This window comes from Microbacterium sp. T32 (assembly GCF_001619615.1).
GTDB lineage: Bacteria > Actinomycetota > Actinomycetes > Actinomycetales > Microbacteriaceae > Microbacterium.
In genome coordinates, this window is the sequence record NZ_LQQP01000019.1 from 1 (window position 1) to 40628 (window position 40628).

The window sequence follows — 40628 nt, forward strand, 5'->3', positions numbered from 1 at the left end:
GTTCAGTCGCGCCGGTCACGACGCGATGGCGATCGGGGCCATCACAGGGGAAGGGATGCTGTTCCTCCGCAACCCCGACGGGATCAGTCACCACCCCGACGAGGCCGTGTCCGCCGCCGATGTTGCGGCGGGGATCCGGGCACTCGCCGAGGCGGTGCTGGGGGTGGGGGCGGAGCGGGACTAGCTCCTGATCAGCAGGGCACGACCGTGCTGTACGTGATGTACGTGTGCCAGTGGTAGTCGTAGTACGGCTGGACGACGGCACCCGTCACATTGGAAGTGAGCTTGCTGTTGTTGAGGTAGAGGTCACCGTTGGGGGCTAGGAAGCTCCACTGGCCGACCGGCGTGGACCCGACAGGAACGTTGGTCTGCTTCCCGCCTCCACCGCCGTTGCCGTCGTACGTGAACGCGCCTGCCGACGTCGTGTAGGCCACGTAGTTGTGCCAGACGTTGCCGCCATTGGGATCGAAGTAGGGCTGCGCTACGGCTGCCGTCACTCCGCTCGCGACTTTCTTGTTTCCGACGTAGAGATCGCCATTCTGCGCGAGGAACGACGCGTATCCGACGGCTGTCGAACCACCGGGAACGTTGGTTTGAGTCCCGGTGGAACCGTTGTACCAGTCGTAGACATATGCGCCGGAGGCAGTCGTGTACGAGATCAGCGTGTGCCAGTTGTAGTCGTAATACGGCTGAGCGACCGCGCTTGTGACGTTCGAGGCCAGCCGGCTGTTGTTGAGGTAGAGGTCACCGTTGGGCGCGAGAAACGTGATCTGACCGACAGGCTTGGAACCAGCGGGAACATTGGACTGCTTGCTGTTGCCGCCGCCATTGCCGTCGTAGAAGTACGCGCCGGACGACGAGACGTAGGTGACGTAGTTGTGCCAGACGTTGCCGCCGTTGGGATCGAAGTACGGCTGTGCCACAGCCGCGCTGACACCCGTCGCGACGCGGACGTTGCTCACCCAGAGGTCGCCGTTGTTCGTGAGAAAGGCTTCCTGGCCGACCGGTGTCGAGCCCGCGGGTACGTTCGCCAACTTGCTGTTGCTGCCGCTGTACCAGTCGTAGAAGTAGGCACCGCCGGTGGAGGGGACGGGTGCAGTGACACTCGCGGTGACGGTCGTAGCGCTTGCGGCGGTCGCCGATGCGGTCGCGGCGCCTCCGGTTGCCGGGACGGTGATCGCCGGCAGACTCACCTTCCCTGCGCTGTCAGTGACGCCGGTGTAGCTCGTCGAGCCGCCGGTGAATGTGTAGCTGCCGCTGAGAGCGACCGTGACGCTGATGCCCGCGGTGGGGACTCCGCCGACCGTCGCCGTCAGGTACGTGCCAGTGATCGTGCTGCACGCAGTGCCTGTGTACGTCGTCTTGTCGAAGGCGAGGACGGGGACATTGGACGCCGCGGCCGCAACTGGCGCGATGCTCGCGGCGGCGATGGCGGGCACCGACCAGGCGGCACCGGCGAGGATGGTTCGACGAGACGGAGCGGGGAGCAGGCTGGAACTGCGATCACTTTCGGGAGACATAAGGATGCCTTTCGGGTTCGGGTCTCGCCAGCATCGATATCCACGCCCGACAGGGCCAAGGCGCAGTTGTCGTCGGCGAGCGGGGTGACGACAACTGCGGCATCCACCGCCCCGAAGGAGGGAAAGAGCGAACACGCGGGTGAAGAATCGCGCTGCCGGTCGAGGGCGGACGCGCCGCGCTCCGACGCTGGGGAGGACCCGCCGAGATCGGAGCCCCCATGACCCAGACGCTGCGCGCCGAGGGCCCGGCGGTACACGAATGGTTCGGTCAGCGCGGTCTTCGCAGCGCGCGGGTGACCGATGGGCCGATGATCCTCATCGTCGACGAGATCGACCTCTCGCCCCTGATCGTGCGGCGGTTGTGGCACACGCCGCTCCTGCTCACGCCGTCGGCCGCCACCGCTGCGGGGGAGGGGGCTACCCTCGCGCTTCAGGCCGAAGGCCCGGCCCACCTCGTCTTCGGCGACGGACGGATCGTCGACACCGACGCCGGCGCGGCCCTTGGATACCCGCACTCACGGTGGGTGTCCTCGTCGTCCGAAGCCCCGACGGCCCGCATCGAGATCGTGTCGCGGCACCTCCCTCTCGCCGACCCGACCCTGCTCCCCGGGGCCGACGACGGGCCGGTGTGGCGGGCATTGGCATCCACGGTCAACGCGATTTTGAACAGCGACCCGCCCGTGACGCCGCGGACGAGAGCGCCCCTGCAGCGCGCGATCGAGAGTCTTTGCGTAGCCCTGATCGCCGATCGTCCTGACGGGTCGAGGCGCGCGGAGGCGCCTCGGTCTGCCCACGCGACGTACGACACCGCGCTCGCGCTCATCGACGAGAACGCGGCGAGCCCCGACTTCACGGTCGACGAACTGGCGCGTCAGCTGAGGGTCTCGCGTCAATACCTCGCACGGGTGTTCGCGCGCCGCGGTTCGACACCGCGCAATGCGCTCCGGGCCCGACGGCTCGACCTCGCGGACGCTCTCCTGGCGACGGGCGTGACGCTCTCCGACGCCGTCGACGGCTCCGGCTTCGCGTCCGCACGGGCCTTGTCGCGAGCGCGGCGCGAGCGCGACGGTCAGCTCATCGAATTCTGACAGCGGGCGTCGTTCTCAGAGAACTGATGAGGCTCCGCCCGCGCATTGCGGTGGGGATGCGACGGCGCTGAACCGTCCACAGATCGCTCATTGGCCCGCGACGCCCCACCCCGCGGCCGGAAGAATCGACGCATGACCGAAGCGCCTGGCATCCTGCACCTGCTCGCCTTCGCCGCGGAACCAGGCGGCGGCAACCCCGCCGGAGTGGTCCTGGATGCCACGGCCCTCGACGAGTCCGACATGCTGCGGATCGCCGCTGACCTGGGGTACCCCGAGACGGCGTACGTGACGGCCCGCGACGGGGAGCGGCTGCGAGTGCGCTACTTCTCGCCCGAGGCCGAGGTGCCGTTCTGCGGACACGCGACGATAGCGACGGCGGTTGCCCTCGCCGAGGCGGAGGGGCCGGGGGAATTCGTGTTCGAGACGTCCGCGGGCGACGTCCGGGTGTCGGCGCGCGAGGACGACGGCCGGATCGCCGCGGGATTCACGAGCGTTCCGACGGTTGTCCGTGACTTCGCGGACTGCGCGTCGCTGCTCGCACTGCTGGGACTCGACGCCGACGACCTCGACCCGCGGATGCCGCTCGCCGAAGCGTTCGCGGGGAACTGGCATCCGGTGGTCGCCGTCCGCACGATCGAGCGGTTCGATGGATTCGGGTACGACCCGGCCGCGCTGCGCGTGCTGATGGATGAGCGCGGCTGGACGGGTACCGTCACGGTGGTGCACGTGCCCGGGGACGTCGCGGACGGCGCTATCGTCGAGGCGCGCAACCTGTTCCCCGTCGGCGACATCAGCGAGGATCCGGCCACGGGGTCGGCGGCCGCCGCGCTCGGCGCCTACCTGCGCGACCGTGTCGGAATTCCGACGCCGTTCCACGTGACGGTGCACCAGGGGCGGCACATCGGCCGCCCGAGCGTCCTCGAGGTGGACGCGCCGCCGGTGGGTGGCATCCACGTGTCCGGGACGGCCGTGCCGCTGGAGGGACAGGTCTGATGTCCCACTTCGTGCTGATTTAGGCCTGAGGACCTGCACAAACTGGGACACGCCCGGGCGGGTGGGCGGCGACGACTGGCGCTGCGGCGACGGCTACCCACCTGATGTCCCACTTCGTGCAGGTTCGCGCCCGCAAAATCGCACAAAGTGGGACATGCCTGGTGGGCGGCGGCGACGACTGGCGATGCGGCGACGGCTACCCGCCTGATGTCCCACTTCGTGCAGGTTCGCGCCCGCAAAATCGCACAAAGTGGGACATGCAACGCCTCGCCCGCCCGTGACGCCTCACCGCGCGCGGCGCCGCGCGACGCAGCACCCCCCTCACTCCCCGCCGGCGAGCCTCCACACGCGATCGCGGGAGAACGGCAGCTCGTAGCCGCGGCGACCGAGGGCCCGCGAGACCGCGTTGCCGATCGCGGCGCCCACGGGGTTGTACGGCGATTCGCTCATCGACTTCGCGCCGAACGGGCCGAGGGTGTCGTCGGTCTCGGCGAAGTACACCTCGGTGTCGGGCACGTCGGCGAACTGCGGCACGCGATACGTGCGGAACACGGGGTTCTGCACCACGCCGTCCTCGAGCATCACCTCTTCGTACAGCGCGCCGCCGAGGGCCTGCGCGGCACCGCCCTCGATCTGCCCGCGGCACTGCTCCGGGTTGATCACGACGCCGGCGTCCGCGGTCTGGATCGAGTGCAGCACCCTCACCGTCCCCGTCTCGGGGTCGACGGCCACCCGCACGGCGTGCACGTTGAACGCGAGCGAGCGGAAGTCGCCGAACTCCGCCCCGTCGGCCGTGAGCCCGTGCTCGTCGCGCATCGTCGCGGGGGCGGCATCCACGATCCGGTCCCACGGAACCAGCTCGTCGCCAGCGAGGATTCCGGATGCCACGACCTCGGCGGAGTCGGCATCCCCTCCGGCCAGCTCCACGGCGATGTCGACCATGCGCCGCCGCAGCACCGAGCACGCGACGTGCAGCGCCTTCCCCGCCACGGTGGTGCCGGCGGAGGCGAAGGCGCCGGTGTCGTGGCGGACGGCGTCGGTGTCGGCGGCCCAGAGTTCCAGGCGGTCGTGCGGCACGTCGAGGACGGTCGCGGCGATCTGCCGGTGCACCGTGGAGGTGCCGTTGCCGAACTCGGCGGTGCCGACGCGCAGCAGGAAGGTGCCGTCGCGCCGCAGGGTCGCCGTCGTGTGCGCGATGTGCCCGCGCGGCGCCATCGTCGCGATCATCGCGGCGGCCATGCCTTCGCCGACAGCCCAGCCGGTGGGAGCCTCGACGCCGTTGCCGCGCCGCAGCGCGTCCTGCGCGAGATCGAGGCACTGGTCGAGGCCGTAACTGCCCCAGATCAGGTCTTCCTCGTACTTCTCGTCCTCGTCGGGGTGAAGCGGGTCGCCCTCCTTCACCGCGTTGATCCGGCGGAGGTCGAACGGGTCGATCCCCAGCTCCTCGGCGAGAGCGTCCATCGCCGACTCGACCGCGAACACGACCTGCCCGAGGCCGTACCCGCGGAACGCCCCCGAGGGCGGGTTGTTCGTGTAGACCGCCTCCGCGTCGATCCACTTCGTCGGCACCCGGTACAGCGTCGTCGATTCGGCGCACGAGTGGAACAGCACGCCGATCGCGTGGTTTCCGTATGCGCCGGTGTCGCTGAGGACGTCGAGCTTCATCGCGGTCAGACGCCCGTCGGCACCCGCTCCCAGCGTGGTGCGCACGCGCATCGGATGCCGGAGCGAAGCCCGCACGAACTGGTCGGTGCGCGAGAACTCGTACGCCACCGGGCGGCCGAGCTTCAGCACGGCGAGGGCGGTGAGGTCCTCCGTGAATAGCTCCTGCTTGCCGCCGAAGCCGCCGCCGACCCGGTTCGCGAGGACGCGGATGCGATCCCGCTCGAGGCCGAAGATGTGCGCGAGCTCGTTGCGCGCGAGGAACGGCACCTGGGTCGATGAGCGGATGACGAGGCGCCCGTCCTCGTCGAGCCACCCGACCGCACCGTGGGTCTCCATCGCCGCGTGCGTGACGCGCGACGAGCGCCATTCGCCCGTGACGGTGACGGGGCTCGCGGCGAGGGCCGCGTCGATGTCGCCGCCGTGGCCGGTGTGGAAGCCGGCGACGACGTTGCGTCCGGCCTCCATCACCCGCTCGTCGGGCGTGCGGTCGGGGTGCAGCAGCGGAGCCCCGGGCCGTCGTGCCGCCTCGGGGTCGAAGACGGCGGGGAGCAGTTCGTACTGGACGCGGACGGCGCGGCAGCCGGCATCCGCGGCCTCCGCCGTCTCGGCGACGACCGCCGCGATCCGCTGGCCCACGTGGCGGACGACGTCGTCGAGCATCCGCGTGTCGTCGGGATCGTCGGTGCGGTGTTCGTGGCGGCCCGTGGAGTAGCGGGTGTCAGGCACGTCGAGGTGGGTGAAGACGGCGACGACGCCCGGCAGCGCCAGCGCGGCGGTCGTGTCGATCGAGGTGATCCGCGCGTGCGCGTGGGGTGAGGTGACGACGCGCAGCACGAGCGGCGGGCCGCCCGGAACGGGCTCGTCGAAGGTGAAGGGCTCCTTGCCCTGCACGATGCGGCGGGCGGCCTCAGGGGCGATCGAGGTGCCGACGCGACCCTCGGTGGGAGTCGCGGGCCCGGTCTCGCGCACGGGGCCGAGCACGGACTCGCGGATCGCCTCGCGGATCGGGCGATATCCCGTGCAACGGCACAGGTTTCCCTTCATGCGGCGGTCGAGGTCGTCGAGATCGTGCTCGCAGAGCGTGGATGCCGTGACGCTCATGCCCGGGGTGCAGAAACCGCACTGGAACCCGAATCCGGATGCCAGAGCCTCCTGCACCGGGTGGAGCTCGTCACCCGGGGCGAGGCCCGCGGCCGTCGTGATCGAACGCCCCTCGAGGCGCACCGCGGGAACGATGCACGAATGCGTCGGCTCGCCGTCCAGCAGGACCGAGCACGCGCCGCAGTCACCCGCGTCGCAACCCTTCTTCACCTCGACATGCCCGGTCTCGCGCAGCAGCGTACGCGCGCACTGACCGGGCCGCGGGTCGACCTCGACGGCGGACCCGTTGACCTGGAACTTCACTCGGTGTCCTCCTGCTGGACCATGCCGACTCGGCTTCGCGTGCTCACGCGGCACCCTCGTGCGCCTCGCGGGCGAACCCCGCGCGCAACCGCTCGGCGAGCACGACGCTCACCCCGCGCCGCCAGTCGGCGCTCCCGAGTGGATCGGTGTAGAAATCGGTCGCGGATGCCACGGCATCCCGTAGCTCTCCGGCTCCCGGGATCCGCGCGAATCGCAGCACCCGCGGTCGACGGACCGCCGCCGTCACGACGAAGACGGACGACCCGCCGGGGTCGACGCGGGCCGTCACCACGGCGCCGGAGCGCCCGAGCTCGGCCAGCGCGATCTTCTGCAGCGCCACGCGTGAGGTCAGCGCTGTCAGCGGGATGTCGAGCGCGCGGAGCACCTCGCCCGGCGCGAGCGAGGTCGCGGCGTTGTCGACGACGAGCTCGGCGACGGCGATCCGGCGCTCGCCGCCGTCGGGCGTCCACACCAGGGCGGTGGCATCCAGGGTCGAGAGGAAGGCGATCATGGCGCCGGCCGCGAAGGCGCGGCAGACGTTTCCGCCGACGGTGGCGGTGTTCCAGATCTTGAACGACGCCAGCAGCGCGTCGGCGGCGGGGCGGGCGAGCGCGAGCGACGTCCACTCGGCGGGTGCTTCGCGTTCGACCCACGCGAGCAGCCGCGCGATGGTGCACGTCGCGCCGATGCGGAGGCCGTCGTCGGTGATCTCCAGGTCGGGCCAGCCAAGGGTGGTGAGGTCGACGAATCCCGTCGTCTCGGGCTGCAGCTCGCTCATGAGCCATGTCCCGCCGGCCATGACGACTTCGCCCGGAGCGAGCGCGAGATCCGCCCGGGTGCGCGCGGCGCGGTAAGAGGTGACGGAGGTGATGTCCACGCGTCAGCCCGCCAGGATCTCGCCCGACCACGCCCCATCGTCGAGTCGGTAGTGCTGCCGCGTGCTCTGCCCGGCGGGGTCGCCGCGCCAGAACGTCAGGGTGAGCGGGCGCAGCCGGAAGCCGACCCAGCGCTGCGGCGGGTCGAGGACGGGGTGAGTCGCATCGAACTCGGCCCACACGCGCCGGCGTTCCTCGGCCGGGAGCTGGGCGTTGTCGAGCGTGTTCATCCACGCGAGCAGCTGCAGATACCGCGACCGCTGCGCGTACACGGCGGCGGCCTCGCGGGCACTCACCCGCTCGACGATCCCGCGGACGACGAGCTGCCGACCCACCTCGGGCCACGCGACCGCCATCGCCGCGACCGGGTTGGCCGCGATCTCGGTGACCTTCGCGCTGGCGGCGTCGGTGTGGAAGTACAGGCCCGTGGCATCCCGGTCGCTCACCAGGACGTGACGCAGCGACGGGAGTCCGTCGCGGCCGATCGTGGACAGGGCCGCGAGGGGACGCAGTTCGCTGTCGTGCTCGGGGAGCCACTGGACCATCAGCGCGACGGGATCGGCGACGAGGGTGTCGGTCCCGTCGATGTCGGAGCCGAACGTGGTATCTGCGGTGATCATGCCCACCTCCGGTTTGTGCAGTGTCACCGCCGAGCGTAGGGACCGTGCGTTTCAGCGATGTTGCCGCCATGAACATTCGCGGAAACACGCGGTCGGTACAGTCCGGAGCGGGGGCCGCGGGCCCCGGATCGGAGGCCCCCCGTGACCCTGCTGCCCCTGCTCGACACGTGCCCGAAGCGCATGGAGTACGGTCCGTGCGGCGGCGTCGGCTTCGACGGATCGTGCGAGATCGACGCCGAGCACACGTGCGCCTTCCTCCCGCGCGGGACGGTGCCGTGGACCGGCGTCGACCGCGTCTCGGCACCGGATCCCGGCCCCCGCACGGCCGCCGCCACGGAGACCCTGGCCTCGCTCGGCACGCGCCCGTGGGTCGTGGCCGACCTCCCCGCGCGCCCGTTGAGCGTGGCATCCATCGACTCCTGCGCGGCGGTCCTGGCGGGAGAAGTGGATGCCGTCCTCGCCGGCGACGCGGGAACGGCCCGGGTCCAGTTCCCTCCGGCGTACCGGGCGCACCTGCTGCAGCGTGCGGGGCTGCGGGTATGGACCGGCCTGAACATGCGCGACCGCAACCGAGTGGCGATCGAGGGGGAGCTGGCCGCCCTGGCCGTCGAGGGGGTGGCCGGGGTGCACTGCGTGACCGGCGACCACACCCGCACGGGGCACCGGCCCGATGCCGCACCCGTGTTCGACCTCGACTCGACCGAGGCCGCCGCCCTCGCGCGCGCCGCGGGGCACGTCGTGTCGGTCGCGGCCTCGCCCGCCGCGCCGCCGGTGGAGCGCCGGGCCGCGCGGCTGCGCGAGAAGCTGCGCGCCGGCGCCGACGTCTGCTTCGTGAACCACGCCGGCGGAGCGGAGCCGGTGCGGAGGTTCATCGACGAGGTGGCCGCCCCGGTGCGGTTCATCCCGTGCGTACCGGTGGTCGTGGATCACGCCTCCGCCGACGTGCTCGAGTCGTTCACGACGCTCGTGCTGCCGGACGGGTTCCTGTCGCGGGTGCGTTCGGCCCGCGACCCGCGCGCGGAGGGCATCGCGCTCGCCGTCGCGCTCGCCGAGGAACTGCTCGCGCTGCCGGGGGTGGTGGGCGTGAACCTCTCGGGCGGCCGCGACGGCGGCGAGGAGTCCTTCGCCGAGGCCCAGGCGGAGATCGCCCGGCGCCTGCGCTGACGCGGGCGGGGCCGGGCGGTCGCGGCCGGGGGTGGGGGTGCGGCCCGGGGTGGTGGCATCCGGGTTGCAGATCTCCTGCGTTGTGTCCTGGCGGGGTGGGTGGATGCCGCCGGGGCGGGGGATCTGCCGGGGTTGTGCGGACGCGTCAGGCCGGAGTGCGGACGGCGGCGAAGCGGTTCACCCGGCGATGCGCGAAACCGAGCCGTTCGTAGGCCGCGATGGCGCCGACGTTCGTCGCGGCGGCGTGCATCATGGCGCGATCTCCGCGCTGCTGGATGTGGAACGCGACATCGAGCACCAGGCGCGACGCGAGCCCTTGGCGGCGATGGTCTTCGTCCACGGCGACCGCGCTGATCTCGGTCCACCCCGTCGGATGTAGGCGCTCGCCCGCCATCGCGACAAGGCGCCCTCCGCGCCGGATGCCGATGTACCGACCCAGCTCGTGGGTGCGCGGACGGAAGGGTCCGGGCTGGTTCCGCTCGACGATCGCCATCATCTCGGCCGCGTCGTCGGCGTCCAGTTCGATGGCCTCGTCGAACGGCCGCGGCTGCAGCACGGCGGTCTCGACGAGCTGAACGCCCTCGCCGCCGCCGAGGAACTCCCACTCCGCGGGCAGCTCGCCCTCGTAGCCCGAGAGGCCCACCTCGGTGCCGGGACCCACGAGGTCGCGCAGCGCGTCCCACACGGAGGGGTCGTCCCACGTGCGGACGGCGACGAACGGAGCGACGTCCTCGGGGTACCGGCGCACCAGGTCGCCGCCGATCGCGAAATGCGCGTGCGGGCCGGCCAGCGAGTGCCAGGCGGCGTTGTCGAGGACGGCGGCGGGGTCGTCGGCGGTCGCGGCGGCGGGAGAAGCGGGGGTGGCCGAGGTCATGGCATCCGTTCGGGGTCGAGTACCCGATATGCAACGTCGGGGTCGACGGCGCATTCCCGCCCGACCTCACGGCCGCGGGCGGATCGCGACGTCGGCGGCGACGGCAACGAGGTGACCGCCCTTGCGCTCCGCGCGCACCACGGTGCGGGGGTCGGCGTCGCGCTCGAGCATCCGCCACGGATGGGCGTCGATGTCGGCGCCGCCGGTCGCGCACGCCAGCAGAGCGAGCGGCGTGAACACACGCCAGGGTCCGTGCGGACGCTGCATGTCCACCACGGCCGCGCGTCCGCCCGGACGTAGGGCGGACACAGCCCGCGCCCACGCCGCCTCTCGCTCGCCGAACACGCTCAACGCGTAGGTCGACAGCACGGCATCCGCACCGCGTCCGTCGGTGCGATCGCGGATCTCAGCCGGGTCCAGGGCAGCGGCATCCGCCTCGACGAGATCGACGCGGTCGCTCCACCCGGCGGCGCTCACCCGGCGCCGGGCCATGTCGAGCATGTCGGGGCTGCGGTCGACGCCGATCACTCGCCCGCGCGGTCCGACGGCGGTGAGCAGCGCCGCGAAGTTCAAGCCGGTGCCGCAGCCGAGATCGAGCACGACGTCGCCGGGGCGAGGGTGCAGCAGCGCGATCCCGGCCTCGCGCCCCGCGCGGTACACCCACCGTTCGCCCGAGAGCACGTCGTACCAGCGGGCTCCGAGCCCATAGCGCCGCAGCGGTGCCGCCATCGAGCCACCCCCTTCCCGACCACCCTAGGCTTCGGACATGACCGTGCCGACGCGCCGTGCCCGCCCGCTCACCTCCGCCGAAGCCGGCCGTACCCGGTGGGACCTGGTCGTGATCGGCGCCGGCAGCGCCGGTCTCGTCGGTGCGAAGACCGCCGCGATCCTGGGTGCGAAGGTGTTGCTGATCGAGGCCGACGGGTTCGGCGGCGAGTGCCTCTACACGGGGTGCGTGCCCTCGAAAGCGCTGATCGCGGCGGCGACGGCGGCGCACGACGCGCGCGACGCCGCCCGGCTGGGGGTGCACGTCGCCGATGTTCGGGTCGACTTCGCCGCCGTGATGGCCCACGTCCGGCACGCGATCCATGAGATCGAGCCCGTCGACTCGCCCGAGGCGCTCGCCGAGGCGGGCGTCTTCACGCTGCGCGGCCGTGCCCGCTTCGACGGTCCGCGCTCGCTGCGCGTCGAGGGGGTCGGCATCCGCTTCCGCGACGCCCTCGTGGCGACGGGGAGTTCCCCCGTGCTGCCGGAGGGCATCGATCCGGATGCCGTCCTGACCAACGAGACCGTGTGGGATCTGACCGCGCTGCCCGAGCGCCTGCTCGTGCTCGGCGGGGGAGCCATCGGGTGCGAGATCGCGCAGGCAATGGCGCGTCTGGGTAGCCGCGTGACCCTCGTCCATCGTGGCGAGCGCCTGCTGTCCAAGGAGGATCCGGATGCCGCGGCGATCGTGCTCGCGGCGCTGCGCGCGGACGGCGTCGACGTGCGCCTGGGCGCCACCCTGGTCGACGCGGACACCGGCGACGAGACCGTGACGGCGCGTCTCAGCGACGGCACGACCGTCACGGCCGACCGCGTGCTCGCCGCGCTCGGACGCCGGGTGGACACCACGGGCCTGGGGCTCGATGTCGCCGGGGTCCGCCGCGATGACGGCGGCGCGATCGCGGTCGACGCGACCCTGGCCACCAGCAATCCGCGCGTCCGCGCGGCGGGTGACGCGACCCCGCTGCCGCGGTTCACGCACACCGCCGGCATGTTCGGCAGCGTCGCGGCGACGAACGCCGTGCTCGGCCTTTCGCGGCGCGCGGGCGTCGACGTCGTGCCGCGGGTGACCTTCACGTCCCCCGAGGTCGCGGCCGTGGGCGTCTCGCCCGCCGAGGCCGCCGCGCGCGGGATGCGCGTGGTGGAGTCTCGCCACGCCGACCTGGACCGCGCGATCGCCGAGGGGCAGACCGACGGCTTCACCCGTCTCGTGGTCGACCGGAAGGGGCGCCTGACCGGAGCCGTCATCGTCGGTCCCCGCGCGGGGGAGTCGCTCGGCGAGCTGTCGACGGCGGTCGCTCTGGGGCTGAAGGTCGGTGCGCTGGCGGGCGCGATGCACGCGTACCCGACGTACTCGGACGCCGGCTGGAACGCCGCTGTCCGCGATGCCCAGGGGGCTCTGCGCCATGGGCTCGTCGCTGCGGCGATTCGGCTGTTGCGGGCGATCCGTCGCCGTCGGGGCTGAAGGGCCCGCCGGTGCGGCGAGCCGGATCAGCGCAGCAGCCGGTACCCGGCGACGATCCGCTGCACCGCGCTCACGGCCACGAACAGGCTCCACACCAGGGCGATCTGCCACGCCCAGAACGGCAGGATCAGCCAGAGCGTGTGGACGGCGATCGTCTCGGTGCCCTCCGCGATGCGACCGAGGAACGACAGCGACCGTCCGTCGTCGACCTGTCGACCGGTGCGCTCGGCGATCGAGGAGAACGCCAGGAACGCCGTCCCGTTGACGTAGTACGTCAGCAGGACGAGGAGGAACGGCCACCACGGCGCGTCGAACGCCGCGGATGCGCCCCACGCCACCCCGAACACTCCGGCGCCGTAGACGACGAAGTCGGCGGCGATGTCGAGGAACCCGCCGGCCTCGCTGTCGTTCCCCCGGCCGTGCGCGCGACGGCGGCGGGCGAGGGTGCCGTCGAGACCGTCCGCGACGCGGGACACGAGCCAGAGCGCCACCGCGGCCGCCCACCATTGCGCGGCCGCCGCACCGGCCGAGGCGAGCCCCAGGACGAGCCCGGCCACGGTCAGGCGGTCGGGGGTGATGAACGGTCGGTCCAGCGTGGCGGCGACGGCCTCGAGCGGAGTGGACAGTGCCGCGCGCAGAGAGCGGTCAAGCATCGGTGGCATCCCCGGTCCGACGACGGCGCACCAGGATGCCGGCCACCACGCCGCCGATCAGGAGCACGCCGACGACGCTCAGCGCCACCCAGAACCACGGGCCCAGCTCCCACCCGAAGGCGCCGAGCGCGACGTAGGCGGCGGAGCCCGGGATGATGCCCACCGCGGTCCCGATCGCGTAGTCGCGTCGGCGCACGGACGTCAGGCCCGCGCCGTAGTTGATGAGCGTGAAGGGGATCACGGGAACGAGCCGGGCGCCGAGCACGGCGGGCAGACCGCGGCGTCCGATCGCGGCATCCAATCGGGCCACCCGCGCACCGGTGAAGCGTTCGACGGCCTCGCGCCCGAGCGCCCGACCGAGGGCGAAGGATGCCGCCGCGCCCAGCAGCGCGCCGACGTAGACCATGGCGAACGCCACCGGAAAACCCCAGACCAGACCCGCCGCGATGCCGAGGACGTTCTTGGGCGCCGGACTCAGGGTCAGCGCGGCGTACAGCAGCGTGAAGAGCACGACGCCGAGCGCTCCGACCTGACCGGACCAGGCGCGGATCTGCTCGACGTCGTGCGGGACGAGCAGAAATCCAACCGATGCGACCGCGGCAACGAACAGACCGAGAAGCACCAACCGGATCACGGGTCGGCGAGCGGAGCCCTGCGGACGCGTGGCGGTGTCGTCAAGCTCCATCGATTCCTTCCGGTCCCCCATACCCTAAGTCCGCACGCGACCGACCGGCCGCGCGATCGTCCAAGGAGTGCCATGACCATCCCCCGACGCCGACACCGACGCCGCCGTCCGACCCTCGCGGTGGCCACCGCGACGGTGTCGCTCCTCGCCCTCGCCGGGTGCGCGGCGCCGGATACCGCTTCGCCCGAGGCCTACACCGAGTGGGACCAGGTGCTCCAGGACGCGCGCGGGCAGACGGTGCAGCTGTGGATGTACGGCGGTGATGACCAGGGGAACGCGTACGTCGACGACGTGCTCGCCCCCGCCGTGGCGGAGTACGGCGTGACGCTCGAGCGCGTCCCCGTGACGGACACACGGGACGCGCTGAACCGCGTCTTCACCGAACTCCAGGCCGGACGCGACGACGGGTCGGTCGACCTCGTGTGGGTGAACGGCGACAACTTCCGCACGGGCAAGGAAGCCGGCGCCTGGCGGTGCGATTGGACGGGTCTGCTCCCGTCCATGGCGAACACCGACCCGAACGATCCCCTGCTGCAGTCCGACTTCGGCACGCCGGTGGACGGCTGCGAGGCACCGTGGCACAAGGCGCAGTTCACGCTGGTCTACGACGCCGCCGCGGTGCCCGACCCGCCGACGACGTTGGCCGGGGTGCTGGACTGGGCCGCCGCCCACCCGGGCCGCTTCACCTACCCGGCGCCGCCGGACTTCACCGGCTCCGTCTTCGTGCGCGAGGTGCTCGCCAGCGTGTCCGGCGGAGCCGACGCGGTGCCGACCGCCTTCTCGCAGGATGCCTATGATAAGCTGACGCCCGCGCTGTGGGACCGGCTCGCGGCGCTGGCGCCGAACCCGTGGCGCGGTGGGGACACCTACCCCGCGAACGAGTCCGAGCTCGGCCAGCTCTTCGCCGACCGGCAGATCGACATGACGATGACGTACGGGCCGGCGACGCTCACCGGACTCGTGGCCGACGGAACGTACCCCGCCGACACGCGCGTGCTCACGCTCGAGGACGGCACGGTCGGCAACGCCAGCTTCCTCGGTCTCCCCGTGAACTCGGACGCCGCCGCCGGGGCCATGGTCGTGGCCGACGTCGCGCTCTCGGCGGAGCAGCAGGCCAAGAAGGCGGAGCCCGACGTGTGGGGCCAGTTCCCCGTCCTCGATCTGGGCGCCCTCTCGGCCGAGGACCGTGCCCTGTTCGACGCGCTCCCGTCGTCACCGGTCGTCCCGTCGTACGACGTGCTCTCCCGCAACGCACACGGTGAGCTCGCCGCCGAGTGGGTGCCCGCGCTCGACGACGGCTGGCGGCAGAACGTGCTCTCGCGGTGACCTGGGTCCCGGTCGCCGGGCGCGCCGGCACCGCACGAGAGCGCGTGCGGGGGGCACTGTTCGTGCTCCCCGCCGTCGCCCTCGCGGTGTTCGTCCTGGGCGGGGGCATCCGCGCGACGGTGCTGCAGGCGCTCGGCCTGCTGCCGGTCGTCGGCCACCCCCGGTTCGGGATCGAGGCGTTCACCGCGCGGCCGGGCGAGATCGCCGCGGCGATCGCCGTCTCGGTGAGCGTGGCCGCCGTCGCCACCGTCATCGCGGTGGTCGTCGGCACCACGGCGGCCACGGTCATCGTGTCCCATCGGCGAAGCAGCCGTATCGTCGAGGCGCTCAGCGCTCTGACGGTGACCATCCCGCACCTCATCGCGGCGGCCACCATCGGCCTTCTCCTGTCCGACGCGGGCGTGCTGCCCCGACTGCTCGGCATCCCATCGGAATCGTGGGCGCCGTGGGTCGGTGGCCCGCTGTGGGGGGCGGCGATCGCGGAGCTGGCGTGGAAGGAGTCCGCGTTCCTCGCGCTCATCGTCACCGGCACGCTCGCGACCCGCATCCGCACCTACGACGAGACCGCGGCCTTGCTCGGTGCGGGGCGGGCGCGGCGGTTCCGTCACGTCCTCCTTCCGCTGACGGCGCCCACGATCCTCATCGGCGCGGCGATCAGCTTCGTCTACGCGCTGGGCTCGTACGAGGTGCTCTGGCTGCTCGGACGGACATCGCCCGAACCGCTCCCGGTCCTCGCGGTGCGGCTGTTCCAGGGCGTCTCGCTCGACTCCCGGCCCCAGGCCGCGGCGGTCGCGCTCGTGACGTGCGTGATCGCCCTGGTGGCGGTCGCCGGCACCTTCGCCGCCCTGCGCAGATCGGCGGCGTGGCGATGAGCGGCGACACCAACACCCTCACCCGGTCGCGCGGAGCCGGCCGTGTCGTGCGGTGGGCGCTGGCGCTCGCGCTGTGCGTGTGGTTCGCCCTCCCGCTGCTCCCGCTCGTGCTGTGGTCCTTCGCCGAGTCGTGGACCTTCCCCGACCCGTTCCCCTCCGCGTTCGGCGGACGCTCGGTCTCTGCTGCCGTCGTCTTCGGGGCCGTCCCGGCCTTCGGGCGCTCGCTCGTGCTCGGACTCGTCGTCGCGGTCCTCGCGACCGCGATCGGGACGCTCGCCGCCCGCGCCTTGACCTTCGGTGCGGTGCCCGGCGCACGACTCGTCTCGGCGCTCCTCCTCGCCCCCGTCGCGCTCCCGCCCTTTGCCGCGGTGCTCGGCGTCAACGTCGTGCTGCTGCGCGCGCACATCCCGTCGGTCATCGGGGTGGCCCTCGTGCTCACGGTCATGGCGCTGCCCTACACGGCCTTCGTGATGCGCACCGCTTACGGCGCCTACGACCCCTCGTACGAGGAAGAGGCGCGCCTTCTCGGCGCCGGCCGGCTGCAGGTCTTGCGGCGCGTGCACCTGCCGATGATGGCACCCGCGCTCGCGCGTGCGGCGTTCCTCGCCTTCCTGGTGGCCTGGAGCGACTACATCGTGACGCTCATCGTCGGAGGGGGCGAGCTGGTGACGCTGCCCCTGGTCGTGGCCTCCGCCGCGGCGGGACTCGGCAACGATGCCGCGGTCGCCGTGATGTCCCTCGCGGCCGTCGTTCCCCCCATCGTCCTGCTCACCGGCGTCCTCGCCGTCGGGCGGGGACGCCGCGGACGCCGTCGGCCGCGCCGCCCCGGAAGACCGGTCGCTCCGCCCTCCCTCGAGCCGGTACCCGACCGGCGGCACGCTCGAACCGAAGAACCGACCAAGGAGGTGGTCGTGTGAGCGCCGATCTCGCTCTCGTCGGCCTGTCCAAGACCTACGCCGCCTCGCCGATCCCGGCGGTGGACGACCTGTCGCTGGAGGTGCGCGCCGGCACGTGCACCGCGGTCCTCGGCCCCAGCGGCTCGGGCAAATCCACACTGTTGCGCCTCGTGGCCGGCCTCGAGACCCCCGAGCGCGGTTCCGTCTCGATCGACGGACGGGATGTGGCCGAGGTGGCCGCTGAACGCCGGGGTGTCGGCATGGTCTTCCAACGGCCGCTGCTGTTCCCGCACCTCTCGGTGCTCGACAACGTCGCGTTCTCGGACCGGGTGGCCGGGATGCCGCGCGCCCGGGCGCGTGAGCGCGCCGCAGAATACCTCGAGACCGTGCGCCTGGGTGGATACGGTCGCCGTCGCGTCGAAGAGCTCTCCGGCGGCCAGGAACAGCGCGTGGCTATCGCGCGGGCGCTCGCCGCGGAGCCGTCGGTGCTGCTGCTCGACGAGCCCTTCAGTGCCCTCGACCCGTCGCTGCGCACCGACATGCACGACCTCCTCGAGGCGGTACGTGGAGCGTTCTCGCCGACCATCCTCCTCGTCACGCACGACCGGGACGAGGCGGCGCGGGTGGCCGACCGCATCGCGCTCATGGAGAACGGTCGACTGCTGCACGAGGGCACGGTCGCCGAGGCCTACCGTCGCCCGCGGACCCTCCGCGCGGCACAGCTCATGGGCGGGCGCAACGCCGTCCCGGGGCACGTGCGGGATGGCGTGCACGTCAGCGCCCTCGGAGAAGTAGCCGTGCCCGACGCGGTGGACGGTGCCGGGACCCTCGTCTTCCGGCAGGAGGACGTCCGGGTCGACGCTCCCGCGCGCGAGGAGACGTCGCTGCGAACGACCGGCACCGTCGAGACGCTCCGGCCGCTCGGTGCGCGCGGGGAGATCGGCATCCGTGCCGCCGGTGTGCTGCTGCACGCCGAGGTTCCGTCGACGTCCGGATTGCGTCCGGGCGAAGACGTCGAGGTGTCGGTGCCGTACGCCCTCGTCCACGTCGTGCCGAGCTGACCGGCGCCGAGCCGGTCATCGAGGCGCGCAGCCGCGGATCAGCGCGCGCCGCCGCCCGTCTCCCGCACCGCCGTCAGCCCCGAGGGGCGGGCCGTCACGGTGGCGCCGGGCCGCACCGTCGGCAGGGGGAGGATGCGACGCAGCTCGACGTTCTCGATCGGGTCCAGCACAGAGTGCTGCACGCAGGCCGGCACCAGGCGCCCGTCCTCCGGGTGCGACATGGCGTACATGCACGATCCCAGTCGCTCCTGCGTCTCCCGGAGCAGCGGGTCGTCGGCGACCACGCCCTCTTCCATGAGCTTCCACGCGGGGGCGACCTGCTCGGCATCCATGAAGTTGTGGATGACGAAGGTCTTGAACGAGACCTTCTTCTTCCGCGCCGCACGCAGGACGCGGCCGATACCGCCCGCTCGTCGGACGACGCGGCTCATGAGCCCGATCAGCGGGGGGATGTCGCCGGGGTGGGATGCCACGGCCCGCACGACCTTGATCGCGAGGATGTGCTTCGGGATGCCACCGAAGATCATGCCGCCGAAGTGCTCCAGGAAACGGTCGCGTGCGGCGATGTCCTTCGGGTCCTCCGGGTCGAGCAGCGGCGCAAAGGTTCCCGCGACGCGGACGCCGACGGTCGATCGGTTGCAGCGCGGATCGCCGAACTGGGTCGCCTGCCAGGGCAGCTTCTGTCCTGCACCGGCCTCGATCTTCTCCCACACCGCGTCGATCGTGACCTCGCCGAAGTCTTCGCGCCAGCGGCGGTCGTCGCCGATGAATGCCGCTGGCTGGAACGACATCATGTCGAACGGCATCTCGAGCACGTCGCGCGTCACCTGCTCGACCTCCGCGACGTTCGACGGCGTAACCGTCATGTTGTGCGCGAGGTAGCTGCTCACGCCGTGATCGCGCTTGAGGTCGACGAACATGCTCGCGAACTTCTCGCGGAACGGGTTCAGCTCCGCCTCGCTGTGGGGGCGCACGGCTCCGCGCCGACCGCGCATGAGCGAGTCGAAATGCGCGGCGAAGGAGACCTTGTCGAAGCGCGGCTTGCCATCGGCGTCGAGGACGACGTCCAGCAGGTAGTCGTAGTCGAAGTCGCCGTGCGTCATCGACATCGGCTCGCGGCCGACCGCGCGCATGGCCAGCAGGGAGCGCGCGTGGTCCTCGGCGCTGAGCAGGCTCACTTCGCCGCCGATGAGCTGGGCGTGGGCGCGGGGACCGCGTACCTGGCGCAGGTAGTTCATCTGTCGCGCGACGTTGTCGACCGTGTGGTCCCCGTCGATGCGCACCTTGTTCGCATCGGCCGAGTGATAGCACGGCGAGCACGTCAGGTTGCACTTGGGGAACACGCCGTGCGTGCCCTCGCAGCCGACGGCGCAGCGCCCGAGCAGCTGGTTCGAGGTCTTGGCGTGTTCGGGCAGCTCCGCCCACCGCAGGTCCAGCGCGCGCCGGGTCTCGGGGTGGATGGGCCGGGTGTCCAGCTCGAACTGCCGGAGGGCCGTGGCAAGTCGCATGTCGTCCTTTCGTGGCGTCATCGCACTCAGGAGGTCTTCGTCGCATCGACGCCATCGGATTGCGTCGGGTTCCATCCTGCCGACCCGAGGAGCCGACGGCGAGGGGTGGCATCCCGGATCAGTGCATGATCATGCCGCCGGTGACGTTGATCGCCTGCCCGGTGAGGTAGCCGCCCGCGGGGGAGGCGAGGAAGTGGGTGACGCCGGCGACGTCCTCCGGGATGCCGAGCCGGCCGAGTGGAGATTTCGCGCTCCACGCCGCGATGTCGGCTTCCGACCGCGTGTCGGCGCCCATGTCGGTGAGCACGTAGCCCGGACACACCGCATTGACGGTGACGCCGTGGCATCCCCACTCCTGCGCCCCGGCGCGCGTGAGCGCGACGACCGCGGCCTTCGACGCGGCGTAGTGTCCCTCGCCACCGCCGCCGTGCTTCGCGGCCATGCTCGCGATGTTGACGATCGAGCCCCGGCGCGCCTCGAGCATCACGGGGGCGACGGCCTGCATCGTGACGAGCGTCGCGCGGGCGTTGATGTCGAGGACGCGATCCCAATCGTCGACGGTGATGTCGAGGAGCGACGCGTGCTGGAAGATCCCGGCGCAGTTCACGAGCACGTCGATGCCGCCGAGGGCCGCGATCGCCTCGCCGACCGCACGGCGCGTGTCGAGCGGATCGAGCAGATCGACCGGGAAGAAGGATGCCGATTCCCCCGCGGGTGCGCGCCTGTCGAGCACCGCGACCGCAGCGCCGTCGGCCACGAAGCGCTCCACGATCGCGGCGCCGATGCCGCCCGAACCTCCGGTCACGATGACGCGCTGGGACATGGCACTCCTCACTCGGGCGTCGGGGGCGCCCGTGGGCGTCACCGTACGCCCGAGCGCGAACGGTGACGCGACGCGGGTGTTTCGACGGCGTAACGCTCTTGCGCTCCGCGTCTGCGGGGTACGGCGCGGGTCGTACGCTCGCTCTCGCGGCGCCCGCCTCGCGACCGAGTGTCCAAGACACACCGCATCGACACGGCCGCCAACGGCGTGTCTTGGACGCTCGATCGACCCGACCCTTCCTGAGGAGTACCGTGACCGACACCGTCCACCCCGCGATCACCGACCCGGACGTGCGCGCGCATCTCGCGCGGCTCGCGGCACGCGCGGGCACGATCCCCTCCGGAGCGACGGATGCCGAGGGCGACGACGCCACGCGGATCGCCGAGCTCCGCGCGAACCCGTCGTGGGTGCGGCTCCCCGACGACGACGTGATCGAGTCGATCGACACCGCGGACGGCGACCTCGCGCTGCGCCTGTACCGTCCGCGCGCCGGGCACCGCGGAACGCTCGTGTTCGCCCACGGCGGGGGATGGGTCGCGGGCGACCTCGACAACAACGACGCGCTGTGCCGCGCGCTCGCCGCGGCCACCGGCGCACAGGTGCTCAGCGTCGACTACCGGCTCGCGCCAGAGCATCCGTTCCCCGCCGGCCTCGACGACCTCGACCGGGCCCTGCGCTTCGCCGCGACCGGAGCCGGAGGGCTCGTCGACCCGACGCTCCTCGGCGTCGCCGGACACAGCGCCGGGGGCAACCTCGCCGCCGCGCTGGCGTTGCGCTCGCGCGAGGGCCGGGCTCCTGGCATCCGGGTCCAGGTTCTGCTCTGCCCCGTGCTCGACGCCCCCGACCTCGACCGCCCGAGCTACCGAGCCCACACCGAGAACCTGCCCCTGACCGCGAAAGGCATGCAGTGGTACTGGGGGCTGTATCTCGGCGGAACGTCCGGAGCGGGGGCGGATGGCTCGGCGCCTCCGCCCGCCACGGGGGCCGCTCCGGATGCCACGGTCCCGGTGCCCATCGAGGCGGCGCCGGTGCGCGCGCCGGAGCTCGCCGGTTCGGCTCCGGCCGTGATCGTCGCGGCGGGCGTCGACCCGCTCTCCGACGAAGCCAGCGAGTACGCCGAGCGGTTGGCGGCATCCGGAACTCCCGTCGAGTTCGTGCGGCGAGAGGGCGTGCCGCACCTGTTCCTCGTGTTCCCGTCGACCCCCGCGCGCGACGAGGTGCTGGCGGCCGTCGGCCCGGCGGTGCGCGCGGCGTTCGCCTGAGCTGCGGCGCGCGGCGTCGCCCGCACCGTGTCCCACTTTGTGCGATTGGAGGGGTCCTGAGTCGCACATTTCGGGACATGGAAGGGGAGGATGCGGGTCGGACGGTGCGGCTGCCTGCGTCGGACGCCGTGTGTCCCACTTTGTGCGATCGAAGGAGCGCTAAGTCGCACATTTTGGGACACGGTGATGCGGCCGGTGCTCGCGGTCCACCGGAGCCGGCCGGCGTCAGCCACACCGTGTCCGACTTTGTGCAGTCGAGGGGGCGTTGGGCCGCACATTTTGGGACACGGACCCCGCAAACGCCCCGCCGCATACTCGGAACACCGCGGAAACACGCGATTGTTACCGTCATCAACATGTCGCTTCTGGTCACGAATGCACGGCTCATCACGGTCCCGGCGGGTACCGACGACCCCGGCTACATCGAGCGCGGATACATGCTCGTCGAGGACGGACGCATCGCCGCGATCGGCGCCGGCGACCCCGATCCCGGGCTCACGGCCGACGAGATCCTCGACGTCGACGGCAAGTTCGTCGCCCCCGGCTTCGTGTCGAGCCACAGCCACCTGTTCACCAGCGGCTCGCGCGGGCTCGGCGTCGACCAGACGCTCTACGGCTGGTGCACGTCGATGTTCAGCGTGCTCAACAACGCCTCGCCCGACCAGATCTACTGGGCGACGCTGCACGGCTCGCTCGACTTCCTGGCCAACGGCGTGACCACCGCCTACAACTTCACCGACCCGCTCCTGCCGTGGGAGCCGATGGTCGACGGCAAGCGCGCCGACGGCGGCGGTGTCCTGCGCGATCACGCGTGGCACACCCGGCAGGCGGATGGATGCCACGACGCGGGGCTCCGCTTCGTCGACTCCATCGCGCTCGATGCGACCGTCGGCACCGACGACGAGATCTTCGCCCGGTTCGAGGCATCCCTCGATCACGTCCTGGCGATGGACCCGGACATCGCGCTCGGCGCCTCGATCATGGGGCAGGTGCAGTGGTCGACGAGGCCCGATGCCGCCGAGATCGAGGTCGCGGTGATGGACCGCTTCGGCGTCACCAACCAGGCGCATTTCCTCGAGACGTACGAGGCGATCGAGCACCAGCAGACGAAGTTCCAGCTGTACAAGAACGCGGGAGCTCTGCGCCCGGGCATGATGTTCGGGCACTTCATCCAGACGACGCCGGAGATCATCGCGGATGCCGCCGCCGGCGGCGCGAGCATGTCGTGGCAGCCGGCATCCAACGGGCGTCTAGCGTCCGGGATCGCGCACGTGCCCGAGATGCTCGACCTCGGCATGAAGGTCGGCATGGGCCTCGACGACCAGGCCTGTACCGACGTCGCCGACCCGTGGCAGAACATGCGCATGGGCATGTTCATGCAGCGCGCCCGCACGCACGACCCGCTGTCGATGATGCCCGAGCGGGTGCTGCGCCTCCACACCCTCGGCGGCGCCGAGATCATGGGCGTCGACGACCGCGTGGGCAGCCTCGAGGTGGGGAAGTTCGCCGACTTCGTCGTCGTCGACCCGCGGCTGCCGGACATCGGTCCGCTGTGGAACCCGGTGCGCAGCTACGTGCTCGCGTGCGGACTCCGCAACCTGAAGCAGGTGTACGTCGGCGGCACGCTCGTGAACGAGAACGGCGTGTCGACCAATCCGCTCGCCGCGGAGGCGTCGCACGTGCTGCACACGCAGCTGCCCGCGCTGGCGGACGAGTTCGGCGTCATCCTGTAGGTCGTACCGGGAGAGATGCTCCCGGCCGGAACGCTCGAGCTCCATCCCGCCAACGGACACGTGTCTGCGCTGCGCCATCTGCGATGCGTTGTAACCAACCGGTGATCGCCCGGTAGCCGATGTGTCGGCAGCCTTGTGAAGCGTGATCGACGTGCGATAAACAAAGCGAAGGGGAGCTCGCGACCGCTCGCTACCGATGCGGCGGGTGAAGCACGTGCGTTCCGTTCCTGGGGGAGACGACATGCCGCACTATCCGCGCACCCGTGTGCGCTCCTGGTTCGCCGCGACAGCCATCGCGGGGATGATCCTGATCGGCGCCGCGGTGGCGAGTCCCGCGTCAGCGGCCTCGACGCCGAGCCCCACTCCGGCCCCGACCGTCACCCCGAAAGCGAGCCCTTCTCCGACGGCGACGGGTGCTCCCTCGCCGACGCCGTCACCCTCGGCGAGCCCGACGCCTTCACCCGCGGCGACCGCGTCGCCCACCCCCTCGACACCGCCCACCGAGAGCCCCGTTGCGCCCGCTGCGCGGGCAGCAGCGGCGACCGGGTCGATCTCCGGTCAGGTGACCCTTCCCGCAGGAGTCGCGTCGTCGGCCGTCAGGGTCGAACTCCGGGAGGTCGGGTCTTCGGAGCGGATCCCCGCCGTGCTCGCCGGGCCGGTGGGAGGTGTATTGGCCTACACGGCCTCCGGCCTCGCCGCCGCGAGCTACACCGTCCGGGTGTATTCCGCGAACGAGTCCGGTGCTCCCCTTGCGCCCGAATGGTGGCAGAACGCCGTCACGGCTGCCGATGCCACGCCCGTCACGATCGCTGCGGGCGAGGACCGTTCGGGCATCGACTTCGCGCCGCAGAAGCTCGCCACGATCAGGGGGACCGTCACGACACCGCCCGGTGTCTCGCGCACCGTCGTCAAGGTCACCGCTGTCCCCCTGACGGTCGGCGGCCGGAGCGTCAGCGTTCAAGCTGCGTCCGACGGGAGCTTCACCCTGCCTACCCTGACGCCGGGTGACTACCAGGTCTCGTTCACCGACAACTTCGGACGTGTCGCGACGCAGTGGTGGAACAACGCCGCCGTCGCCGCCGACGCGGCGACGATCCGGCTCGGCTCGGGAACCGCGCGGACGGGCGTGGATGCCGCACTGCTCGCCCCGGCATCCATTTCGGGAACTGTCGCCATTCCGAGTTGGGTCGATCGGTCCGCGGGGACCATCACCGTGGACGTGCTCCGTGTCGGTACTCCGGACAGCCTGTACGCCCGCACCACGGTGAGCATGGCCTCGCTGACGTACTCCGTCGGCGGCCTCCCCCCGGGTTCGTACAAGCTGCGTTTCGGTTCGACCGGGCTCCCCGTGCAGACGCAGTGGTGGAAGGGCGCGAAGGGTCCGGCTGACGCGACGGCGGTGGTTGTCGCCGCGGGTCAGAAGGTGACGGTGAACCCGACGCTCGGGGAAGCGCCCTACGCGGCCATCTCCGGTACCGTGACGCTTCCCTCGGGAACGTCGTTCGCGGATGGAACGGTGACGGCGCAGTTCATTTCCGCGTCGTCGGGCGCTGTGGTCCGTGAGGAGAAGGTGAACTCCGACGGGACGTACATCGCGCGACTCCTCGACCCGGGCGTGTATCGCGTCAAGATCGTGGCCCAAGGGGTGCGGGTCTTCCCGACGTGGTGGACCAAGTCGTACGGCGAGTACACCGACATCACGCTCGCCGCGAACCAGAAGTTCACCGGAGTCGACGTCGCCCCCGTCCCGTTCTCCGCGATCTCCGGACGCGTGCGGCTTCCGGAAGGGGTCTCCTACCGCGACGGCTACGTCGTCGTCGACGTGTACTCGAAGTACAACCAGATCGTGGCGACGGCGATCGTGACACCCGGGGGGACCTACGTCGTGGACGGGCTGCGTGCCGACACCGGGTACTACCTGCGGTTCTCGTCGCCGAACCTGCCGGTCCGCGCCGAGTACTACGACAATGCGACCTCCACCATCACGGCGAAGAGGTTGAATCTCGGGGTCGGTCAGACGCTCACCGACATCACCGCGAAGCTCGGAGCCTTGACGACGACGAACCTCGCACGGGTGAGCTGACTCCGGGATCCCCTCGCGTCAGCGCCGCCCCACCCGCAGCACCGCTTCCCCCGCGACGGCGATCGCCGCGGCACACGCCAGTGCCACGGCGAGCGTCACGAGCGCGGTCGCGGGGCCCGTGGCATCCAGGGCGGACCCGGCGATCACCCCGCCGATCGGGACGCCGAGCGACATCGCCGCGGTCGGGTAGGCGAGCGTTTCGGTCACGCGTCCTTCGGGAGCGCGGGCGGATGCTACGAGGATCCCCGAGATCATGACGGGCGACATCAGCAGCCCGAGCAGCAGGATCGCGACGAACAGCACCGGGGTGAGCCCCTGGGTGAGGGGGAGCGCGAGGGCGGCGACCGCCGCCGCCGCGGCGAATCCGATGAACCGGGCGATCGGCGACAGCTTCCACGCGCGGGCGCCGGTGATCACCGAGCCCACCGCGATCGCGAGCGCCAGCGCGCTGAACGCGGGGCCGGCGAGCCACGGACGTCCGCCGACCTCCGCCCACCCGACGAGCGTGACGTCGAACGCCCCGAACACGCCGCCCAGCGCGATGCACGCGAGCGCCACGGGAACGACCCCGGCGGGCGGCCACACGAAGCGGGCGCGGCCCGTCGCCCGGGTCGTATCGGGTTGCGTCGCGCGCTGCGACGCCAGCCACACGCCCCCGATCACCCCGAGCGCGAGTGAGCCGAGCATCGCGACTGCGGGGTTGATCGCGGCGGCGACCGCGGTGATCGCCGGCGGCCCGGAGATGAACACCATCTGGTCGCCGATCGTCTCCAGCGCGAGCGCGTGGGTCCGCTGCGACTCCGGTGCGAGCACCGTCCACCGCGCGCGCACCGCCGACGTCAGGTCGGGCGTGGATGCACCCGTCGCGAACGCCGCGACGAGCCACGTCCAGAACGGCGCGGCCGTCAGCACCAGGGCGAGCAGAGCGGATGCCGCGAGCACGAGGCATCCGAGCGAGATCAGGATCACACGGGCCTGGCCGTGCCGGTCCATGCGCGACGACCACAGGGGTGCCGCGACCGCCATGCCGCCGACGAGCGGCGCGACGACGATCCCCGCCGACCCGAAGCTGCCGGTCGCCGCCGACACCAGCAGGATGATCCCGAGCGACAGCGTCGCGCGGGGAATCGGGCCAGGATGCCGGCCGCCACGAACGTCCGCGCCCCCGGGAGCCGCAGCACCTGCCCGTAGGCGCGCACGCCGGTGGCTTCGGCCGCGGCGGTCACGCGGCGCCCCCCTGCCGCCCACAACTCCGGCGGATCTGTGGATGCCGGTGGGTCCGGCTGGCCGAGACCCGGTTCTGCAGAAGTTGCGCGGTGTGGTGTCGCGGGGGTGTCGGCCGGGCACAACTCCGGCGGATCTGTGGATGCCGGTGGGTCCGGCCGGCCGAGACCCGGTTCTGCAGAAGTTGCGCGGTGTGGTGCCGCGGGGGTGTCGGCCCGGCACAACTCCGGCGGATCTGTGGATGCCGGTGGGTCCGGCCGGCCGAGACCCGGTTCTGCAGGAGTTGCGCGGTGTGGTGCCGCGGGGGCGTCGGCCGGGCACAACTCCGGCAATTCCCCGCCGCCGTGCCCCGCGGCGACCGAAACCCGACATTCCGCAGGCGTTGTGCAGGCAGCCCGCGCAGCGCGCTCACGCGGTGTAGTCGAATCGGCTGATCTCCTCGAGCGCCTCGACGACGAACGACACGCTGTCCTCGAACAGTTCGGCGCCGTGGGCGGCGTTCGCGCCGGTGGGGTCGCCGAGCACGCCCGTGGGACCGAAGTCGTTCGAGAGCCAGCCGAAGGTCACGGGCTTGCCGTTGAAACCGATGTGCCGGAAGTCGCCGATGTGCGCGGGGACGGTGGCCTCGAACTTCGTGGCATCCACGAGCTCGGGCCGCAGGTGCATGATCATGCTCGTCTCGCCGTGTCCGGCGTGGATGCCCGTGCCGTGCTCGTCGGGACCGCCGTCGGTGCCGCTGAAGGACGGCACGCGCGCGGCGGGCATGAAGAACGTGCGCAGGCCGAAGCGGCGGCGCAGCTCGCGGTTCGCGACGTTGAGCAGCGCGACGTTGCCGCCGTGCCCGTTGAGGAACACGAGGGTGCGGGCGCGCGTGGTCAGGAGCGACCGGCCGATGTCGACGATGGTCTGCATCATCGTCTCGGGCGTGAGCCACAGCGTGCCCGGTGCCCACGAATGCTCGTCGGACTTCGTGACCGACAGCGTCGGCAACTGCCACACGTCGATGCCCTGGGCCGCGGCGCGCGCGACGGCGGCCGTGGCGGAGGCCTCGGCGACGATGGCATCCGTCGCCAGGGGAAGGTGCGGACCGTGATGCTCGATCGCGCCCGTGGGCAGCACGATGATCGACGTGTCGGTGAGGGCTTCGGCGGCGGCGGGGCCGCTCAGTTCGGCGAGCAGGCGGCTCATGAGATGATCGCTCCCTTGCGTGCACCCGAGTAGTCGGGGTTGAGCTTGCCGGGGTTCAGCAGCCCGTTCGGGTCGGTGGTCTTGGCGAGCGCGGCGGTCTGCTCGACGTTGAAGTCGACGTTCCACTGGTGCGGGTTGTGCACGCCCACGCCGATCGCGTTGAGGTCGGCGATCCCGCGGTACACGTCCTCCTCGCTGACGTAGGGGGCGGCGAGCATGCCGATGGGGAACGCCTTCGTCGACTCGATGTGGAGCTTCGCGCCGGCGAACACGGCCTCGACGGCGTCGATGTCCTCGGCGAGCGGAGCGCCCGAGACCTCGAGGTGGAACACCTCATGCGGCTGGCTCTTCTGGTACCACTCGATCGGGTGGTTGTAGCTGAGCATCGACAGGCGGATGCTGGCCTGCGGCCCCTCGCGCACCGCCTCGACGCGGCCGCCCGCGCCCTCCACGATCGCGGTGACGGTGTCGATGAGCGACGCGTCGATGATCGCGCGCAGGCTCGACCGGCCCTCCGGGATGGCCTCGTCGGTGGGGAGGGATGCCGAGATCTCGGGCCCGTCGCCGGACACGAGGCGCGGAGTCGGGTCGAGGTTGCCGATGGTCTGCAGCACCGACAGGGTGCCGGAGAAGTCGGGGAAGCTCGCCCACAGTCCGCGCCACTCGCGCAGCGGCTCGAGCCGGACGGTGGCGCGCACGATGACGCCGGCCGTGCCGTAGTTGTGCACGTACTTCTGGGCTTCGTCGCCCTCGACGTGGACGATGTCGGCGCTGCCGTCGGCGTGCACGACGTCGAGTGCGGCGACGAAGCCGCGGTCGTTCGAGCCGTGCTCGATGGACCCGGTGCCTCCGGAGCCGCCGGAGAGGAAGCCGCCGAGGGTGGACTGCGCGGTCGAGGGGTACATCCACAGCGCCTGCCCGGCGGCCCACGCCGCCTGCTCGAGCAGGACCATCGGGGTTCCGGCCTCGGCGGTGATGAATCCGTCGCCGACCTCGATGATCGCCTTGGCGCGGGTGGTGTCGATGACGAGGCCGCCCTGCATCGGGATGGCCTGGCCGTAGTTGCCGGTGCCCTTGCCGCGCACGGTGACGGGCACACCGTGCCGCGCGGCGGCGGCGACCGCGATCGCGATCTGCTCGGCATCCGCCGGGAACACGACGAGGTCGGCGAGGCCGAGGGGGAGCTTGGCGGCGATGATCGGCGACATCGGCGACCCGTCGACGCTGGCGCGCTCGCGCACGCGCGGTTCGGTGCTGACGGCGGCGGGGCCGAGCAGGTCGAGCAGGTCGTCCTCGAGGGAGAGGACGCGGGTGGCGGTGTCGCTCATGGGTGTCTCCGGGTGACGCGAGTGGGTGGATGCCAGGTGTCGGGGCCGCGGTCGGGTCGCGGCGAGGGTGGGGGTGGAGCGGACCCGACACGGCCCGGCCCGCGCGAGGCGGACCGGGCCGGTTCGATCAGAACGAGATCGAGGTGTCGATGAACTCGTTCGTGTACAGGTCCTTCGCGGTGTAGCCGGCCGCGGGCGGGGTGCCGAGGTCGGTGTAGACCTTGCTGGCCTTGTCGAAGAAGTCCGCGAAGCGGGCGTCGTCGAAGTTGCCGTAGGTCGAGTCGGGGCCGTTGCCGACCAGGCCGAGGTCGACCTGCGTCTTGACCGAGTAGTCCGCCACGCCCTGCGTGTAGGTCCAGCCGGTGTTGTACTCGTCGACGAGCTTCAGGATGAGGTCGTTCGCGGCCTTCGGGTCCTTGTAGTACGCGACGCCGGCCTTCTGCAGGACGGGGACGAGCTTCGTGAGGCAGGGGCTCAGCTTGTCGAAGTCGGCGGCCTTCACCGACATCGACGACTGGTAGGTCTGCCATCCGGAGTCGTGGATCAGCGCGAACTTCACCGGCTTGCCCCAGGCCGAGACCTCGTTCTGGTAGACGTACGGCTCAGCGGACGCGAAGCCCTGCTGCATGTCCTTGCCGCCGGCGGCGACGAAGTTCGACGGCGTGCCGTCGTACGAGCCGTCGAGGATGTCGGGGCTGGCCAGGCCGGCGCTCTTGAGGTACTCGATGTACGCCGAGCCGTCGAAGTAGCGCCACACGCCCTTGTTCGCCTCGAGGGCGGGCTTGACGTCCTGGATCGTCTTGACGTTCGGGTACGTCTCGGGGTCCCACATCACCATGGTCGGGCTGATGTCCAGCGGCGCCATGACGGCCTTGGTGGGCGTCGTGCCGGAGAGCTGGATGGCCTCGTCGGTGCTGACGTAGCCGAGGGTGATCTTGTCGTCCTGGTACATCTGGGCCGACACGGTCTGGAAGCCGATCGCGGGGCCACCGGCACGGATCTCGAGGTTCACGCCGGTGTACTCGCCGTCCACCTTGAGCGGGCCTGTGACCGCCTTGGTGTTGGCGTCGATCGTGTAGTCGTCCTTGATCATCTCGTAGAGGTGACCGTGCTCGGCCTCCGGGTTCCAGTCGGTCTGGACGACGATCGTCGCGGGGCAGTCGGCCGACAGGTCGACGGAGCCGACCGTGAGGTCGGTGCTTGCGGGCGCCGCCTGGTCCGCGGCGCTCCCGGCGCACGAGGTGAGCGTGAGGGCGATCGCGAACGCGCCGGTGACGGCGGTCCCGCGAAGGAGGGTGCTGCGCTTCATGCTGTTTCGCTTTCTGTGACGGGTGGAACTCTCGGGTACGGAGGTGGTGCGGGAGGGGTCGGATGCCACGGCCGCGGGCACGCCCGAGGGCGCGGTGCCGTGGCATCCGGTGTCTGTGCGAAGGGTCGGTGCGGTGCGGGCGGGCCCGCGGGGGTCAGCGTGCTGCTTCGTACCAGCGGCCGACGGCGACCTTCGACAGCCAGCCGAAGAAGGCGAAGATGACCACGCCGAGGAGGCACGCCGCGAGGATCGAGGCGAACAGCTCGGCGCTCTGCAGGCGCGACTGGTAGTTGGAGATGAGCGAGCCGATGCCCGGTTCGCCGCGGCGGAAGAAGTAGTCGCCGACGATCGCGCCGATGACCGAGAGGCCCGCCGAGGTGCGCATGCCGACGAAGATCGAGGGGAGCGCGGCGGGGAGCGTGAGCTTGGTGAGCACCGTCCACTTGTTGGCCTTCTGGAGGCGGAACAGCTCGCGCTGCGACTTGTCCACCGACTGCAGACCGAACAGGGTGTTCGACACCATCGGGAACAGGGCGATCAGGATGCAGACGATCACGCGGGCCGTGAACTCGTAACCGAACCAGAAGCCGACCAGCGGCACGAGGGCGAGGATCGGGATGCACTGCAGGATCACCGCGTAGGCGTACGTGCTGCGCTCGACCCAGCGGGCCAGCGACATCGCGATGGCCCAGCCGATGCCGAGGATCATCGCGACCAGGAGGCCGGTGAGGGCGACGCCGGTGGTGCGGAACAGCGCGGTCCAGATGTCGACGCTGACCTGCGGATCGAAGAAGCCCTTCGTGAACATCTCGTGCGGCATCGGCAGGAGGAAGCCCTTGCCGGTCGCGGTGAGGATGCCCGCGATCAGATACCAGATGCCCACGAGCACGGCCAGCACGCCGAGCGGCGGGGCCGCCAGGATCAGCGCGCGCGCGACCCTGCTGCGACCGCGCGGGACCGTGGGGGCCGTGTCGCTCGTCGGGGCGGGGGTGGATGCCGTGGGCTCCGACGTCTCGGAGACGACCGGCTCTGCAGAGGTGGTGCTCATGAGTGTCCTTCCCGGAGGGCGTGGGAGACCTCGCCGACGAGCTTGGCGAACTCGCCCGTGTAGCGGATCTCGGGGTCGCGAGGCATGTCGAAGGGGACCTCGAACGTGTCGACGAGGTGGCCGGGGCGACCGGACATGACGACGACCTTGGTGGAGAGGTAGACCGCTTCGGAGACCGAGTGCGTGATGAAGAGGCCGCCGAACTTCTGCTCGACGAAGATCTTCAGCAGCTCGTCGTTCAGGCGTTCGCGCGTGATTTCGTCGAGGGCGCCGAACGGCTCGTCGAAGAGGAAGAGCTCCGGGTCCAGGGTGAGCGAGCGGGCGAGGGACGCGCGCATCTTCATGCCGCCCGACATCTGCTTGGGCAGGTGCTTCTCGAAGCCGTTGAGGCCGACCAGGTCGATCGCCCACTTCGCCTTCGGGGTGCGGATGCGCTTGGGCTGCCAGTTGAGCTCGGCGAGCAGTTCGACGTTCGACTGCACGTCGCGCCAGGGCAGGAGCGTGGCGTCCTGGAAGACGTACCCGATCCGGTCGGTGTTGACCGTCGCGGTGCCTTCGCTCGCGGACTCGAGGCCCGAGGCGATGCGCAGCAGGGTCGACTTGCCGCAGCCCGAGGGGCCGACGACGCTGACGAACTCGCCGCGCTGGACGACGAGGTCGACGCCCGAGAGAGCGGTGGTGCCGTTGGGGAACGTCATGGCGACGTTCCGGAAGTCCAGCAGCGGCGCCGCGGGGTCCGCGAGCGTGGCTGCCGGGGAGGGGGAGGCGAGGGTCACGAAACGCTCACTTTCCGGTCGGGACGAGGGTCGGAAGCGCCGGTGCGGGTGCGTCGGCGAGGGGTGTGGGGGCGGGGAGCGCGGTCTGCGTCGACACCGTCGTGCGGCTGACGACGCGTCCGCGGTACAGCACGACGCGGTCGGCGGAGGCGAACGCGACGGCTTCGCCGAGCGAGGCGGCGCGGATCCCGACGAGGTCGGCGCGGGCGCCAGGGATCGGCCCGGCGACCGGCAGGCCCATGACGTCCCGCGCGCCGGAGGTCACGGCATCCATCGCCTCCTCAGGGGCGAGGTGCCCCGCGGCGACGAGCAGGGACGCGGTCTCGAGGTGATCGCAGCGCCCCACGGGATTGAAGGGGTCGCGCACGTTGTCGGCGCCCGCCGCGACGCGGACGCCGGCGGCCTTGAGGCGGCCGATCGGCGCGATTCCGCGGGGCACGGCGTGGTCGGCATCCCATCCCTGCAGGTACAGGTTGGTGATCGGGAGGGCGATGATGCCGATGTCGGCGACGCGCACGTCCTCCGCCAGGGAGGTGAGGTCTTCGGTCGGCATCATGCTGAGCCGCACGCAGTGACCCGCCGACCGGGGGCGGTGCCAGCCGGTGACGGACCGGGCGTAGGCGGCGAGTGTGTCCGCACCGGCGAGGCTCTCGTCGGTGTGCAGGTCCAGGCCGACGTCGCGGCGCCGGGCGATCGCGATGAGGCGGTCGAGGTCGGCGATCGGGTCGTCCGCGAGGTGCGGCGCCCCGCCGACCAGGTCGATGCCCGCGTCGAGCGCGGCGTCGAACACCGCGTCGGGCACGGTCGGTCCGCCGAGCGCGACGAGTTCGATGTCCATGACGCCGCGCAGTTCCTCGCGCAGCCGCACCAGGGCTCGAACGCCGATCAGCGCGTCGTCGCCGTGGAGCAGGTCGACGTGCGTCCGGACGGCGGTGATCCCGGATGCCAGCATCCGCACCGCCGTGGAGCGGGCGCGGTCGAGCGTCTCGTCCTCGTCGAGATTCTGGGCGAAGGCCTGCCAGCTCTCGATCGCGCGCACGAGGTCGCCGAACGGGGGCTGGATGGCATCCCAGGACTGGGACTTGTCGAGGTGCCCGTGCGGCTCCGCGCCGGCCGCCGTGACGACGTAGCCGGTGAGGTCGAGGATCTCGCCGTCGGTCTCGGGCAGCGGGGTCCCGGCCGGCACCACCGCGACCACCGTGTCGCCGTCGATCGCGATGTCCACGAGCGCACCGGACGCCAGTCGCGCGTTGCGGATCTCGCTGATCGAGACGGGTGGAGCGGCGGACACGAGGACCTCCGAAGAGTGAGGGAAGGGATGCCACATCGTCGAGGCGGTGCCGTCGGGAGCGGCGAGCCAGTGTTGGTGTGACCAACATCCGGGCTGTTTCCGATGCTAGGAACCGGTCGTTTCCGCCGTATTTCCCGCTCGTGACCCTCGTGACAAACCTGCCGCGCCGCGGCACGACCTCAGTGATCCGCGCACCCTCAGCGGCATCCCGACGTCGGCGGCTGAGTTTGTGCGGATCGCTGAGGGAAGGCCGGGGCGCCGGGCGCGCTCCGTGATTCGCACAACCTCAGTGATTCGCGCAACGTCAGCGGCATCCCGTCGTCGGCGGCTGAGCTTGTGCGGATCGCTGACCGACGAGAAGGGGCGGATGCCGGAACTCCGCGCCCCGGTCCCCGCCGCGTCAGAGTTCGAGCGTGATGCGCGGGCAGGCGGCGCGCGAGACGCACACCATCATCGTGCGGTTCGCCTCCTGCTCCTCCGGCGACAGCACCGAGTCGCGGTGCTCCACATCGCCGTCGATCACGGGCACTTCGCACGTTCCGCACGTGCCCACGCGGCAGCTCGAGGGGACGACGGCGCCGTACTCCTCGACCACCTCGAGGATCGACTTCTCCGGCGGGACCACGACCGTGAGCCCCGACATCATGAGGTCGACCTCGAACGGCTCGGTCCACACCGGCGGGCCCAGGACCTTCGCCTCGAACCGTTCGACGTGGAGGCTCCCGCGCGGCCAGCCCGACATCGTGGCATCCAGGGATTCGAGCAGGCGGGCGGGACCGCACGCGTAGACGACGGTCCGGGATGCCGGGGTGCCCAGGCGCGCGTCGAGATCGAGGCGGGTGCCCTCGTCGGCGGCGAACACCTCGACGCGGTCGCCGTAGCTCTCGACGAGCTCGTCGACGAAGGACATCGTGCGCCGCGACCGGCCCGCGTACAGCAGGGTCCACGCGGCGCCCGCGGCGTCAGCGGCCTCGATCATCGGGACGATCGGCGTGATGCCGATACCGCCGGCGACGAAGACGTAGGAGCGGCCGGCGGTGGGGGCGAAGAGGAAGTGGTTCGCGGGGCCCCGGACGCGGAGCGCCGTGCCGGGGTGGGCATTCTCGTGCAGCCACACCGAGCCCTCGCGTTCGCGCAGCACGCCGATCCGCCACGTGCCGCGCTCGCTCGGCGATCCGCACAGCGAGTACTGGCGCTCGACCCCGCCCGGCAGCACGACGTCGATGTGCGCGCCCGGCGACCAGTGCGGCAGCACGCCGCCGGGCCGCTCGAGGTCGAGAACGATCACACCGTCGGCCGCCTCGCGCCGCTCGCGCACGACCGCCTCGAACGTCAGACCGCCGCTCATGTGTCTCCTTCGCCGGGGTCGGGGGCGCCGTGCACCAGTTCCTTCACGATGAGCAGCCGGTACGGCGCCCCGCCGGGCGAGTGCCAGCGGTGCGGTGTGCCCGATCGGCAGTACACCGAGTCGCCGACCGCGAGCGTCGTCTCGCCGAACGGGCCGAGCGAGATCACGATCGAGCCCTCGAGCACGGTGAGGAACTCGTCCTCCTCGTGGACGTAGTGATCGCCCGGTTCGGGGTTCGCGCCCGTGAACTCCATGGGCTCGAAGCGCCGCGGACCCTCGGCGAGCATGCGCGCGCTGCCCTCGGCGTACGGCCCGACGAGCCCCTCGTTCGCGCGCACGAACGTCGGGTGCGCGCTCTCGTCGGGGCGCGGCGGCTCGGACGCGGCGATGAGCTCGACGCGGCTCGTGCCCAGCGCGCGCGCGAGCCGTTCGAGGCTCGCCATGCTGGGGCGGGCGAGGCCGCGCTCGAGCTGGCTGAGGAACGGATGCGACAGCGCCGCCGCCTCGGCCAGCTGCGTCAGCGTGAGCCCGCGCGCTTTGCGCAGGCCGCGCAGATGAGCCCCGAGACGTTCGTCGCCCGTGGAGCCGGTGGCGGGATCGTCGGTGGGGATCGCGGGAACCATGGTGGTCATCGTCCCACCCTCTCGAACAATCGCGCGGTGATCTCGCGCTCGTCGGCGGAGACGAGGCATCCATCGTCCACGACGACACGTCCGGCGACCACGACCGTGCGCGGGCGACGGCCGGGCGCGGCCCACAGCAGCCCCGCGACGCGATCGGCGACGCCCGCGTCGGCGACCCCCGACTCGTCCCACAGACACAGGTCGGCGGCGGACCCGGGCGTCAGTCGGCCGAGTTCGGGGCGCCCGAGCCCGTCGGCCGATCCTGCGGTCGCCATCGCCAGGACGGTGGATGCCGCCAGCTGCGGCCCCACGAGCGCCGAGACCTGCATCGCGAGACGGGCATCGGCGAGCAGGTGCCCGGCGTCGTTGCTGCCGCCGCCGCTCGTTCCGAGCCCGACCGGGATGCCGGCGTCCCGGAGCTTCGCGACCGGCGCGACGCCCCAGCCCATCGGCACGTCGCAGCCGGGCGCGTGCGTCGCCGTGACCCCGGCCGCCGCGAGCCGGGCGATCTCGTCGTCGGTGACCCCGCACAGGTGGGCGAGGGTGACGTCGGGGGCCAGCCAGCCCCAGTCCTCGAGCAGGTCGAGCGGACGGCGGCCGTAGCGGTCGAGCGCGATCTCGACGTCGACGACCTCGTTCGCCTGCGTGCGGCGGCGAAGGCCGCGACGTTCGGCGACCTCGGCGAGCAGGGCGAACGTCTCGCGTGGATCGCTGTGCACGCCCGCGGGTCCCACGGCGACCTGCAGCATCCCGTCGGCGGTGACGCCGCCCGGCTGCCCGTCGACGAGCGCGGCGGCGATCGCCTCGGCCGACGCCGCGGCCTCCTGCGGGTCGTCGCGTGCGGCGCCCCGCACGAACACGAGGCGCGCGCCGAGGGCGGCGGCCGCCCCCGCGGCGGCGCGGGCCATCCCGACCGTGTCGGCACCCGACGGCCAGGTGAGGTGGTGGTCGGCGACCGTCGTCACGCCGCTGAGCAGCGCCTCGGCGAGTCCCGCGCGCGCGGCGATCCCGGTCAGTTCGGGGTCGACACCGGCCGCGGCGTACGCGCCCGCCATCGCGGGCAGCCAGTCGCGCATCGGGATGCCACGCGTGCCCGGCAGCGTCCGGAACGCCGTCTGCAGCAGGTGGTGGTGGGCGTTGACGAGGCCGGGGGTGACGACGCATCCGCTCGCATCGATCACGGTCGCGTCGGCGGGGGCGGGGGTGTCGACGACGACGCCGTCCACGGTCACGACGTCTCCGGTGCGGACGCGGCCTTCGGCCTCGACCACCGCGACGGCGTCGCGGATGACGAGCGCCGTCATCCGGCGATCACCGGCGTCGGCACGGCGCACCCGGGTGCGGCGGCGCCCGCGTGGAGGGGGCCGTCGGTCGCGCTCAGCGGGAGCGCGCTCGCGCCGCGTCGAGCCGCGACGATCTCGGCGATCACCGAGAGGGCCGTCTCCTCCGGGGTCTCCGCCCCGAGGTCGAGGCCGAGGGGGGAGTGCAGCCGGCCGAGCTCGGCATCCGTCACCCCCGCCTGTGTCAGGAGGGCCGCGCGGCGCGCGACGGTCGCCCGCGACCCCATCGCGCCGACGAACCCGACCGGGAGGCGCAGCGCCGTCCGGATCGCCGGCACGTCGAGGCGTTCGTCGTGGGTCAGGACGCAGACGGCCGTGCGCTCGTCGGGGTCCTCGAGCGAGGCGAGGTACTCGTGCGGAGAGGCGATGACGAGGTCGGATGCCTCGGGGAAGCGCTCGCGCGTCACGAGCAGCGCCCACGCGTCGCACACCGTCACCGCGAAGCCGGCCGCCGCCCCCACACGGCAGAGGGCGGCCGCGTGTTCGCCCGCGCCGAGCACGATGAGGCGGGGGCGGGAGCGCCGTCGCAGTTCGAGGGTCGTGCCGTCGCCCAGGTCGAGGTCGATCGCGCTCTCGCGTCCGGCAGCCGCGCGCTGCAGCGCGGCGCGGACTCGCGGGTCGGCGCCGTCGATCGGGTAGGCCACGACTTCGATCGCACCCCCGCACGCGAGGCCGGCGGTGACGATCGCATCGTCCGGACCGGCGAAACCGAAGCTCCCGCGCCGCACCTCGCCCGTGCGGAGCGCGTCGAGGCCGAGCATCACGGAGTCGCCCTCGACGCAACCGCCGGACAGCGATCCGATGACCCGCGCGTCGCTGGTCACGGCGAGCGTGGCGCCCACTCCGCGGGGGGCGCTCCGGATGACGCGGGTGACCGTGACGGCCGCGACGGGCGTCCCCGCCTCCAGCAGGGGGAGCAAGTCGGCGGCCAGTTCGAGCATGCTGGCGACGGTATCCGCGCCGTGTTTCGCGCACGCTACGCTGTCGTGACCATGCTCCCCGAGGCCGCTCCCGACACCCTCGCGGACCGCCCGGCGGGGCTCGTTCTCGCCGCCGGAGCCGGTCGTCGCTTCGGCGGTCCGAAGGCCCTCGCGCGCGATCCCGACGGCGTTCCGTGGGTCGAGAAGGCGGTCCGGGCGTTGCGCGACGGGGGCTGCGACCCGGTCGTCGTGGTGCTGGGGGCTGCCGCCGACGAGGCGGAGCACCTCGTCCCTGCGGGTGCCATCGCGGTGCGCGCCGGAGCCTGGAGCGAGGGTGTCTCGTCGTCGTTGCGCGCGGGTCTGGATGCCGTGGCATCCCTGCCCGCGGCCTCTGTCGCCGTCGTCCCGGTCGACAACCCGGGTCTGCCCGCGGCGGCCGTCGCCCGGCTGGTCGCGCGCTCTGCTCCCGACGCGCTCGCGTTCGCGACCTACCGCGGCCTGCCGGGGCACCCCGTCCTGATCGGGAGGTCGCACTGGTCGGCCGTGGCCTCCGGGGTCAGGGGCGACGTCGGTGCGCGTCCGTACCTTCGCGCGCACGGCGCCGAGGCGATCGAGTGCGGCGACCTGTGGTCGGGGGCCGACATCGACGTCCGCTGACGTGCCCCGCTGCGCAGTGGCATCCGGGATCTGCGGGCGTCTCTGAGAAGCGAAGGTCGCCCGGACGTTCCAGCTGCGCGGGAGCAGCCTTCGCGGGGCGGAGACCGCCGTTCTGGGCACAGGGGCACTCGAGGACGGATATTCGTCGCTGAACGCTCTGGTCGAGGGCGCGATCAGGTGATCAGGTCGGTGTCGATCTCGTTGATCTTCATAAGGAGCCCGTCAGCGGTGCGTAGTTGCAGTTGTCGGCCGAATCCTTCGTCCGTGACCGGCGATGCGATTTCAACGCCGGCCGCCCTGGCTCGCGTAGCGATGTTTTCGAGGGCTTCGTGTGATTGGAAGTTGAGCTCGACGTCCCCTTCGCCCTGTTCAGGGTTGGCGGGATGCGCCAGGAGGCCCACCTCCGCACCGCCGACGCTCAGCTGTACCCAGTCGCCGTCTCGGCTGCCTTGAAGCACATGCGCTCCCAGAACCTCCAAAGCGGTCACCGCGGAGGCCATGTCTTCGACGTGGACCATCGGTTGAAGGATGATCCGGGGCGCTGCGTTCATGCTGGTCTTTCCTTTCAGGTAGGCAGTGAAAACTTGGGCGACCAGGTCTGAGAGGGAGATCTGCTCATCGATGGAGCGATGCTTGATGTCGCGTACCAGGCCAGGATCAAGGCTCACGTTGAACTGTTGTTTCACCTCCGCAGCATGGCACCTAGAAACCTAGGTGTCTAGGTCGATCCTCGACGACCGGACGTCTGATGGTTGAGAAACGATCACGGCTCCCTTTGCGCTGGAGCGCGTCTTCTCAACATCCGTCGTGGCGTGCGACCCCAGCTCAACGATGCTGCGTTCCGATCCGGGGCGGGTCTTCGCGGCATCCGTTACGCGTTCGTTGCATTTCGTCGCGCCCGGGACTCTGGACAAATGCGCACGCCCGGGGATATGTTCACGGAGCCGTCATAATTGACGACGGCACCAGGAAGCCGGGACGAGGACGTACCCGATCCGACGCCGGGGAGGGCGCCGGGTGCGACCACGGGGGTCCCTGCAGTTCAGAGAGGAACGCAGATCACAATGCTGAAGAAAATCCTGACCGGTGCGGCCATCGCGGCTCTCGCCGTGGGTCTCGGAGCGTGTAGCTCCACGCGGCCCGCCGATGGCGGCGGAGACGCTGCCGGGGGCGGCAGCGGCGACTGCAACGTCGGCATCGCGATGCCGACCCGCAGCCTCGAGCGCTGGATCAACGACGGGGAGCAGCTCCAGAAGAAGCTCCAGGACGCCGGTTGCACCGTCGACCTGCAGTACGCCGACAACAAGACCGACCAGCAGATCAGCCAGATCCAGAACCAGATCTCGGGTGGCGCGAAGATCCTCGTGATCGCCGCCATCGACGGTTCGACGCTCGGCCCGGTGCTGCAGGAGGCCAAGGCCCAGAACGCGACCGTCATCGCGTACGACCGCCTCATCAACGGCAGCGAGAACGTCGACTACTACGCCACGTTCGACAACTACAAGGTGGGCACCCTGCAGGGTCAGTTCATCGAGAAGCAGCTCGGCCTGAAGGACGGCAAGGGTCCCTTCAACCTCGAGCCCTTCGCCGGCAGCCCCGACGACAACAACGCGAAGTTCTTCTTCGCCGGCGCGTGGGATGTCCTGAAGCCGTACGTCGACAAGGGTCAGCTCGTCGTTCCGAGCGGCAAGTCGCCCGCCAACGACGACGCGTGGGCCAGCATCGGCATCCAGGGCTGGGCGTCCGACAAGGCTCAGGCCGAGATGGACAACCGCCTCTCGTCGTTCTACGGCGACGGCAAGAAGGTCAACGTCGTCCTGTCGCCCAACGACAGCCTCGCCATCGGTATCGAGGCATCCCTGAAGTCGGCCGGCTACACCGCCGGTGCGGACTACCCGATCATCACGGGTCAGGATGCCGACAAGGCCAACGTCAAGGCGATCCTCGAGGGTCTGCAGGCGATGACGGTCTGGAAGGACACCCGCGCCCTGGGTGACCGCGTCTTCCAGATGATCCAGGAGATCAAGGACGGCAAGACCGTCGAGGTCAACGACACCAAGACCTACGACAACGGCAAGAAGGTCGTCCCGTCGTACCTGCTGACGCCTGAGGTCGTCGTCAAGGACGACGTGCAGTCCAAGCTCATCGACTCGGGCTTCCTGAAGGCCTCCGACGTCGGGCTCTGATCCGCAACTGCGGCGGGGCGGGTTCGCCCGCCCAGCCGCTCTCTCTGTCGCCCAC

At 71.4% G+C, this 40628-nt stretch carries 36 protein-coding genes and 1 pseudogene; 14 read left to right on the forward strand and 23 right to left on the reverse strand.

Translation table 11 applies throughout. The annotated features are described in order from the left end of the window. A pseudogene (locus AVW09_RS11420) lies at positions 1–184 on the forward strand (M20/M25/M40 family metallo-hydrolase); the annotation flags it as partial. Between the two features lie 7 nt (positions 185–191). Here AVW09_RS11420 and AVW09_RS11425 read toward each other — a convergent pair. Beyond that, complete coding sequence (locus tag AVW09_RS11425) at positions 192–1520, reverse strand: hypothetical protein (protein WP_156496072.1); 1329 nt, start codon at positions 1518–1520, stop codon at positions 192–194. Positions 1521–1738: 218 nt separating this feature from the next. Here AVW09_RS11425 and AVW09_RS11430 point away from each other — a divergent pair, with 218 nt between their 5' ends. Beyond that, positions 1739–2608, forward strand: a complete 870-nt coding sequence (locus AVW09_RS11430) for a helix-turn-helix domain-containing protein (RefSeq protein WP_063258199.1) — start codon at positions 1739–1741, stop codon at positions 2606–2608. A gap of 132 nt (positions 2609–2740) precedes the next feature. Beyond that, positions 2741–3601 (forward strand): PhzF family phenazine biosynthesis protein, encoded by an 861-nt coding sequence (locus AVW09_RS11435; RefSeq protein ID WP_063258200.1) that lies wholly within the window; start codon positions 2741–2743, stop codon positions 3599–3601. 321 nt (positions 3602–3922) lie between these two features. Here AVW09_RS11435 and AVW09_RS11440 read toward each other — a convergent pair whose 3' ends face one another. Genes AVW09_RS11440 through AVW09_RS11450 form a run of 3 tightly spaced genes read right to left on the reverse strand, consistent with a single transcriptional unit; the run spans position 3923 to position 8165 of the window. Continuing rightward, positions 3923–6670 (reverse strand): molybdopterin-dependent oxidoreductase, encoded by a 2748-nt coding sequence (locus AVW09_RS11440; protein WP_063258201.1) that lies wholly within the window; start codon positions 6668–6670, stop codon positions 3923–3925. A 43-nt stretch (positions 6671–6713) separates the two neighbouring features. Continuing rightward, entirely contained in the window at positions 6714–7547 is an 834-nt protein-coding gene (locus AVW09_RS11445) for an FAD binding domain-containing protein (RefSeq protein WP_063258202.1), read from the reverse strand. 3 nt (positions 7548–7550) lie between these two features. Continuing rightward, on the reverse strand, positions 7551–8165 hold the full coding sequence (locus AVW09_RS11450; protein ID WP_063258203.1) for a pyridoxine/pyridoxamine 5'-phosphate oxidase: 615 nt from the start codon (positions 8163–8165) through the stop codon (positions 7551–7553). A gap of 141 nt (positions 8166–8306) precedes the next feature. Here AVW09_RS11450 and AVW09_RS11455 point away from each other — a divergent pair, with 141 nt between their 5' ends. Then, positions 8307–9329: a methylenetetrahydrofolate reductase C-terminal domain-containing protein gene (locus tag AVW09_RS11455; protein ID WP_063258204.1), complete on the forward strand. Its 1023-nt coding sequence runs from the start codon at positions 8307–8309 to the stop codon at positions 9327–9329. 145 nt (positions 9330–9474) lie between these two features. Here AVW09_RS11455 and AVW09_RS11460 read toward each other — a convergent pair whose 3' ends face one another. Next, on the reverse strand, positions 9475–10203 hold the full coding sequence (locus AVW09_RS11460) for a GNAT family N-acetyltransferase (protein WP_063258205.1): 729 nt from the start codon (positions 10201–10203) through the stop codon (positions 9475–9477). A 66-nt stretch (positions 10204–10269) separates the two neighbouring features. After that, positions 10270–10932, reverse strand: coding sequence for a class I SAM-dependent methyltransferase (locus tag AVW09_RS11465; protein ID WP_063258206.1), 663 nt, complete (start codon positions 10930–10932; stop codon positions 10270–10272). 37 nt (positions 10933–10969) lie between these two features. Here AVW09_RS11465 and AVW09_RS11470 point away from each other — a divergent pair, with 37 nt between their 5' ends. Then, positions 10970–12433, forward strand: a complete 1464-nt coding sequence (locus AVW09_RS11470; protein WP_063258207.1) for a dihydrolipoyl dehydrogenase family protein — start codon at positions 10970–10972, stop codon at positions 12431–12433. A gap of 26 nt (positions 12434–12459) precedes the next feature. Here the strand turns inward: AVW09_RS11470 and AVW09_RS11475 are convergent, their stop codons facing one another. Then, entirely contained in the window at positions 12460–13086 is a 627-nt protein-coding gene (locus AVW09_RS11475; protein ID WP_063258208.1) for a CDP-alcohol phosphatidyltransferase family protein, read from the reverse strand. Further along, positions 13079–13771, reverse strand: a complete 693-nt coding sequence (locus AVW09_RS11480; RefSeq protein WP_082822939.1) for a TVP38/TMEM64 family protein — start codon at positions 13769–13771, stop codon at positions 13079–13081. Before AVW09_RS11480 ends, AVW09_RS11475 begins: the two co-directional genes overlap by 8 nt. A gap of 72 nt (positions 13772–13843) precedes the next feature. Here AVW09_RS11480 and AVW09_RS11485 point away from each other — a divergent pair, with 72 nt between their 5' ends. The 4 genes from AVW09_RS11485 to AVW09_RS11500 are packed head-to-tail and all read left to right on the forward strand — an operon-like array spanning position 13844 to position 17926. Continuing rightward, positions 13844–15097 (forward strand): ABC transporter substrate-binding protein, encoded by a 1254-nt coding sequence (locus AVW09_RS11485; RefSeq protein WP_063258209.1) that lies wholly within the window; start codon positions 13844–13846, stop codon positions 15095–15097. Further along, a complete protein-coding gene (locus tag AVW09_RS11490; protein WP_231901826.1) occupies positions 15094–15969 on the forward strand; it encodes an ABC transporter permease in 876 nt (291 codons plus the stop codon). Before AVW09_RS11485 ends, AVW09_RS11490 begins: the two co-directional genes overlap by 4 nt. Beyond that, entirely contained in the window at positions 15966–16886 is a 921-nt protein-coding gene (locus AVW09_RS11495; protein ID WP_082822941.1) for an ABC transporter permease, read from the forward strand. The genes AVW09_RS11490 and AVW09_RS11495 overlap by 4 nt, the downstream gene beginning before the upstream one ends. After that, positions 16883–17926 (forward strand): ABC transporter ATP-binding protein, encoded by a 1044-nt coding sequence (locus AVW09_RS11500; RefSeq protein ID WP_063258210.1) that lies wholly within the window; start codon positions 16883–16885, stop codon positions 17924–17926. The genes AVW09_RS11495 and AVW09_RS11500 overlap by 4 nt, the downstream gene beginning before the upstream one ends. A 38-nt stretch (positions 17927–17964) precedes the next feature. On the opposite strand, the gene AVW09_RS11505 is transcribed toward AVW09_RS11500, so the two are convergent. Together AVW09_RS11505 and AVW09_RS11510 are read right to left on the reverse strand one after the other, a co-directional pair. Continuing rightward, positions 17965–19434 (reverse strand): hypothetical protein, encoded by a 1470-nt coding sequence (locus AVW09_RS11505; protein ID WP_197462616.1) that lies wholly within the window; start codon positions 19432–19434, stop codon positions 17965–17967. A 118-nt stretch (positions 19435–19552) separates the two neighbouring features. Beyond that, positions 19553–20257 carry an SDR family NAD(P)-dependent oxidoreductase gene (locus AVW09_RS11510; RefSeq protein WP_063258211.1) on the reverse strand — a complete coding sequence of 235 codons (705 nt, stop codon included), beginning with the start codon at positions 20255–20257 and terminating at the stop codon, positions 19553–19555. 251 nt (positions 20258–20508) lie between these two features. On the opposite strand from AVW09_RS11510, the gene AVW09_RS11515 reads away from it, so the two are divergent. Both AVW09_RS11515 and AVW09_RS11520 read left to right on the forward strand, forming a co-directional pair. Beyond that, a complete protein-coding gene (locus tag AVW09_RS11515) occupies positions 20509–21519 on the forward strand; it encodes an alpha/beta hydrolase (RefSeq protein WP_063258212.1) in 1011 nt (336 codons plus the stop codon). 356 nt (positions 21520–21875) lie between these two features. Then, positions 21876–23252, forward strand: a complete 1377-nt coding sequence (locus AVW09_RS11520; RefSeq protein WP_063258213.1) for an amidohydrolase family protein — start codon at positions 21876–21878, stop codon at positions 23250–23252. Between the two features lie 249 nt (positions 23253–23501). Here the strand turns inward: AVW09_RS11520 and AVW09_RS17720 are convergent, their stop codons facing one another. Next, positions 23502–23753 carry a hypothetical protein gene (locus tag AVW09_RS17720; RefSeq protein ID WP_156496074.1) on the reverse strand — a complete coding sequence of 84 codons (252 nt, stop codon included), beginning with the start codon at positions 23751–23753 and terminating at the stop codon, positions 23502–23504. 169 nt (positions 23754–23922) lie between these two features. Between AVW09_RS17720 and AVW09_RS11530 the strand changes: the two genes are divergently transcribed. Further along, the gene (locus AVW09_RS11530) at positions 23923–25335 is read left to right on the forward strand and encodes a carboxypeptidase-like regulatory domain-containing protein (protein ID WP_063258214.1); all 1413 of its coding nucleotides are present in this window, start codon (positions 23923–23925) and stop codon (positions 25333–25335) included. Between the two features lie 18 nt (positions 25336–25353). Here the strand turns inward: AVW09_RS11530 and AVW09_RS11535 are convergent, their stop codons facing one another. The 11 genes from AVW09_RS11535 to AVW09_RS11585 form a co-directional block, all read right to left on the reverse strand. Continuing rightward, positions 25354–26424, reverse strand: a complete 1071-nt coding sequence (locus AVW09_RS11535) for an MFS transporter (RefSeq protein ID WP_063258215.1) — start codon at positions 26422–26424, stop codon at positions 25354–25356. A gap of 543 nt (positions 26425–26967) precedes the next feature. Beyond that, positions 26968–27747, reverse strand: coding sequence for a creatininase family protein (locus AVW09_RS11540; RefSeq protein ID WP_063258216.1), 780 nt, complete (start codon positions 27745–27747; stop codon positions 26968–26970). After that, complete coding sequence (locus tag AVW09_RS11545; RefSeq protein WP_063258217.1) at positions 27744–29075, reverse strand: FAD-binding oxidoreductase; 1332 nt, start codon at positions 29073–29075, stop codon at positions 27744–27746. The genes AVW09_RS11540 and AVW09_RS11545 overlap by 4 nt, the downstream gene beginning before the upstream one ends. Positions 29076–29202: 127 nt before the next feature. Next, the gene (locus AVW09_RS11550) at positions 29203–30384 is read right to left on the reverse strand and encodes a hypothetical protein (RefSeq protein ID WP_063258218.1); all 1182 of its coding nucleotides are present in this window, start codon (positions 30382–30384) and stop codon (positions 29203–29205) included. 154 nt (positions 30385–30538) lie between these two features. Further along, entirely contained in the window at positions 30539–31432 is an 894-nt protein-coding gene (locus tag AVW09_RS11555; protein WP_063258219.1) for an ABC transporter permease, read from the reverse strand. Beyond that, positions 31429–32208, reverse strand: a complete 780-nt coding sequence (locus tag AVW09_RS11560; protein WP_197462617.1) for an ABC transporter ATP-binding protein — start codon at positions 32206–32208, stop codon at positions 31429–31431. Before AVW09_RS11560 ends, AVW09_RS11555 begins: the two co-directional genes overlap by 4 nt. A 7-nt stretch (positions 32209–32215) precedes the next feature. Beyond that, positions 32216–33499, reverse strand: a complete 1284-nt coding sequence (locus tag AVW09_RS11565; RefSeq protein WP_063258220.1) for an amidohydrolase family protein — start codon at positions 33497–33499, stop codon at positions 32216–32218. A 400-nt stretch (positions 33500–33899) separates the two neighbouring features. Continuing rightward, entirely contained in the window at positions 33900–34847 is a 948-nt protein-coding gene (locus AVW09_RS11570; RefSeq protein WP_063258221.1) for a PDR/VanB family oxidoreductase, read from the reverse strand. Continuing rightward, positions 34844–35479, reverse strand: a complete 636-nt coding sequence (locus tag AVW09_RS11575) for a helix-turn-helix domain-containing protein (protein ID WP_063258222.1) — start codon at positions 35477–35479, stop codon at positions 34844–34846. Before AVW09_RS11575 ends, AVW09_RS11570 begins: the two co-directional genes overlap by 4 nt. Beyond that, positions 35476–36774 carry an amidohydrolase family protein gene (locus tag AVW09_RS11580; RefSeq protein WP_063258229.1) on the reverse strand — a complete coding sequence of 433 codons (1299 nt, stop codon included), beginning with the start codon at positions 36772–36774 and terminating at the stop codon, positions 35476–35478. The genes AVW09_RS11575 and AVW09_RS11580 overlap by 4 nt, the downstream gene beginning before the upstream one ends. Then, a complete protein-coding gene (locus AVW09_RS11585; protein ID WP_063258223.1) occupies positions 36771–37751 on the reverse strand; it encodes an XdhC family protein in 981 nt (326 codons plus the stop codon). The genes AVW09_RS11580 and AVW09_RS11585 overlap by 4 nt, the downstream gene beginning before the upstream one ends. A gap of 51 nt (positions 37752–37802) precedes the next feature. Here AVW09_RS11585 and AVW09_RS11590 point away from each other — a divergent pair, with 51 nt between their 5' ends. After that, complete coding sequence (locus AVW09_RS11590) at positions 37803–38387, forward strand: nucleotidyltransferase family protein (RefSeq protein ID WP_063258230.1); 585 nt, start codon at positions 37803–37805, stop codon at positions 38385–38387. Positions 38388–38560: 173 nt separating this feature from the next. Here the strand turns inward: AVW09_RS11590 and AVW09_RS17975 are convergent, their stop codons facing one another. Beyond that, a complete protein-coding gene (locus tag AVW09_RS17975; RefSeq protein WP_197462618.1) occupies positions 38561–39073 on the reverse strand; it encodes a VOC family protein in 513 nt (170 codons plus the stop codon). A 378-nt stretch (positions 39074–39451) separates the two neighbouring features. Between AVW09_RS17975 and chvE the strand changes: the two genes are divergently transcribed. Then, on the forward strand, positions 39452–40573 hold the full coding sequence (gene chvE, locus AVW09_RS11600) for a multiple monosaccharide ABC transporter substrate-binding protein (RefSeq protein WP_063258225.1): 1122 nt from the start codon (positions 39452–39454) through the stop codon (positions 40571–40573). Positions 40574–40628 lie beyond the last annotated feature (55 nt).

Excerpts from the sequence above, each read along its gene's own strand:
- AVW09_RS11425 (WP_156496072.1), bottom strand. The coding sequence starts at position 1,520 with ATGTCTCCCGAAAGTGATCGCAGTTCCAGCCTGCTCCCCGCTCCGTCT.
- AVW09_RS11430 (WP_063258199.1), top strand. The coding sequence starts at position 1,739 with ATGACCCAGACGCTGCGCGCCGAGGGCCCGGCGGTACACGAATGGTTC.
- AVW09_RS11435 (WP_063258200.1), top strand. The coding sequence starts at position 2,741 with ATGACCGAAGCGCCTGGCATCCTGCACCTGCTCGCCTTCGCCGCGGAA.
- AVW09_RS11450 (WP_063258203.1), bottom strand. The coding sequence starts at position 8,165 with ATGATCACCGCAGATACCACGTTCGGCTCCGACATCGACGGGACCGAC.
- AVW09_RS11460 (WP_063258205.1), bottom strand. The coding sequence starts at position 10,203 with ATGACCTCGGCCACCCCCGCTTCTCCCGCCGCCGCGACCGCCGACGAC.
- AVW09_RS11465 (WP_063258206.1), bottom strand. The coding sequence starts at position 10,932 with ATGGCGGCACCGCTGCGGCGCTATGGGCTCGGAGCCCGCTGGTACGAC.
- AVW09_RS11470 (WP_063258207.1), top strand. The coding sequence starts at position 10,970 with ATGACCGTGCCGACGCGCCGTGCCCGCCCGCTCACCTCCGCCGAAGCC.
- AVW09_RS11475 (WP_063258208.1), bottom strand. The coding sequence starts at position 13,086 with ATGCTTGACCGCTCTCTGCGCGCGGCACTGTCCACTCCGCTCGAGGCC.
- AVW09_RS11480 (WP_082822939.1), bottom strand. The coding sequence starts at position 13,771 with ATGGAGCTTGACGACACCGCCACGCGTCCGCAGGGCTCCGCTCGCCGA.
- AVW09_RS11485 (WP_063258209.1), top strand. The coding sequence starts at position 13,844 with ATGACCATCCCCCGACGCCGACACCGACGCCGCCGTCCGACCCTCGCG.
- AVW09_RS11495 (WP_082822941.1), top strand. The coding sequence starts at position 15,966 with ATGAGCGGCGACACCAACACCCTCACCCGGTCGCGCGGAGCCGGCCGT.
- AVW09_RS11505 (WP_197462616.1), bottom strand. The coding sequence starts at position 19,434 with ATGCGACTTGCCACGGCCCTCCGGCAGTTCGAGCTGGACACCCGGCCC.
- AVW09_RS11510 (WP_063258211.1), bottom strand. The coding sequence starts at position 20,257 with ATGTCCCAGCGCGTCATCGTGACCGGAGGTTCGGGCGGCATCGGCGCC.
- AVW09_RS11520 (WP_063258213.1), top strand. The coding sequence starts at position 21,876 with ATGTCGCTTCTGGTCACGAATGCACGGCTCATCACGGTCCCGGCGGGT.
- AVW09_RS11540 (WP_063258216.1), bottom strand. The coding sequence starts at position 27,747 with ATGAGCCGCCTGCTCGCCGAACTGAGCGGCCCCGCCGCCGCCGAAGCC.
- AVW09_RS11545 (WP_063258217.1), bottom strand. The coding sequence starts at position 29,075 with ATGAGCGACACCGCCACCCGCGTCCTCTCCCTCGAGGACGACCTGCTC.
- AVW09_RS11550 (WP_063258218.1), bottom strand. The coding sequence starts at position 30,384 with ATGAAGCGCAGCACCCTCCTTCGCGGGACCGCCGTCACCGGCGCGTTC.
- AVW09_RS11555 (WP_063258219.1), bottom strand. The coding sequence starts at position 31,432 with ATGAGCACCACCTCTGCAGAGCCGGTCGTCTCCGAGACGTCGGAGCCC.
- AVW09_RS11570 (WP_063258221.1), bottom strand. The coding sequence starts at position 34,847 with ATGAGCGGCGGTCTGACGTTCGAGGCGGTCGTGCGCGAGCGGCGCGAG.
- AVW09_RS11575 (WP_063258222.1), bottom strand. The coding sequence starts at position 35,479 with ATGACCACCATGGTTCCCGCGATCCCCACCGACGATCCCGCCACCGGC.
- AVW09_RS11580 (WP_063258229.1), bottom strand. The coding sequence starts at position 36,774 with ATGACGGCGCTCGTCATCCGCGACGCCGTCGCGGTGGTCGAGGCCGAA.
- AVW09_RS11585 (WP_063258223.1), bottom strand. The coding sequence starts at position 37,751 with ATGCTCGAACTGGCCGCCGACTTGCTCCCCCTGCTGGAGGCGGGGACG.
- AVW09_RS11590 (WP_063258230.1), top strand. The coding sequence starts at position 37,803 with ATGCTCCCCGAGGCCGCTCCCGACACCCTCGCGGACCGCCCGGCGGGG.
- chvE (WP_063258225.1), top strand. The coding sequence starts at position 39,452 with ATGCTGAAGAAAATCCTGACCGGTGCGGCCATCGCGGCTCTCGCCGTG.